Origin of the sequence: Catellatospora sp. NPDC049609 (genome assembly GCF_040675365.1) — a bacterium.
Lineage (GTDB): Bacteria > Actinomycetota > Actinomycetes > Mycobacteriales > Micromonosporaceae > Catellatospora.
This window is the reverse complement of the sequence record NZ_JBFAOU010000052.1, coordinates 1-46,174: the sequence shown is the minus strand read 5'-3', so window position 1 is coordinate 46,174 and position 46,174 is coordinate 1. Positions and strand designations below refer to the sequence as shown.

The following is a 46,174-nucleotide window of genomic DNA, read 5'->3' as shown; positions in this document are numbered from 1 at the left end:
GGGGCCTGTGGGGGTGGGGGGGGGCCCCCGGGTGGGGGGGCCGCGGGGCCCCCCCCCCCGGCCGCCGTCAGTGGCGGTACTCGTCCAGCCGCCACAGCATCGCGGCGAGCATCGCGGGCAGCATGAGCAGGTGACCGCCCATCATCAGCCCGTGGGCGGAGACGGCGCCGAACGCGTACGGCACCAGCAGGACCAGGAACGGCACGTACATCGCGGCCGACATCTCGGCGATCCGGGGCCAGGAGTGGCGCCGGAAACGCATCCACGCCGCCATGCCGACCGTCATGTTCGTCGCCATCACCAGCGCGTCCACCGCGGGCAGGTCGGACAGGCCCGGCCAGGCCAGCGACCACAGCGGGCCGAGGGCGAACATCCCGACGAGCATGGCGACCACCATCTCGGCGAAGTGCAGGCCGAACCGGAGGTTCTTGCGCCAGGCCGACCGGCCGGCGTGAGCGGAGCTGTCCTTGTCGCACGAGGAGGTTGTCATGCCCACCATCCTCGGCCCGCGCGGCCATGCGGGCAGGTGCCGGAAGTCATGGTCGCCGGTCACCTTCGCCCATGACCCGCGCTCACAGCAGGCCGAGCTCGCGGGCGCGCAGCGCCGCCTGGGTGCGGTCGCGGGCGTCGAGCTTGGCCAGCACGTTGGTCACATGGTTCTTCACCGTGCCCTCGGCCAGGAACAGCTCGGCGGCGATCTCCCGGTTGGACCGGCCGCCGGCCAGCAGCCGCAGCACGTCCAGCTCGCGTTCGGACAGCGGCACGACCAGCGGCTGCGGCCGCGGCTCGCCCGGTCCGGCGGGCAGCCGGGCGAACTGCGCCACGACCTTCGCCGCCACCGACGGCTGCAGCACCGCCTCACCGCGCGCCGCGGCGTGCACCGCCTCCACCAGCTGCGCCGACGACGCGTCCTTGAGCAGGTAGCCGAGCGCCCCGGCGCGCAGCGCCGCGAACACCTCCTCGTCGTCGTCGAACGTGGTCAGCACGATCACCCGCACGCCGGGCTGCTCGGCCCGCATCCGGCGGGTGGCGGCGACCCCGTCCAGCACCGGCATGCGCAGGTCCATCAGCACCACGTCGGGCCGCAGCGCGGCCGCGCGGTCCAGCGCCTGCGCGCCGTCGCCCGCCTCGCCCACCACCTCGATGTCGTCGTGTACGCCGAGCAGCACCGCCAGCGCCTCCCGGAACAGCGACTGGTCGTCGGCGAGCAGCACCCGCACCGGCGGGCGGCTCACCCGGGCACCTCCACGCTCAGCGTCGCGCCGCTGCCGGGCACCGACTCGATGCTCATCCGCCCTCCGGCGTGCGCGGCGCGCTCGCGTACCCCCACCAGGCCGAACCCGGCCGGGTCGGGGCCGCCGGACAGGCCGGTGCCGTCGTCGCGGACCTCCAGCCGCACCGCGGCCGGGCCGGTGTAGTCCAGGACCAGCGCGGCCCGGGTCGCGCGGGCGTGCTTGCGTACGTTGGTCAGGCCCTCCTGCGCGGCCCGGTAGAGCGACTCCTCGGCGTCGGCGACCAGCGGCCGGGCCTGCCCCGACACGTCGAGGCTGGTCGGCACGCCCGCCGCCGAGGTCTCCTCGACCAGCACCCGCAGCGCCTCGGGCAGCGGCACGGACGGGCGCGGCTCGCGCATCGCGCCGACCGAGCGGCGCACCTCCGCCAGCGCCTCCTCGGCCTGGTGCTGGGCCTTGGCCAGCACCGCGTCGGCCTTGGCCGGGTCCGTGGCCAGCACCGCCCGCGCCGCCTTCACCTGCATCTGCACCACGGTCAGCGAGTGGCCGAGCCCGTCGTGGATGTCGCGGGCGACCCGGTTGCGTTCCTGCACCGCCGCCAGCCGCTCGGCCTGCAGCGCGTACGCCCGCAGCCGGTCGTGCGCGGCGGCGAGCTCGCGGCGGGCCCGCTGCTCGCGCACGATCAGGTGGGTCAGCACGGCGGCGAACGCGGCGGCGGCGAGCATGCCCAGGCCCTCGCGCAGCCCGGCCCGCCATTCCATGCCGGTGTGCACGAACGGGACCAGGCCGGCCACGGTCAGCGCGCCCGCGGGCGGCAGCAGCAGCACGCTCTGGCTCACCAGGACCAGCAGCAGCAGGATCGCGCCCACCATCGCGCCGGACGCGACGAAGGTCGCGTAGCCGAGGACCAGCTGCGCCGCGACGAAACCGATGCTGAGGCCGCGCCGGTCGCGCCGCCGCACCCAGGCGAAACCGGCGGTGGCCCCGACGACGTAGACCGCGCCCAGGCCGATCGCGGCGACCGCGTGGTGGGCGGCGGCGGTCCCGGCGAGCAGGGTCAGGTATGCGGCCAGGGTCAGCAGGTCGAGGGCACGCTCCACACCCACCACTGTGGCCGGTCGGGGCGCGGCCGGTCAACGCCGCAGGTCAGCGCAGGCGTACGGCTCGCAGCACCGCGTCGTGGACGGTGACCGGCCGGCCCTCGGCGTCGGTGGCCTCGCGGCCGGGCGTCGCGGTGTGGATCTCCCAGTCGGCGGGGTCCAGCGCCGCCGCGGCCTGCTCGGCGGTGAACATCAGCGCCGGCAGGTGCGGGCGGCCGATGGTCGTCTCCAGGTCGGAGAAGTGGTGCCCGACGATCAGCAGCGTGCCGCCGGGCCGCACCGCCGCCGCCAGCCTGCGGTGCAGGTCCGTGCGGGCCGGGTCGGGCAGCTGCATGAACTGCGCCGACACCAGGTCGAACCGCGCCGGGGCCGGGTCCCACGTCAGGATGTCGGCCCGCAGCCAGGTGGCCCGCGCGGCGGTCTGCTCGCCCGCCTCGGCCGCGTGCGCCGCGGCCCGGCCCAGCGCCACTCCGGACACGTCGACGCCGGTGACCTGCCAGCCCCGGGCTGCCAGCCACACCGCGTCGGCGCCCTCGCCGCAGCCGACGTCGAGCGCGGTCCCCGGGACGAGGTCGGCGGCGGTGGTGACCACGTGCGGGTTGGGGTTGCCGCTCCAGATCCGCTCCTTGGAGCCGTACCGCTCGTCCCAGAACCTCTCGGTGAAGAAGTCGTCGATGTCGTGTTCGTCGTGTGCCGCGTGATGAGCCGCGTGCGCGTCGGTCATGGCTGACCACCTCCACCGTCAGCGTGCCCGCTTGGCCGCGCCGCGCGCAAACTTCGTTGCCGGTTCGGCAAGTCGCGCCTTCGGGTCGGCGTCGCCCGCCGGCCACCCGTATCAGAACAGGGTCAGCGGCTCCGCGGTCTCCGGCTCCTGCGGTTCCGGCAGCGCCGCGAGCTGCGGTACGCGTGCCCGCACCTCGTCGTGGAAGCGGCGGCACAGCGCGGGCGCGTCGGCGTTGTCGGGCGTGTGGATGAACACCGTCGGCGAGCGCCCCTCCCGCAGCCAGCCGGTGACCACGTCCACCCAGTGCCGCCAGCCTTCGACGGTCCGCTCGGTGTCGTCGCGGCCCAGGTAGCGCACGATCGGCCGGTCGGTCAGCGCCTGCGACCGGCGCGGCATGCGCGGCTTCTTCAGCCACGCCTCCCGCTCGGCGTCGCTGGTCGGCGGTGTCTCGAAGAACGCGACCGTGTCGAACGGCACCCACTCGGCGCCGGCGACCGCGAGCACCTGCTCCAGCTGCCGCGCCTGCCGGGGATCGTCGAAGAACGCCCGGTGGCGCACCTCCACGGCGTACCGGAAACCGGTGGGCAGCCGCCGCAGGAAGCCCGCCAGGTCGCCGACGTCGTTCGGGCCGAACGAGCCCGGCAGCTGCAGCCACAGCGCGTGGTTGCGCGGGCCCAGCGGCTCGACCGCGTCCAGGAACGCGCGCAGCTCCTCGTCGGCGCCGGACAGCCGCCGCTCGTGCGTGATCGGCTTGGGCAGCTTCACCACGAACCGGAAGTCCGGCCCGGTCTGCTCCGCCCACGTCTGCACGGTCCGCCGCGCCGGGGTCGCGTAGAACGTCGTGTTGCCCTCGACCGCGTTGCACCAGCTCGCGTACCAGCGCAGCCGCTCGGTGGGCGGCAGTGGGTGCCCCTGCCACGCCTTGTGCGTCCACATCGCGCAGCCGACGTGCAGACGCATCGTCGCACCGTCCATCACTCGTCGGCCGGCGCCTGGGGCAGCTTCGCGCCGCGGCGGGTCCGCGGGGCCGACGGCGGCGGCACGACCGGGCCGATGTCGCCGTCGGGCGCCTCGTCCAGGTCGACGATCACCGGGGCGTGGTCGCTGGGGCCGGTGCCCTTGCGCGCCAGCCGGTCCACCCAGGCCGCCTTGACCCGCCCGGCCACCGGCGCCGACGCCAGGATCAGGTCGATGCGCATCCCCAGGTCCTGGTGGAACATCCCGGCCCGGTAGTCCCAGTACGTGAAGACCCGCTCGGTCGGCCAGCGGTCCCGGACGACGTCGTGCAGCCCGAGCGCCTGCAGCTCGGCCAGCGCCGCCCGCTCCGGCCCGGTCACGTGCGTGCTGCCGACGTACGCCGCCGGGTCGAACACGTCGGCGTCGGCCGGGGCGATGTTCACGTCGCCGCACACGACGGCGTCCTGCGGGCCCGCGGCGACGGTGTCGCGCAGCGCGGCCAGCCAGGCCAGCTTGTACCGGTAGTGGTCGGAGTCCGGGACGCGGCCGTTGGGCACGTACACCGAGTGCACGCGGATCCCGCCGCAGGTCGCCGACACCGCCCGCGCCTCGGGGTGCGGGAAGCCGGGCCCGTTCGGCAGGCCCTGCACGACGTCGTCGAGGCCGACCTTGGACAGGATCGCCACCCCGTTCCAGCGCGCCTCACCGTGCACGGCGAACGCGTACCCGCGGCTGGTGAGCTCCTCGCTGAGCAGGTCGGCGAAGGCGGCGTCGCCGAGCTTCAGCTCCTGCAGGCAGACCACGTCGGGTCGCCGCTGGTCCAGCCACGGCAGGAACCGGGGCAGCCGCTGCTTGACCGAGTTCACGTTCCATGTCGTCACCCGCACCGGACCCACGATATAGGGGCCCCGTTGGCGTCCGGCGGCTCGCGGGCCGCCGCTACGCTGTGCGCGTGTCCCGCGACGTCGAGGCCGACCGGCTGCTGGCCACCTCCCGCAGCACCGCCGACCCGGTGGCCGCAGCCCGGCTGGCCGCGGAGGCGTTCCTCGCGCTGTCCCGCACCGCCGACGCGGCCACCCTGCCGCCGCTGGCGGCCCGGCTCGCCGAGCTGCGCTCCGACCCGCCCCGGCCGCAGACCGAGGTGCTGTTCCACACCGTCACCGGCGTCATCGGCGTACGCACCCGCACACCCCACGCCTCGCGGCACCTGGAAACCGCGCTCCGGCTGACCGACCAGCACCGGCTGCACACCGACGTGCTCTTCCTGGAGCTGGCGCTGCTGAGCACCCTGCAGTTGATGCGTCCCCATGAGGCACGCCCCCGGTTCGCCCACCTCATCGACGCCGCCGACACCGAACCCGCCCGCCTCGCCAGGCTGCGGGGCATGCTCGGCCTCGGCGACGCGTGGAGCGGCGACCTGCTGCGCGGGCGGGTCGAGCTGCACGAGTCGCTGCGCCTGGCCCGCGAGGCCGGCCGCGCCGACATCCAGGCCGAGACCGCCTCCTGGCTGATCAAGGTCGAGGCGCTGTGCGGTGACCTGCCCGCCGCCACGGCGTACCTGGCCGAGACCCGGCGGCTCGCCGCGCGGGCGGGGTCGAGCTGGGTCGCCGGGCACATCGCCGAGTGCGCCGCCGCCCTGCACCTGGCCGCCGGTGACACCGAGTCCTGGCTGGGGATGCTCGAGTTCCTGGTCGGCACCGTCGTCGGCGCGACCTCCGGGCTCATCTTCGAGCACCGCTGGGAGCTGGCCACCCACCACGCCCTGCACGGGCGGTCCGAGGCCGCCGACGCGCTGCTCGCCCGGCTGCCCGACCCGCCCCTGGGCTGGCCCGGCGCCCCGGCCCTGCCCGCCTGGCGGGCCTGGATCGCCCAGCCCGCCGACCCTGCGGCGATGGCCCGGTTCGAGGCGGCGCTGGCCGGGCTGAACCGGCCGGTGGAGCGGCTGTCGCGGGCCCGCATGGCGTGGCTGCTCGGCGCGCAGCACGCCCGCCTGGGCCGGCGCGCCGACGCGACCCGCCTGCTCGAAACCGCCTGCACGGGGTATGCCGCGACCGGCGCGGCCGGGATGGTGGCCCGTGTCGTGGCCGATCTGGAGCAGGTCGCCGCCGCACCGCCCGCCGTGCGCCGGCAGTCGGCGGCCGTCGTGACGGTGCATTCCGACGCGTTGTCGCTGACCGGGGCCGAGGCGCGGGTCGCCCGCGCGGTCGCGGGCGGCCTGAGCAACCGGGAGGTCGCCGAGCAGTTGCAGGTCTCGGCGAAGACGGTCGAGTTCCACCTGGGCAACATCTTCCGCAAGCTGGGCGTACGCAACCGCACCGAGCTCGCCGCGACCGTCGCCGTCGGGCTGCCGGGCGCAGGCGGCGCGGCGTGATCGCGGACGGCGCGGAAGCGGGCCGGGTGCTCGTCGCGGCGGGCATTGATCGGATGGGTTGAATGCCTCTATCTAAGATGGTCCTATGAAGAATTCGATGCGCCTATTCCGGTACGTGGTGACCCACCGCGAACTGGAGGTGCATCTGTCGATAGCGCTCGCGCTCGTGGTGGGGGTGCTGGGGCTGCTCGATGTGGTCGGCGCCCCGGTCGTCACCGCGGCCACGTTGGCCACGCTGGCGGTCATGGCCATGAGCGTGCTGGTCAACCGGCGTCAGATGGGTGAGGTCGAGCGTTCCATGCGGGCGCTGTCGGAGGCGGTGCGCCACCGGGACACCGAGAATGTGTCGGTCGACAGCCTGCTGCGGGAGTCCACTTCGGGAGCGGGCGCTCTCGGCTCCGGAATGAGTGACGTCGGCATGCTGGGAGTGACACTCGGGCGCACCCTGCGCAGCAATTACCACGAATTGGAGAAACTGTTGCGCGAGGGTGCGCGCATCCGGGTGGCGCTGCTCGATCCGGCCAGTGGCGCACCCGAGGAGGCGGCGCGCCGGTGCGGCGTGGGACACCAGCCGGAGATCTTCCAGCAGCGGTTGCAGCTCTCCGTCGGCCTGCTGCGTCAGCTCAGCGCGACGGCCGGCCCGGGCAGCGTCGAGGTGCGGCTGCTGCCCTTCGCGCCCGCCGTCGGCCTGCTGGTGACCGATCCCGGCACCGGCGGCGGGCGGGTCCACCTCGACATCTACGCCCACCGGCCGGTGGGCCCCGAGCCCGTGCTGGTGCTGCGGCGCGACCGCGATCCCGGCTGGTTCGCCCACTTCGTCGACGAGTTCGAGCGGGTCTGGGCGAACGGCCGCGCGCCGGGCCCGGCGGACGGTTTCCCGACTGCCTGACCCGGCGCGCTGCGGGAGGGGCCGGTGCCACCCCGGTCGCCGGCCCCTCCGGTCACGCCGGTGGCGTGACCCTCAGAAACGGCAACAGCCGCACCATGACGTCCGCGGCGTGCCGCGCGGCGAGGTCCTGGTGCTCGTCCTTCTTGGCCACGTCGGCCAGATCCGAGATCCCGCGTACGGTGAACCACCCGAGCGGCCGGTGCGGGCTCCCGGCGCTGCTGTGGAACGCGGCGGCCACGCCCGCGGCCTCCATCTCGACGGCGAGCGTCTTGTCGTTGAAGTCCTTCAGGAACCGCCGTGCCTGGGCGTCCTCCCAGGCGACCACGGTGTCGGCGGAGCCGACCGGGCCCTGGTGCACCAGGTAGGCGCTCGTCGCATCGGCCAGGGGCAACGGACGGCGCTCGCGGCCGTCCCGCGCGAAGAAGCGGTTCATCCGCTCCCGCGCCGCGTCGGTGATCTGGTGCCCCGAGCCGCGGATCACCCGCCCGTCCGGGGTGTCCTTGCCCGAGCCGTAGCAGATGATGTGGTCGCTGAGCACCACGTCGCCGATGCCCAGGCTGCGGTCGATCCCACCCGCGATCCCGACCAGCAGCACGAACGACGGCGCGCAGAAGCCGGTGAGCCTGCGGTAGGCGGTCTGCGCCGCCAGCGTGCCCTGCTCGGTCGCCTCCAGCGCGGCGACGCGGACGGCGCCCCCGGGCACGGGCATGGTGGCTTCGGCCACCAGCGTCCCCTCGGCCCGGCTGTCGTCCCGGTAGTCGGAACCCGCGGCCAGCGCCCTGGCCACCGCCGCGAACTCCCTGGGGGTGGCGACGATGACGCCCACGTCGGCCGACGTGCGGTCTTCTCCGGCGCCGCGGGGCCGGTCCCGCGGCTCGCGCGACGTCGTGCGGTACACCGTCGCGCCCTTGCCCACCGCGCCCGTGTTGACGATGTTCCCGTGCCCGAAGTGCTGGATACCTTGGTTGCCGCCCTGCTCGACCTCGATCGTCGGCGGGGTTTCGGGCTCGCTCATCGGGTCACCTTCGCGTTGTCGCCGACGGCGCCGTCGTTGTTGATGTCGCCGGAGCCGAAGTGCTGGATGCCCCGGTTGAGGATGTTCACCGAGCGCTGGCGGAACTCCGTGACGTCGGCCCCCTGGTTCTCGAGGAAGTCGAGGACGGCGGCCAGGACGCGGCGCTGGATGATGGACGCGTACTTGGTGAAGTCGTGCTCTATGAGCGAGTTGCGCCAGGTGCCGCTGCTGCCCAGCTCCCGCACGCTCATCAGGGCGCCGTAGTCGACCCCGGTCGGGGAGACGGCGCCGCGGCGGGTGGCCACGTGGAGCGCGTCGAGCCCGGCCTGGATCAGGTTGATCGGCGCCCGCGCCACGGTGACGGGCGCGTCCACGATGCCCCGCTTGACCGCCCGCAGGTACGCGGGCAGCCCGGTGCCGCCCTCCAGGTCGACGACCCGGAACTCGCTGCGGCACGGGCCCAGGGCCCAGCTCGACATGTCCACGTACAGGGTCCGGCCCTGGACGGCGATGTGCACGTACACATTGGTGATCAGCTCGCCCTGCCAGGACGACACGCGGAACGCCAGGAAGTAGCGCGCGGGCGTCGTCGGGTTGGCGATGACGGCGCTGACCTGCGCCCGGTCCATCTGGTTGCGCAGCATCGCGGTCTCGCTGCCGGCGAGGAACACGGTGCCCTCGACGGTCAGGCCGGGCAGCAGCTCCTGTGCCGTGCCGCCGGTGAGCCGGTTGATCCGCTCCGCCACCCAGGCGGTCAGCTCCTCGGCGGTGAAGGTGATGGTGGGGAACTCCCTGGCCGACTCGGGTGTCGTCGCGGCGGCGTTCGGCTCGCGCCGCACCAGGCGGACCGCGGTGCCCCAGCGGTCCAGCTCCGTCCCGGAGCCGACGAAGGGCTGGTAGCCGGAGTACACGACCACGTTGCCGCGCTGCTGCCGCTCGATCTCGGCCAGGCGCTGGTCTGCGGCGTCGGTGGTGTGGCGGCCGCGGCCGGGGGCCATGGTGTCCACCCGCGACTGCTTGAGCAGGTTGGCGGCCATGGGGGTGAAGCAGAGCACGGCCAGCAGCAGCAGCGACAGCGCGGTCGAGGCGCCGGTCAGCAGGTCGGCGCCGGTGGACGGCTCGGGCTCGCCGTAGAAGCCGCCGCCGGCTCCCGCGAGCGCCGCCGCCATGGCGGCGGCGGCGAAGAAGTAGAAGCTCAGCATCGTGGAGAGCAGGAAGGCGCCGGTCACGGCCCACGCGCGCAGGATCAGCCGCAGGAAGTCGGTGACGGTGCCGCCTCCGCGCAGCCCGCGCACGACGTCGCGGATCAGCCGATACGTCGCGACGCACAGCTGCAGCTGGATCAGCGCCACCACCAGCAGCAGGAAGGTCGGGAAGGAGACGCACGCGGACAGGGCGAGCATGAACACGATGGCGCCGTCGCGGGCGAGGTTGATCACCCGGGCCTTCTTGCAGTGGCTGAGAACGGTGACGAGGTCGAAGCCGTACGACGGGGCGACCATGCGCCGGGGCTGGTGGTAGACCTCGTTGAGGGCGGCTCGGCAGAACCGGTCGTCGAGGTACGCGCCCGCGCTCAGGTGCCGGGTCGGCCGGGTCGGGACATCGTCGTCGCCGGCGCGCGGGGCGGGCACCGCGTAGGGGTCGGGCTGAACGTACGCCTGTGTCATCTCTGCTCCAGGGCAGTGCTGGTGCGCGGGCGGGAACCGTAACGGGACTGACGGACAGCGCTTTATGTGAGTTCGACATTAAGTGCGGGCACGACTTAATGTCAATGCGACGTTTAGTTACCCTTGTCGGATGACCGAGTCACGCCCGCGGGTCACTGCGGCAATCACCGTGGACCTGGTGGTCCTCACCGTTCGTCGGGACAGGCTGCACGTCCTGCTGATCGAGCGGGGCACGGAGCCGTACGCCGGCCAGCCCGCCCTGCCGGGAGGGTTCCTGCGCGACCGGGAGGACCTGCTCGACTCGGCCATCCGCGAGCTGCGGGAGGAGACGTCCCTCGACGGCCGCCGGCTGCACCTGGAGCAGCTGGGCGCCTACGCGGCGGCCGACCGCGACCCGCGCGGCCGGGTGCTGACGGTCGCGTACCTGGCGATCGCACCGAACCTGCCGCAGCCCTCGGCCGGCACCGACGCCGCGGGTGCGGTGTGGATGCCCGCCGACCGGCTGGTAGGCCCGGACCCGGTGCCGCTCGCCTTCGACCATGCGGCGATCCTGCGCGACGGCATCGAGCGCGCCCGCGTCGAGCTGGAGTACACCACCGTCGCGGCCGCCTTCTGCAAGGACGAGTTCACCATCACCGAGCTGCGCACCGTCTACGAGGCGGTGTGGGGGACCACGGTGGACCCGCGCAACTTCGCCCGCAAGGTGCTGACCGCCGACGGCTTCGTGGTGCCCACGGGACACAAGCGGGCGTCCGAGATGGGCCGTCCGGCGGCGCTCTACCGGCGCGGGGCCGCGCTGCTGCTCAACCCGCCGATGCTGCGGGCGCAGAGCATGGCGCGCCGCCGGCCGTCGGCGTGACGGCCGCGGCGCGCCACGGTCGGACGAACGCCGGTGCCGGGGGAACGTTTCCCCCGGCACCGGTGTCAAGCGGCGATCAGCAGGCGTTGGTACGGAAGTCCGAGACCGCCGTGCCGCCGTAGCCGCAGGTGAACGGCGTGAAACGGGTGTCGTTGTTCAGGTAGCGCTTGAACCAGGAGACCAGCGCCCGCGACAGGGTCGAGTTGGTGGACTGCGGGAAGAAGTGGCTGGCGCCGTTCAGCTCGACGTAGCTCTTGGGCCCGCCGAGGCTGTTGTAGAACGGGATCGAGTGCGAGCTGACGGCGGCGATGGTGTCGCTCTCGCCGCCGACGATCTGCACGGCCTCGTTGAGCCCGCTCCAGGTCTTGTCGGAGTTCCACGGCGCGATCGGCACACCGGCCTTGACCAGCCCGGTGGTGTCGGCCGCCAGCGCCTCCAGGGTGCCGCCGCCGCCCATCGAGTGCCCGGCGACGCCGCGGCGGCTGCCGTCGACCTTGGCGCGGACCTGCGACGGAGCCGAGTTGACGGCCCAGTTCAGCGCGGCGAGCAGCTGGCTGCCGCGGCTGGCCGGCTGGTCGTAGATGCTGTTGGTCTCGATGCCGACCACCACGAAGCCCCAGGAGGCCAGGCGCGGGCCGATCCAGCTGATGCTGGACCAGCGGGCGGTGAAGCCGGGGGAGATCGCGATCACCGGGTAGGTGCCGCTGGCGGTCGGGTAGTAGGCCACGCCGCCGCCGAAGCCGCTGACGAGGCTGGAGATGTTGTACGTGGCGACGGAGAAGCTGCCGTTGCCGGTGATGTTGGACGAGGTCGGCGCCTGGCCGATCTCGTCGGCGAAGGCGGGCGCGGCCGTGCCGAGCGCGGTTCCGCCGGCCAGCGCCGTGGCGACGAAGGCGGTGGCGATGGCGCGGGTGATCCGGCGGCGGACGGAGGGTGCGGTTAGCTGCACTGTTCCACTCCTGACGGTGAGGAACCGGCCCCTTTGCGGCGGTGTGCCGCGGGGGACGGGAGAGCCGGTTGTCGGGCAGTGCAGCCAGTTTCATCAGCGTCCGTCAGTGGACGCATCGGCAGAATCGCCGGTCGATCCGCTGGTGTCCCGCCGGGGCCGGGGTGCCGGCCGATCGGCGGGATCACCGGCCGCGCCACCGGCCGCCGGGTCGGGTGGCGGGCGGCGCGGCCGCGGCGGTGCCGGGGTCAGCGGCAGGGGTAGTTGCTCTTCGTGCAGGTGACGCCGGTGTTGTAGGCCTCGTTGAAGTGGGTGTAGTAGGCGTCGTAGAGCGGGTGGGTGCTGCCGGTCTCCGGACCCATCTTGACGAAGATCTCGTCGTTCTCGCTCAGCGCGTCATGGGTCCAGTTCTGCGAGCCGGTGTAGACGCGGTACTGGTACGTGCCGCCGTAGCTGCCGTACGCCAGGAAGAACTTGTTGTGGACGTGGTCCTTGCGCCGGATGGCGACGCCCGCGGTGAGCAGGTCGTTGTAGACCGACTGGGTCATGGAGATGCCCCCCTCGGCGTCGGTGCCCACCGACATCCAGACGTTGCAGCCGCCGGCCCGGTAGGACTTCACGACGTCGACGACCTTCGGCCGCCCGCTGGTGATCGAGGCCATGCTGACGCGCAGCCGGCAGTTGCTGTCGGGCGTCAGGTCGTTGAGCCGGGTGGCGATCGTGTCGGTCTGGCCCTCGCCCTCGGGCGAGGCGTACGCGTCCGCGGCGGTGGCCTGGTAGTAGCCGCGCCCGGAGGCCGAGTCGTAGTAGTCGTCGCCGGAGTAGTGGCGGCGGTTCCACATGTCGGCGAAGTTGGCGTTCAGCCCGCTCATCAGCGCGGCGTCGCCGTACACGGTGATGGTGTTGTTGAAGGCGTCGGTGCCGGTGGCGTAGGTGAGGTTGGCCGAGCCGAACCAGGAGACGTTGCTGCGCGCGGTGCCGGCCGGGTCGGTGGCGGTGGTGAAGGTGAACATCTTGGTGTGCATGTCGCCGTCGGCGCTGGTGCTGATGCAGCCCTTGCCGCCGCTGGAGTTGGTGCAGAACTTGTGGTTGGCCAGCTTCCGGACGGTGGCGACGGCCGGGTCGGTCGAGGGCGCGTTCTTGCCGTCGAGCACGACCATCACGTTCACCCCGCGGGTCTGCGCCCGCAGCAGCGCGTCGGCCACGGAGTCGATGCTCAGCGAGTGGATCGCGCCCTTGATGCTCGACCCGGCGGGGGCGCTGTCGATGAGCCGCTGCAGCTCGTTGACGAGCGTGTAGTCGCGTCCGGCGGTGGGGTTGGCGAAATGGGCCCAGACCGGGTGGCCGCCGATGGTCGCCCGGGCGCTGTGGATCGCGGCCGCGGCGGGCTGTGCGGGCAGCAGGACGGCGGCCGCGGCCAGCGCGGTCACCACGGACGTCGCGCGCAGGTGGCGGCGGCGAAGTGAGAAAAGCTTCATGGCCGTAGATGCTCTGAAGGAAAGTTGCGGGTGTCAATCCCGCTGGATGGGCGAGATCGCCGAGCGCGCCCTTTCGCCGCGACAGCGAAACATGGACGGATTAGAATCTACAGGTACTTCCGCTCAATGATCCTTTCCCGACTGGAGGACCGTGAACCTGGAGGTACGCCACCTGAGGGTGGTATGCGCGATCGCCGACACCGGCAGCGTCACGAAAGCGGCGTCGCTGCTGGGGCTGGCGCAGCCCGCCGTCACGGCGCAGCTGCAGCGCATCGAGCGTGCCCTGGGCGGCCCCCTGTTCGAGCGCGGCCGCCGCGGGGTCACCCCGACGGCCCTGGGCGAGCTGGTGCTCACCCGCGCCCGGGTGGTGCTGCCCGCGATGAAGGGCCTGCAGGAGGACGCGGCCCGCCTGGCCGGGCACCGCGTCCAGCCCAACCAGTGGCGCATCGGCGCGGTCAGCGGCCCGATCCTGGGCGGGCTGATGTCGCGCCTGGCTGACGACGGCACGCAGGTGCTGACCCACCCCTCCCACTGGGCGGACAACCTCGCCGAGCTGACCGCCGCGGGCAAGCTCGACTTCTGCGTCGTGGGCGTGTGCGGCGACACCGTGCCCGGCGCGCCCGACGACGGGCTGGTGTGGCGCGAGATCGCCATCGACGCGGTGTTCGTGATGCTGCCCGAGAGCCACCTGCTGGCCGACCGGTGGGAGATCGACCTCGCCGAGCTGGCCGGCGCCCAGTGGGCCAGCCTGCCCGGTGACGGCTGCTTCGGCGACTGCTTCGCCGCCGCGTGCGCGCGGGCCGGGTTCACCCCGCGCGCGATGTACGAGATGGACTTCGGCAACGCGCTCGACGCCGTGCAGGCCGGGCACGCCGTCGGGCTGTGCAAGGCCACGTTCCGGCGTGTCGACGGGATCGTCACGGTGCCCATCGCGGGCGCGCCGCTGCGCTGGCGGCACCTGCTCGGCTGGCATCCGCGCGGCGAGGCGGCCGCGTTCGGCGACGTCGTGCTGGCCCACGCCGTGGCGGCGTACGCGGAGTCCGCGGCGCGCAACCCGCACTATCTCAAGTGGTGTGAGGCCAACCCCCGGTTCGGGCCGCCGCCGCTGCCCATCGCATGACGTTATGACTGAATGAACATCTGTCGGTGTCGATGCGATGTTGCGTAGCTTCGCCGCATGAATCGCAAACTCCTCCACATCTCCGCGGTGGCAGCCCTGACCCTGGGCGTCACCGCCGCGCTGACCTATCCGGCGTCGGCCGACTCCCGCCCCGGCTCGGCGGCCGACGCCGCCGCCACCGCCGGCGTCTCGACCGAGGTCTTCCAGGCCCTCGCCCGTGACCTCAAGCTCGACGTCGCAGGCGTCAAGGACCGGCTCGCCAACGAGTCCCGGGCCGCCAAGGCCGACCTCTCGCTGCGCAAGTCGCTGGGCGGCAGCTACGGCGGCGCGTGGCTGTCGGCCGACGCGAAGTCGTTCACCGTCGGCGTGACCAGCCAGGCGCAGGCCGACAAGGTCAGCGCCGCGGGCGCGACACCGAAGCTGGTCAAGCACAGCCTGGCCCAGCTCGACGCGGCCAAGGCCGGGCTCGACGCCGTCGCGGCCAAGGCGCCCAAGGGCATCCCCGGCTGGTACGTCGACGTCGTGAACAACACCGTCGTCGTGCTGTCGCGCGGCGCCGACACGGCCGCGTTCATCAAGGCCAGCGGCGTGGACGCGAGCGCCGTGCGGGTCGCGGCGTCGGCGGAGAACCCGGTGCCGTTCATCGACGTCATCGGCGGCAACGCCTACTACATCGGCAGCGGCAGCCGCTGCTCGGTCGGCTTCTCGGTCAACGGCGGGTTCGTCACCGCCGGGCACTGCGGCTCGACCGGCTCCACCACCACCCAGCCCAGCGGCACCTTCGCCGGCTCCAGCTTCCCCGGCAACGACTACGCCTGGGTGCGGGTCAACTCCGGCAACACCCCGCGCGGCCTGGTCAACAACTACGCGGGCGGCACGGTGAGCGTGAACGGCTCCACCGACGCCGCGATCGGCGCCTCGGTCTGCCGCTCCGGCTCCACCACCGGCTGGCGCTGCGGCACCATCCAGGCCCGCAACTCGTCGGTGACCTACCCCCAGGGCACCGTCAGCGGCCTCATCCGCACCAACGTCTGCGCCGAGCCCGGCGACTCCGGCGGCTCGCTGATCGCCGGCAACCAGGCCCAGGGCGTCACCTCGGGCGGCTCGGGCAACTGCAGCTCCGGCGGCACCACGTACTTCCAGCCGGTCAACGAGATCCTGCAGGCCTACAGCCTGACCCTGGTCACCGGTGGCAGCAACCCGCCGCCGTCGTCCCCGCCGCCGACCGGCGGCTGCACCGGGTACGAGTTCACCCGCAACGGCTCGCTGTCCAGCGGCGGCAGCGCGTACCAGCCCGACGGCAGCTACTACCAGTCGACGTCGTCCGGCACGCACCGCGGCTGCCTGGTCGGCCCGTCCGGCACCGACTTCGACCTGTACCTGCAGAAGTGGAACGGCTCGGCCTGGGCGAACGTCGCCACCGGCGGCACGCCGTCCAACGCGGAGTCGGTGACCTACAGCGGCACCGCCGGGTACTACCGCTACCGCGTCCACGCGTACAGCGGCTCGGGCAGCTACACCCTCGGGTTCACCAACCCGTGACCTGCGACGAATGAACGGAGCCCCGCCCGTGCGACGCACGGGCGGGGCTCCGGCCGTATGGACCCCGCGTGCTTTGCGGCGTCAGCGGGTGGTGCAGAGCATGCCGTTGACGGTGAAGCGCGGCGGTTCGAGGTTGGGGCCCTGGTAGGAGCCCACGAACCCGACGTTGACGCCGGCGCCGGGCGCCACCGCCCGGTTCCAGTCGACGTTGGTCACCTTCACCGAGCCGCCGGTCTGCGTCCAGTTCGCGTTCCAGCCGCTGCTGACCTGCTGCCAGGAGGTCGGCCAGTCGAAGCTCAGCGTCCAGCCGTCCATCGGCGCGGCGCCGGTGTTGGTGATGTCCACGCTGCCGACGAAGCCGTTGCCCCAGTCGCTGACGTCGGCGAAGGCGACGGCGCAGGTCGAGGTCGCGGGCGTGCCCGTGGAGAAGATCACCGGCGGCGAGGCCCAGGAGACCCGCCCCGACCCGTCCCGGGCGATCACGTTGGCGGTGTACGTCGTGCCGGGGGCGAGGTTGCCGACGGTGAACGTGGTGCCCGCCGTCTCGCCCCACTGCTCGCTGACCGTGCCGTGCTGGCGGTGGATCTCGTACTTCAGCCCGCTGCCGGCCGCCGCGGGCCAGGTCAGCGTCGCCGACCGGTCGGTGATCGCCGAGGCGGCGGGCCGGCCGGGCGCGGGCGGGCCGGACAGCGCCGCCGCCGGGCGCAGCACCAGCGTGGTGATCGAGTACGGCGGCAGGGTGACCGACGACGCGCTGCCGGTGCCGGTGCTGATCGAGGTGTCGCCGTTGCCGAAGCGCAGCACCTGCGCCGACGCCGCGGGCGTGTACCCGGCGTAGGAGAGGCTGACCTGCTTGGCCGCGGCCGCGTCCTGGTTGAGCAGCATGACCGCGAGGCCGCCGTCGGCCCGTCGGGCGGCGTGCACCTTGACCGCGGGGTCGGCCGAGCCCGCCCGCACGAGCTGGTCACCGGCCCGGACGAACCGCGAGACCATGCCCAGCGCGTGATACGGGGCGAACGGCGTGTTCAGGGCGGGCTCGCAGGCCGACCCGTCGGCCGTGCACCCGCCCGAGGACAGCAGGCCCCAGTCGCCGTAGTCGGTGTGCCCGGCGTACTCGGCGACGGTGCCGATGCCGTTGCGCACGTTCCACCAGTTGACGGCGAACACCCCGCGGGCGATCAGGGAGGCGTAGACGTCGGCGGCGAACAGGGCGCCGGGCTGGGTGTTCATGCCCTGCGTCATGTTGATCTCGGTGAGGGCGACGCCGAGGTCGCGGCCCACCTGCCGCTGGATCTGGGTGTGCAGCAGGTCCAGCGCGACGGGCAGCCGCTCCACCCGGGCCAGGGCCTCGGCCGGGTTCGCGCCGCCCGCGTAGAAGTGCAGGATCACGAAGTCGATGTCGTCACCGGCGATGTCCAGCACGACCTGGTTCCACGGCCCGGCGTCGCCGTCGGCGGTGATCCCGTCGGGCCACTCGCCCGGCGTCGTCAGCACCGCGCCGACCTTGATCGTCGGGTCGACCGCCTTCATCGCCCGCGCGTACTGCACGACGTGGCGCGCGTACTCGGCCGGGCTCTTGTCGGCGTGGTCGTCGGCCTCCCACGGCGAGCCGTAGTGCCCGTTGCCGTAGTTCTCGTTGCCGATCTCCCAGTACTTGACGGCGTAGTCGTGCTCGATGTTGGCGTGGCGGACCCAGTCGGCCGCCTCCTGTGCGGTGCCGGTGCCGTAGTTGGCGGTGACGATGGCCTGCGCCCCGGCCCGGCGTACGCCCGCCATGAAGTGCGCGAAGTCGGTGTCCGGCGCGACGTAGCCGCCGGGGGCGGTGTGGTCGCGCCAGTGGTAGATGTCGGAGTACGAGCCGCCGGGGTAGCGCATGAGCTTCGCGCCGGCGGCCTTGAGCAGGTCGGCGGTCTGGTCGCTGCCGAGGTGGGTGTCCCAGATCGCGTGGTTGATCCCGACGGCGGTGTCGGCCGCCTTCTCCCAGCCGGCGCGCACGTTGACGGTGACGCGCACGGGCGCGTCCTCGGCGGCGACGGGCGTGGCCGAGGCCAGGCCGGAGGCGGTCAGCAGCGCGGTCAGCGCGAGCAGCGCCCGGGTGCGGGACGCGGGGCGGGTGCGGGCGGGCAGGGGGCGGGCAGGGGGCGGTTCGGGTGTCGGTGACACGGGGTCTCCTCCGGGGTGGGGGAGCTGTGCCCACGACCGCGTCGCCACGGCAGCCCGGACCCTGCGCGCCGGACGCGGACACGCGCACAGCCATCGGGGTGCAATGCGGGAGGCTGCCCTTCCTCGACCGCTCTTTCCGGCTCCCGGGCCGGGAGCAACGTATCACTTACGGGCATAATCGTGAATACGTTCGCGTCAAACGTCTGTCGAGGTTGGAGGGTGCCGTGACCGCGCTGCCCGATCCCGTCTGGCCGGTGCTGGTGCTCGCGGCGATCCAGCTGGTCGACGCGGTGCTGTGCCTGCGGCCGGTGCGGTTCGTCGCCGAGTGCTACGAGGGTGTCGGCTGGCCGCGCCGCCTGTGGTGGCTGATGCCGCCGGTCAAGTTCGCGGCGGCGGCCGGGCTGCTCGCCGGGATCGTCGTGCCGTGGCTCGGTGCGCTGACGTGCGCGGCGCTGGTGGCGTACTTCCTGGTCGCGATCGCCGCACACGTGCGGGCCCGCGATCTCGGGCGCAACCTGTTCGTCAACGCGCTCGGCATGCTGGTGCTCTGCGTCGCGACGGGGGTGTACAGCTTCCTGGCCTGACCGCCTGCTGCCTATTCCCGGTCATGGCGAGTGTCATCCTATAAATGTAGTTTGCTCGCTTTCCCCCATTGGTCGGTTACGCTGGCAACTCGCGTGCCCGCAGCCGTGAACCCGGAGGAGGGCTTTGTGACACCGCTGTCAGTGGTCGCCGTGCCTACGTGGCGCCGTGTGACCACCGTGCCGACGGCACTGTCCGTGATCGCGATCACACTTTTCGTGTTGACCGCTGGGCAGGTGCCTCTCGCCGCGCAGAAGACCCCGTTCTGGGTGATGTCCGCGCTGGCGCTGGCCGCCGCGGCGGTGACCTACGTGCCCGTGGGCAGGCCCCTGCGCGGCGTCGTGGTCAGCCCGTCGCTCGTGTTCACCTTCGCCATCCTGCTCTGCTGGGACCTCGGCCCCGCCATCGCGGTGCAGGCGCTCGCCGTCGCGGTGATCGCGGTCCGGGCCCGCCAGCACCCGCTGCACGCCGTGCTCAGCGGCGCCCGCTACGCCGTCGCGTTCGGCGCCGCGTACCTCGTGCTGCTGATCGGCCAGCCCGACCCGTTCCACGGCGGCTCGCCGGCCGACCTGGTCGGGGACACCGCCGCCGTCGCCGCCGCGTCCGTCGTCTTCGCGATCGCGTACGGCTGGGCGGTGCTGCTGACCGCGCCGCAGGCCCTGCCGACGGGCGGCAGCCTCCGGCACCGCCTGGCGACGCTGCAGGACCCGGCCGTGCACGTCATCGCGCTGACCATGCTGAGCCCCGTGCTCGCGGTCACCGGGCACGTCAGCCTCGGCTTCGTCCCGCTGGTGATCATGCCGCTGTACGCCGTGCAGCGCATGGCGCGCCTGTCCCAGGAGCGCCGCCGCGCCGCGCACACCGACGACCTCACCGGGCTCGGCAACCGGGCCGGCCTGCAGGCGGCGTACGCCCGCAGGCAGGGCCGGCCGCCCGCCCAGCGGCGCGGGCCCGCCCTGCTGCTGATGGACCTGGACGGCTTCAAGTACGTCAACGACGCGCTGGGCCACGACACCGGCGACCGGCTGCTGACCGCGTTCGCCGCGCGGCTGCGCGCGGCGCTGCCCGAGGGCGCCTACGCGGCGCGGCTGGGCGGCGACGAGTTCGGCGTGCTGCTCGACGAGCGCGACTGCGGCTGCGCCTGGCAGGCCGCCCAGCGCATCAGCGCCGCGGTCGACGGCCTGGTCAGCCTCAACGGGCTGGAGGTCGAGGTGGCGGCGGCGGTCGGTGTCGCGGTGAGCCCGCAGCACGGCGACGACTTCGCGACCCTGCTGCGCCACGCCGACATCGCCATGTACGACGCGAAACGGGACAATGCCGGCGTCGCCATGTACCAGCCCGGCACCGACCGGCACACCCAGCGCCTGGAGGTGCTCGACCAGGTGCGCCAGGCGATCGCCACCGACGACCGCGACGCCATCACGCTGCACTACCAGCCCCAGGCGGACCTGCTCACCGGCCGGATCGTCGGCGTGGAGGCGCTGCTGCGCTGGAACGGCCCCGACGGGCCGCTGTCCCCGGCCACCCTGATCTCCATGATCGAGCACACCCCGGTTATGCACCAGCTCACCGACCGCATCGTCGACGACGCCGTCGCGCAGGCGGGCCGCTGGCGCGCGGCCGGGCTCGAACTGCGTACGTCGATCAACGTCAGCATCCGCGACCTGCTCCGCGACGACCTCGTCGAGCGGCTGCGGCGCCGCCTGACCGAGCACGGGGTGCCGCCGCACCTGCTCCAGCTCGAGATCACCGAGAGCGCCCTGATGGCCGACCCCGGGCGCGCCCTGCGCGCGGTGACCGCGCTGCGCGAGCTCGGGGTGGGCCTGGCCCTGGACGACTTCGGCACCGGCTTCTCCTCGCTGCAGCACCTGCGGCAGATCCCGCTCGACGAGATCAAGATCGACAGGTCGTTCGTCGCGGGCATGACCGCCAACCGGCACGACAGCGCGATCGTGTCCTCGGTCATCGCGCTGGCCCGCACGCTCGGCCTGCGCACCGTCGCCGAGGGCATCGAGGACGCGCCGACCCGGCACCGGCTGCGCGCGGCCGGCTGCTCGCTGATGCAGGGCTACCTGCTCGCCCCGGCGCTGCCCGCCGACCGGATCCCGGAGCTGGTCGCCGACGCGGCGGCGGCCCGCATCCCGGCCCTGGTCGACCCGCCCCGGCAGGGACAGGTGCTGCCCGACCCGGCCGCGACCAGCCCGCGGTAGCGGGCCGGTCGGGCGGGCGACCCTAGCGGGAGGCCTTCAGGATCTCCTTGGCCTCCTGCCTGGTGAGCCCCAGCTCGTCCAGCAGCCGGCGTTGCGGGATCAGCAGCAGCCAGCCGACGCCCACCCCCAGCAGCGGCCCGAGCAGCGGGAAGTTGAACCCCGCCATGATGATCAGCACGGAGAGCACGAGGATCACGGGTATCGACAGCACCAACGAGATCCACAGGTTCCGGTGCGACCGGCGCAGCCGATCGACGTCCACTTTGCTGAGTTGGCGCATGCTCTCGCCCTTCCCTGTCCGGACGCCGCCACTCGGCGATCCGCCGTACGCCGGTGGCGCCGCGGCCGGCGCGAGCACCGGCCGCGGCCTCCCCACCCGCCGTACCGCCGAAGTTAGGCGCCGAACCGGTTCACGCGAGCCGTCCGGGAAGCGCGCCGAGGAACGTCGCGGCAGCTGGCCGCCGTTGCCGCGGCTGACCGGACAGTCCCCGCTCCGGGCCGTTGCGGGAGAACCGGCGGCCCCGGGGGCGGTCACCCGGCTGCCCTAGACTCGCGTTCGGACGGTCGACGGGAGAGGGGTGCGGACGATGGCGCAGCCCGCGCACGGCGAGGATCCCGCCGACCCCCGGGCCGAGTTCGCCACCGCGCTGGCCCGGCTGCGCAACCGCCTGCCCGACGTGTCCGACGAGGTGCTCGCCAGGCGGGCCAGCGCGACCACCCTGCCCTCGGGCCGCCGCGTCGCCGTCAACGCCCGCCGCGTCGGCGAATGGCTCGGCGGCCGCTCCGTGCCCCGCGACTTCGAGCAGGTCTTCGCGCTGGTGCGCGCCGTCGAGACGGCCACCGGCGGCGCGGCGTCCGGCGCGGCCCCCGGCCCGACCGTGGAGAGCTGGCGGCGGCTGTGGCGGGCCGCGCACGAGCACCGCACCGCCGCGCGCGGCACGCCCCCCGCCCCGGCCCCCGAGCTGGTCGTCGGGCGCCCGCCCAGCGACGCCGCCTCGCTGCGGCAGCGGCCCGAGCTCGCCGCCGCCGTCGACGACGCCCTGCGCGACCCGGCCGCCCGCCAGGTCGTGCTCACCGGACCGGGCGGCTCGGGCAAGTCCCAGCTCGCCGCCGCGGCGTTCCACCGCGCCCGCGGCAGCGGCGGCCTGCTCACCTGGATCACCGCCTCCTCGCGCCAGTCCGTGCTCACCGGGTACGCCCGCGCCTGGCGGGCCCTGGCCGGCGGCCTGCTGGACCGGCCCGCCGGCCACGAGGGCCGCCCGGTCGACGGCTACGGCCACGACGAGGAGACCCAGGCCGACCTGCTCGTCGCCTGGCTGCGCGCGACGGCGCAGCCGTGGCTGGTCGTGCTCGACGACGTCGACGATCCGTCCGCACTGGACGGCCTGTGGCCCATCGGCGACGGCGGGCGCAGCATCGTGACCACCCGACGCCGCGACGCCGCCGTGTTCCGGCCGGCGGCGCGCGTGGTCGCCGTCGGCATGTTCAGCCCCGCCGAATCCGTCGACTACCTGCGCAACCGCCTGTCGCTCGACCCCGCGGCCGTGCGCACCGCACCGGCCGGCGACGCCGAGCTGGCGGACCTGGCCGCCGCGCTCGGCCACTTCCCGCTCGCGCTGTCGCAGGCCGCCGCGTTCCTCATCGACACCGGCATCGAGCTCGCGGCATACCGCCGGCTCATCGACGACCGGCGCGAGCGGCTGGCCGATCTGTTCCCGGCGTCCTCCCCGGCCGACGGCCACGACCGCACCGTCGCGGGCACCTGGCGCCTGGCCGCGCAGCGGGCCGCGGCCCTGGCCAAGCCGGGCACCGCGCAGCGCATGCTGGAACTGGTGTCGCTGCTCGCCCCGGAGGGCGTGCCGGAGCGGGTCCTGCTGAGCGGTGCCGCGTGCGGCTGGATCGGCGGCACCGCACGCGAGGCGGCGGCCGCGCTGCGGGCGCTGCACCGGCTCAGCCTGCTCACCCACGAGGGCTCCGCCGTCGCGATGCATGCGCTGGTGCAGCGGGCCGTCCGCGAGGCCGTGCCCGAGCCGGAGCTGCCCGGCCTGGCCAGGACCGCCGCGGACGCGCTGGAGCAGGCGTGGACCGCCGACGCGGACCCCGCCGCGCTGTACGACAGCATCGAGGCGGTCCGCCGCGCGGCGGGGGAGCACCTGTGGCACGGCGGGATGCATCCCGTGCTGCGCCGGATCGGCGAGCACCTCAACCGGGTCGGCCGGGCCACCGCGGCCCGCGACGCGCTCGCGGACCTGCTCCGCCAGGCCCGCGCCCGGCTCGGCGACGAGCACCGCGACGTGCTGGTCCTGCGTACCCAGACCGCCGAGACGAACGGCGACCTCGGCGACGCGGCCGGCGCCCTCGCCGCCCTGCGGGAGCTGCACGAAGACGCGCGGCGCCTGCTCGGCGACGACGACGCGGACACCCTGCGGGTCCGGCTGCACATCGCCCGGCAGCGCATCGACCGAGGCGAGCCCGCCGCCGCGCTGGCCGAGCTGTCCGTCCTGACCGGCGACGCGGCGCGGCTGCTCGGCGGCGAGCACCCGCTGACCCTGGCCGCCCGGCGCTACGCCGCGCTGTGCCTGGGCCTATCCGGGGACGCGGCCGCCGCGCGGGACGAGTTCGCCCGGCTCGCCCAGGAGTCGGCCGCGCGGCTGGGCGAGGCACACCCGGAGACCCTCAACCTGGTCGACTTCCTGGGCCGGTGGATCGGCGAGAGCGGCGACGCCGAGCAGGCCGTGGCCACCTACCAGCGGGCGGCCGACGGGCTGGCCGCCGCGTTCGGCCCGCTGCACCACGACACGCTCACCGCGCGGCACAACCTCGCCTACTGGCGCGCCCTCACCGGACGGCTCGACCAGGCCGTGGCCGAGTTCAGCACCGCCGCCTACGACGCCGCGCACGCGATCGGGCCGCGCCACCCGACGACGCTCACCTTCCGGACCAACCTCGCCTACTGGCGCGGCCTGGCCGGCGACCCGCACGGCGGCATGGCCGAGCTGGCCGGCCTGCTGCCGATCATCGACGAGGTGATGACCCCGGCGCACCCGCGCGCGCTGCGCACCCGCCAGCAGCACGCCGAGCTGCGCCACCGCGCCGGCGACCCGGCCGGTGCCCGCGCCGACCTCACCGCGGTGCTCGCGGACATGCGCCGGGTGCAGGGCGACGCCCACCCGCGCACCCGCGAGGTGGCCGACCTGCTCACCCGCTGGACCGCCGAGAGCTGACCCGTCCCGCGCCGCGGCGGCTCAGACCGCGTCGGCCAGGGCGCGGAACTCGTCGTCGGTGAGCACGAGCTGCGCGGCGGCGACGTTCTGCTCCAGATGGGACACCTTGGACGTGCCGGGGATCGGCAACATCACCGGCGAGCGCCGCAGCAGCCACGCCAGCGCCAGCTGCGCGGGCGACGCACCGTGCTCCTCGGCGGCCTTCGCCAGCGGCCCGCCCGGCTGCGCCAGCTCGCCGGTCGCGATCGGGAACCACGGGATGAAGCCGAGGTTCTCCTGCTCGCAGTACGCCAGCACGTCCTCGGCGCTGCGGTTGGCGATGTTGTAGAGGTTCTGCACCGACACGATCGTGGCGAGCGCGCGCGACTGCTCGATCTGGGCCACGGACACCTCGGACAGGCCGATGTGGCGGATCTTGCCCTCCTGCTGCAGCAGCACCAGCTCACCGAGCTGGTCCTCCAGCGGCACCTTCGCGTCGATGCGGTGCAGCTGGTAGAGGTCGATCCGCTCCAGCCCCAGGTGGCGCAGGCTCAGCTCGCACTGCTGGCGCAGGTACTCCGGGCGGGCCAGCGGCCGCCAGTCGCCCGGCCCGGCGCGGGTCAGCCCGGCCTTGGTCGCGATGACCAGCCCGTCCGGGTACGGGTGCAGCGCCTTCTTGATCAGCATCTCGCTGACGAAGGGCCCGTACGAGTCGGCGGTGTCGATGAAGTCGACGCCCAGCTCGACGGCGCGGCGCAGCACGCGCACGGCCTCGTCCGGGTCGGCCGGGTCGCCCCAGATGCCGGGGCCGGTCAGCTGCATCGCGCCGTAGCCGAGCCGGGTGACGGGCAGGTCCCCGCCGATGGTGAACCGGCCGGAGGCCGCCGCGGGCAGGGTGCTCTGCGTGGTCATGGTCGCCTCGTCCCTGGCGGAGATCGGGTTCGCCGACCAGCCTAGCCCGGCCGGCCGCGCGGACGCGGCGGTTCCGGGAGCGCGGCGGCTCCGGGAGCAGAGCGGCCGCCCCGCCCGGGCAGGGGCGGGACGGCCGTCGGCCGCGCGAGCTGGATCAGGGCTGCGCGACCAGGCGGAACGACTGCGCGCCGGTGCCGTTGCAGGCGTACTGCACGAGCTGGACGCTGTCGGCGGTGGAAGCGGCGGGCACGTCGACGCACTTGCCGCTGTGCCGCGCCGTGAAGCGGTAGTACCCGCTGCCTTCGGAGACGGGCAGCCACTGCTGGTTGTTGCCGCCGCCGTACGCCCACAGGTGCAGCACCGCGTTGTCGGCGGTCGACACCCCGCTCACGTCGATGACCTGGGCGGGGTTGTTGCGGTTCTCGACCCGCACGTAGCCGTTGCTGGTCGGGGTGAACCGGAACTGCTGGGCGTAGGAGTTGTTGCAGGTGTACTGCTGGATCGCGGTGCCGTTGGCGGTGCCCGACGAGCGCGCGTCGACGCACTTGCCGCTGGTCTTGTTGACCACGCTGTACCAGGTGGTCGGCGAGATCGGGCCGGTGGGCGGCGGGCCGCCCGCGCCGAACGGGCTCAGGATGATGCTCGCCGAGCGCGGGTCGCCGTCGTGCACCAGCGACTCGAACGCGCCGACGTCGTCGAACGCGAACGCGTACGCCTTGCCGTCCGCCATGTTCGCGTGAATGATCTTGGCGTACTGGTTGGTCGGGCTGTTCTGGTAGAACTGCGCGGCGTTGGTGCTGGGCTGGGTGTCGATGGTGCCCAGCGTGCCCCGGTTGAGCGCGGCGCACAGGGTGCGCGCGATCGGTCCGACGACCAGGTCGTTGGGCGCGTGCAGGTTGCCGTCGCAGCCCCACACGTGGGCGCTGGTCGGCTTGTTGAACGAGGCGACCTGCTGGCCCGCGCTGTTGGTGAAGTTCATGACGTTGCCGCTGGTCCGGCCGAAGAACCGGGTGTTGGGCTGGTCGCCGAACGGCACCACGGTCAGCGTCTTGCTCGTGTAGGCGTTCCACGCCGAGGTGATGTACCCGTCGAGGTACGTGGCGCTGAACAGCCCGGCGTCGGCGGCCTTGCCCGGGGCGAGCACGCGCAGCACCGTGCCGTCGGAGCGGGTGCGGACGGTGTTGGCCCACCCGGACTGCGCCCGGATCTGGTTGATCACGTTGTCGCGGCCGTTGGACACCACGTCGCCGGTGCGCTTCGTCGCGCCCGAGGCGCCGGTGACCGTGACCGCGTGCGGGATGGCGAACATGTCCACCTGCGAGCTGTTGAGCCACAGCCCGGCGTCGTTGTAGGTGAACTCGCTCCAGTCGAACAGGATGTTGGCGTTGGCGTCGCCGCCCGCCCAGGGCGCGGGCTGCACCAGGCCGTCCGGGGTGAGGAAGAACTTCAGCTTCTCGCCCATGGAGAAGTACGCCCGCCCGGAGAAGCCGCGCGGGAAGCGGATCGTGGTGCTGCCGCCGTTGCCGGGTCCGGCGATGGACACGTCGGGCGCGGGGGAGGGCGGGAGCTGCCCGCCGGTCCACGGCGAGAACGCGCCCGCGGCGTTGACGTAGCCGAGCCGGCCGGTGCTCAGCTGCACGCCGATGACGTAGAGGTACACCGCGTCGCCGCGGCCGGTGTTGTTGGTGATGGTGACGGGGAGCGGATCGGGTCCGATCGCCACGGCGGGCGCGGCGGAGGCGGCGACGGCCGCGGGCACGGCCAGTGCCAGCGCGGTCAGTGCGCCGAAGACCCTTCTTCGGGTACGCATCAATAGCCCTCGCATTCCGGGAGTGGGACGGCGGTTCGGGGCGTCGCCCGGTGGGCTGCCGGGCGGTGGTGCGCTCTCGCGGCGGGCCGGCTGCGAGAGCGCTCTCGGTAAGAGAGCGCTCTCACGGTACGGCCACAAAACGCCCACCGTCAATGGACGGTGGGCGTCCTGCTGTGCCGGCCCTGGTCAGAAGCTGCTGAGCAGCTTCACGAACGTCTCGTCGAGCATCATCGGGTCCTGCGCGTCGAACGCCTTGCCCGCGCTGGCCTTCGCGATCGCGTCGAGCGTCTTGAGGTCCGAGCCCTTGTCGAAGGCGATGCAGAACACCTTCACCGGCTTGTCCGGGTCCAGCGCGATGTCGCGCAGCAGCTTGGCCAGGTCGTCATCGGCGTCGTACTCGTTGCGGCCGTCGGTCAGCACGACCACCGCGTTGACCCGGGTCTTGTCGTAGTTGGCCAGCATGTACCGGTGCGCGGCCCGCACCGTGGCGTAGAGCGCGGTCTCCCCGCCCGGCTTCATCGCGCGCAGCTTGGCCGCGTACGCGTCCTTGTCCAGGCGCGACAGCGGGACCTGCACGCGCCAGGGCAGCCGGTCACCGCCCTGCCGGTCGGAGAACGCCCACAGCCCCACCCGGTCCTCGCTGTTGAGCAGCGCGATCCCGTCCGCGGCGGCCTCCACGGCCACCTGGAGCCGGGTGCGGTCACCGACCTTGTGCGCGGTCATCGAACCGGAGACGTCCACCGCCATCATGATGTTGGCCTTCTTGCGCAGCGTCGCCCAGCCGCTCTTGATGGCCTGCACCACGTCCGGCGCCGGGGGCTCGAAGTACTTCGCCGCGGCTTCCTGCCCGCCCACCGTGTCGACCAGATCCGGCGCCGCGGCCCGCTCGTGGTTGCGGAACCCGATCGCCTCGAACTCCGCCTGCTGCGCCGGCTCCTGCAGGAACTTCAGGAAGTCCGCCGCCGCCCGCCGCTGGGCCGCGTCCGCCCGGGGCAGCGTCACGTACGGGTGGTCCAGGTTGAACGTGCCCTCCTTCGGGAACAGCGCCACCAGCGGCTCGTTCGGCGCCTTGCCGGTGGGGCTGAGCTGGCCCTTGTTGTAGAGGTAGACCAGCTCCTCCTGGGTGACGATCGCGCTCAGGTCGGACGCGGGACCGCCCTCCACCCTGGACAGGTCCACGGCCGCCAGTGAGCGCAGCAGATCCACCACGTCGTCGCTGTAGTGCGAGACGTTCGCCTCGATCTGCCGGACGAACCGGGTCACGCCCGAGGAGCGCACGTCGGCCTCGGTCAGGTCGTTGGAGGTGCCGGACGCCGCGTAGTAGGCCGCGATGGTGGCCGCCAGGCCCGAGGTGGACAGGTTCGGGTTGTCCTTGCCGAAGGTGAAGCGCCCCCACTCCGGCTTGCCGAACGACGCCCAGCCCTGCTCGCCGGACATGCCGAGGATGTCGCCCCAGCCCAGCGGCCCGCGATCCTTGAGCACCCTCGCCTTGGTCGCGGGCACGGCGATGACCAGCGGGCTGTTGGCGATCGACGGGAACGTGACGGTGGCGGGCGTCTGCGGATCGCGCTTGTTCGCCTTGTCGAGCAGTTCCAGCTGCCCGGTCCACAGCGTCGAGGTGGGCAGCCACACCTGCGGCTCCGGGATCCTCGCCCCGGCGATCTCGGCCCAGGTCCCGGCCAGCGCCTCCATCGCCTGACCCGAGGTCAGGCCGTACACGTTGACCGTGGCGCACTCGTCGCCGAACTCCCGGCCGCTGTCGTTGTACCGCTCGGCCAGCTTCTCCACCTGCACGTTCTTCTCGGTGGAGGAGACCACGTCCAGGTGTACGCAGTCCGTCGGGCCGAAGCCGCCGAAGCGCCCGTACAGGTAGCCGCCGGCGGCCAGCGCCACGGCAACGAGCGAGGCGACCGCGATCGGCCAACGGCGCCGCCGCGACGGCGGACGCGGCCCGACGGGCTCGTAGCCGGTGGGCAGGGTGGACCCCGGCGGCGTGCCCGGAGCGGACGCCTCGCGCCGCGGCGGCAGCACCGGGGCGGCTCCCGCGGCGAACTCCGGCACGCCCTGACGCGGGCCGGCGACGGTGGCCGCGGGCGCCGTGGTGCGCGGATCGACGGGCAGCCGCGGCGCGGGCACCGTCGGCGGGGTCGGCGGCGGGGTCGGGGGTGGGGTCGGCGGCGGTGCGGTGACCGTCGGCGGACTGGCGGAGGCGGTCGCCGGTGGGCTCGGTGGGGTGGGCGGCGGTGCGGTGACCGTGGGCGGGCTCGCGGGGGTGGTCGCGGGCGGGGCCGGGATGGCCACGCTGGTCGCGGCGTCGCTGCCCTCGCGCAGCGCGGCGTTCAGCGGCACCGCGCCGTGCCCGAGCAGCCGCAGCAGCACCTGCTCGGCGGTCGGCCGGGCGTGCTGGTCCTTGGCCAGGCAGGCCTGCACCAGGTCGAGCAGCGGCCCGGACAGGTTGCGCAGGTCCGGCTGCTCGTTCAGCACCCGCGCCATCACCGTGGCCATCGAGTCGTGGCCGAACGGCCCCCGGCCCGACGAGGCGAACCCGATCGTCGCCGCCCAGCCGAACACGTCGCAGCTCGGCCCGACGTCGACGTTGTGGAACCGCTCCGGCGCCATGTACGGCACCGTGCCCATCACGTTGCCGGTCATCGTCTCCGAGCCGAGCGCCCGGGCGATGCCGAAGTCGATGACCCGGGGGCCGTCGCCGCCGAGGATCACGTTGTCGGGCTTGAAGTCGCAGTGCACCACGCCCGCCTGGTGGATCGCGGCGAGCGCGGTGGCGGTGCCGACGGCCAGGCGGTAGAGCGAGTTGCCGGACATCGGGCCGTGCTCGCGCACGTGCCGGTGCAGCGTCGGGCCCTCGATGTACTCGCTGACCACGTACGGCGGCTCGGCGTCGAGCTCGGCCTCCAGCACCTGCGCGGTGCAGAACGTCGCCACGCGCTGGGCCGCGGCGATCTCCTTGGCGAAGCGGGCCCGCGCACGTGAGTCGTGGCGCAGGTCGATGGTGAGCATCTTGACCGCCACCCGGCGGTCGTCGGCGTCCACGCCCAGGTAGACGACGCCCTGCCCGCCCTGCCCCAGCCGGCCGAGCAGCCGGTACGGCCCCGCGGTGCGCGGATCGTGTGCCGTCAGGGGCGCGACGTTCGGCATCGGAGCGTCCACGGAACCGGACATCCGCCCTCCCCAGAACGAAGATCGATCACTACGAACCGTAAGGATAGCCTCGCGGCTCCACCGTCCTGCCCGAGGAGGCGCGCCTTCCCCATAGGATGGAGCGACGGTCCGACACGGTGCCGTACCGGCTGGTCAGCGGCCTGTGGCGGCTTCCCCGGCGGGGACTGCGCGGGGCCGGACGGAGTCGCGCAGGACCAGCCGCGCCGGGAGGATGATCGGGCACGGGCGCTCGCCGGCCAGCAGCGCCACCAGCATCCGCGCCATCTCCCGGCCCAGCGCCTCGATCGGCTGGTGGACCGTGGTGAGCTGCGGGTCGGTGTGGCTGGCCGCGGGCAGGTCGTCGAAGCCGACCACGCCGACGTCGCCGGGCACGTCCCGGCCGTGCGCGCGCAGCACGCGCAGCGCGCCCGCGGCCATGGCGTCGTTGGTCGCGAACACCGCGTCGAGATCGGGGTGCGCGTCGAGCAGCCGGGTCATCGCGGCGACCCCGCCCGCCTCGGTGAAGTCGCCCGCGGCGACCCGGTCGGCGGACAGGCCCGCCTCGGCCATGGCGTCCCGGAAACCCCGGTGGCGCGCGGTCGCCACGTCGGTGTCCAGCGGGCCGGTGATCGTCGCGATGCGGCGGTGACCGGTGCGGATCAGGTGCTCGACCGCGAGCCGGGCGCCGGCCCGGTTGTCGACGTCGACGTACCAGCGGGGCTCGACGTGCAGCGGGCGGCCGCCGAACACCACCGGGACGCCGGTCTCCTCGGCCAGGTGCGCGAGCGGGTCGTCACCGGACAGTGCCATCAGCATCACGCCGTCGGCCCGCCGCGCCCGGACCAGGCGGCGCAGCCGCTCGCGGCCGTGCGGCGACGGCGCCACGACCAGCATCAGCTCGAGGTCGGTCTTGGCGAGCTCGGTGCTGACGCCGCGGACGACCTGCGCGAAGAACGGATCACCGAAGGCCGCCGGGTTGTCGTTGGTCACCGCGAACACCACCGAGCCGACCTGGCTGGTGGCCAGCGCGCGGGCGGTGGGGTTCGGCACGTAGCCCAGCTCGGCGACGGCGCGCAGCACCGCCTCCCGCTTGGCCGCGCTCACGTGCGGGGCGTTGTTGATCACGCGGGACGCGGCCGACCGGGACACCCCGGCCAGGGCTGCTACCTCGTCCAATGTGGGCTGGCGTGCGGGCTGGGATATCCCCATGGTGCGGTCGGACTCCTCGAAGCGCGGTGGGCAAAGGTTAGCGCGGGGTGCGGCGATCCGCGGCCCGTACGCGGATCGGTTCTGGAAGCGCTCCCGGGGGGTCGCGGGCGGCATCGCCGGATCCGATGCACCGCATTCCCCGCGTCGATCGCCGCTGGAGGCGTGCGCGTGCCACCTGGACCTCTGGCCGGCGACTGCCCTCTGTCGCCGGACTCCCGGGAGCGCTTCCAGTTCAGTGTAGGCAGCCGCGTCCACATTGGCTAATGCGGGATCGGATGTTCACGAAGGTTTCAAGCGGATGCCCGTCAGCGTCGGCTACCGCACGGGGCTGACCGCGGTTGGAAGCGCTTCCGGTCCGCCCGGTCCGTGCCGCCCCGCGACGTCATGCCGCTCGGTGCGCCGTCCTGCCCGCCGTGCCGGGGATCAGGAGAGCACGTCGACGTCGTCGGCGTGGATCACCACGCCGATGCCGAGATCCGCCGGCGCCGTCGTGGCCAGCAGCACCCCGTGCCGGTTGGCCGCCATCACGGCCTGTGCGGCGCCCCAGCCGCCGGTGATCAGCGACGCCACCCGGTCCACCTCCAGGACGTCGTCGGCGGTCAGCGGCAGCACCACGATGGTGTGACTCTCGCCGCCGACCAGCCGCTCCAGCCGGCCCCGGTCGTCCTGCTTCAGGTGCGGCAGGGCGTCGAGCACCGCGAGCGACGGCACGCCGACCAGGTCGCCGTTCTCGGCGACCTCGCCCACGAGCTCGCCGGCGGACAGCCGCTCCAGGCGTACGTGAGCGAGCAGGGCACTCGTGTCGAAGATGAGGCCGACGTTCATGCGGCCTGCTGCTGGGCGCGCGCCGCCTTGCTCGCCGCGTGACGGTTGAGGCGGCGGCGGGCGCGGGCGCGGCCTTCATCCGTGATCTCCATGTCGCCGGTGTAGCCGAACTCGGCGAGCTCCTGGCGGACCAGGTCGCGGTGGCGGTCGGCGGCGATCAGGTTGCTGATGTATGCCGAGGCTCCCCGCCGGCCGGCCTTGCGCTCCACGTACTCGGCCAGCTCGGTGGGCAGGTTGTAGGACTTGACCCGCCGTTCGGTGGCTTCGGCGTGCTCTGCGGGCTCGCTATTCATAAAATCACCGTACTACTTTATTAAGTGGGGCGGAAGGATGGCCGGGCGGCGGCGAGGTGAGCCGCCGCAGAATAGGCGAACCATCTTGCCTATCCGTCCATTTGCAGTTAAGAATGTTTACGAACGGTTTCTTCCAGGTGCGCCTGGTGGGGCAGGACCCGTTCCGCCCCGTCACGGACGAAAACGGAGGACCCGTCGTGTCTCGATCCATCCTGCACGCCGCACGCTGGTGGCTGGCCGCCCTGCTCGCCCTGCTCACCGCGCTGGCCACCGGCCTCGTCGCCGGCCAGGGCCGAGCGCAGGCCGCGCCCGCGTTCAAGGTGCTCGCCTTCTACAACGGCACCTGGGACGCCGCCCACATCGACTTCGACAAAGAGGCGCTGGCCTGGTTCCCGCAGGCCGCCGCGCAGCACAACTTCTCCTGGGAGGCGACCACCGACTGGAGCCGCCTCAACGCCGCGCACCTGGCCCAGTACAAGGTGATCATGTTCCTGGACGATGCGCCGCCGGCGGACCGGCGGGCGGCGTTCCAGCAGTACATGAGCAACGGCGGCGCGTGGATGGGCTTCCACGTCACCGCGTTCAACACCGACCCGAACACGTGGAGCTGGTACTACAACACCTTCCTCGGCACCGGCGCGTTCGTGTCGAACACCTGGGGGCCGACCGCGGTCACCCTGCGCACCGAGAACCGGACGCACCCGTCCACGGTCCGGCTGCCCGCCACGTTCCCCTCGGCGGTGAGCGAGTGGTACTCCTGGCGCAACGACCTGCGGCAGAACCCGAAGATCGACATCCTGGCGTCGATCGACCCGGCGTCCTACCCGGTCGGCACCGACCCGAACCAGACCTGGTACGGCGGCCACCACCCGATCATCTGGACCAACCGCGACTACCGGATGCTGTACGCCAACTTCGGCCACAACGCGATGAACTACAGCACCAACACCCGGCTGTCCTCGACGTTCGCCAGCGAGACGCAGAACCGCTGGCTGATCGACGGCCTGCTGTGGCTCGGCGGCGCCCCGGCCAACCCGAGCCCCAGCCCCAGCACGCCGGCCTCGCCGTCGCCGTCGGCCGGGCCGATCTCCCCGACCGCCTGGTACAGCGTCGTCAACCGCAACAGCGGCAAGTGCGTCGACGCCCGCGCCGCCGCGTCGGCCAACGGCACCGCGATCCAGCAGTACGCCTGCAACGGCTCCCACGCCCAGCAGTACCAGTTCCAGCCCACCAGCGGCGGGCACGTGCGGGTCAACGTGCGGCTCAACGCGGCCCGGTCGCTCGACGTGACCAACGTGTCCACCGCCGACAACGCGCCGATCCAGCTGTGGACCTACAGCGGCGGCCTCAACCAGCAGTGGCTGCCCGTCGCCGAGGGCGGCGGCTGGTATCACCTGGTCAACCGCAACAGCGGCAGGTGCCTGGACGTGCCCGCCGCGTCCACCGCCGACAGCGTCCAGCTCGTGCAGTACGCCTGCAACGGCACCGGCGCCCAGTCTTTCCGCCTGGTCCAGCAGCCCTGACCAGGACCGGGGCCCCGCCACCTCCAGGGCGGGGCCCCACCCCGCCTCACGCGGCGGCCGGCTCCTGCGGCCGGCGCAGCGGCGCGGCCGCCTCGGCGGTCACGTCCGCGACGACCTCGACCACCGCCGGGCCGTAGGAGTCGGTGTCCACCACCCGCAGCAGCAGGCTGAACGGCCGCTGCCCGTACGTCCTGGCCAGCTTCGGGAACTCCGCCCGCAGGTGCCGCGCCCCGGCCTGGTTCGACAGCGCCGTCTGCCCGCACAGCAGGAACACCGGCCGCCCGCCGTTCGGCCCGAACACCCGTGCCACCAGGACGTACTCGACGGAGCCCGGCGTGCACTCGTACACCTGCCCGCCGATGGTGAACGTCAGCGGGTTCGGGCTCGCGCCGGTCACCCCGACCCCGGGCAGCATCCGGCGCAGGTGGCTCTCGGTGCGCGGGTTGAACGTCGGCCCGCCCACGCAGAACTCGGTCAGCTCGCCCAGCCCCAGCGGCCGGTCCTCGAACGAGGCGATCTGCGGCCGGCTGCCGCAGTCACGGGCGATCACCGCCAGCTCCAGCAGCGCCCCCATGTCCACCCGGTGCACGCTGTTCGGATGCGGCGACGACGCATGCCGCGACACGAAGAACACGCACGGCGCCTCGGCGGCCAGCCCGAAGAACGCGCGCATCCGGTGCAGCCGCCGCCGGCGCAGCGCGTACTGGGTCAGCCACACCGCGACACCGGCGATGGCGCTCGCCAGTAGATTGATCGTCAGGTCCCACACCGGGCCATCCTCGCCGATCCGCGCCCGCGTGCGCCAGACCGTCGCTTCCGGACGGTGCCGGTCAGGATTTGTTCCAGCGCAGGGACAAGCCGATCGCCCCGGCCGCCGCGAGCACCCCCAGCAGCACGAACCAGACGGTCATCTCGACGTCGCGCTCCTGCGTGACGATCGTGCTCGGCAGGTCGGTCAGCACCTCGTTGAGCTGGTCGGCGTCCTCGGCGCGGAAGTACTCCCCGCCGGTCAGCTCGGCCACCGCGGACAGGGTGTCCTCGTCGATCAGCTGGGCGCGGCGGCCGCCGCCGAACCGGCCCTGCCACTCCGGCCGGGTGCCCATGCCGCCGCTGCCGAGCTGGTCGGGGCTGCACACCATCGGCGCGGGCTCGGTCGTGCCGAACCCGATCGTGTACACCCGCAGCCCGCGCCCGCGGGCCTGCTCCGCCGCGGTCACCGGGTCCACGCCCTGGGTGTTCGCGCCGTCGGTGAGCACCACGATCGTGTCGGGGACGTAGCCGTCGCCCTCCGGCCGGACCGTCTCGCCCAGGTCGACGCCGATCGGCACCACCTCGGGGTTGATCTCGGCGATCGCGTCGATCGAGGTCAGGATCGCCTGCCCGATGGCCGTGCCCCGCGCCGTACGCAGCCCGTCGATCGCGTCCAGCAGCGCGTCGCGGTCCGTGGTCGGCGCGACGAGCAGCCCGGAGATCCCGGAGAACGCGACCAGCCCGATCCGCGTGCCGTCGTCCTGCGACCGCACGAACTCCCGCGCGGCCTCGCGCGCCGCGGTCAGCCGGTTCGGCGGGACGTCGGTCGAGCACATCGACTGCGACACGTCCAGCGCCAGCACGATCGAGCTGGAGCTGGTCGGCACCCGCAGCGACGCCTGCGGCCGGGCCACCGCGAACCCCAGCGCCAGCAGCGCCAGCACGAACAGGGCCACCGGCAGGTGCCGCTGCCACCGCTTCGGGCCGGGCAGCGCCGCGCGGATCAGCGCCAGGCTCGACACCCGCACCGCCAGCTTGCGGCGGCGCCGGTTCATCCACCAGCGCACCAGCAGCAGCAGCGGCACCGCCAGCAGGGCGGCCAGCGCCCACGGCCAGGTGAGCGACATCAGACGATCCTTCCGTACCAGCGGATCATCAGCAGTCCGCCGAGGGTCAGCAGGAGGAGCGCGAGCCCGGCCAGCGGCCCGGTCAGCTCGACCGACTCACGCTGCACGGTGATGCGCAGGTCGATCGCGTCGCTGATGCCGTTGAGGGCGGCGGCGTCACCCGCCGGATGGTAGGAACCGCCCGTCGCCGCGGCCAGCGCGGTCAGCAGCTGCTCGTCGAGCGCGGTGGCGACCTGGTATCCGTCGACCTCCACGGTGGTGCCCTGGGTGGTGCCGATGCCGACGGTCTCGATGCGCACGCCCGCACCCGCCGCGAGCATCGCCGCCGCCTCGGCGTCGGCGGGCGCGTCGTCCTGCCCGTCGGAGAACACGACGATCGTCGCCGAGCCCCAGTAGCCCAGGTCGGGCAGCTCCGGATCGTCCTCGGCGGGCAGGTCCACCGGCTCGCCGACGATCGCGCCCAGCGCGGTCAGGATCGCCTGCCGCAGCGACGTGCCGCCGCTGGGGGTCAGCCGGGAGATCGCGTCCAGCACGGCGTCGCGGTCGTCGGTGGGCGTCTGGGTGAGCAGGCCGCCCTGGCCGAACATGACCACGCCGATGTCGACGGTGTCCGGCTGCGCCTTCACGAAGCCCTCGGCCGCGCTCTGCGCGGCGGCCAGCCGGCTCGGCGCGACGTCGTCGGCGGCCATGCTGTTCGACACGTCGAACACCAGCACCACCGTGCCCGCCACCCGCGGCACCGGCAGCTCGGCCTGCGGCCGGGACAGGCCCGACAGCAGCAGCGTCAGCGCGGTCAGGAACAGCGCGTACGGCAGATGCCGCCGCCACCCGGTGCGGCCGACCGCGACCGCCCGCGGCGCGGACGCGCGGCGGCGCTGCAGTACCACGTACCCGGCGACGGCGGCGGCGGCGAGCACCAGGCCGTAGACGAGCAGGCTCGGATACATGACCGTCATCGGGGCCTCCGCCGCGCGTGCCGCACCATGCCCACCAGGGCGTCGACCAGGTCGGTGTCCGTGGTGACCCGGTGCGCGGCCACCCCGGCCCGGCGCATCGTCCCGGCCAGCTCGGACTCCCGCTCGCGCACCTGCGCCGCGAAGCGCCGGCGCAGCAGCGGGTCGCCGGTGTCGACGAGCAGCTGCTCGCCGGTCTCGGCGTCCTCGATGACCACCAGGCCCAGGTCGGGCAGGCGCAGCTCGGACGGGTCCACGATGCGCACCGCGACCACCTCGTGCCGGTGCGACAGCAGGGTCAGCGCCCGCTCCCAGCCGGGCTCGCCGATGAAGTCCGACAGCACCAGGAACAGGCTGCGCCGCCGCGCCGTGGTCGCGGCCAGCCGCAGCATCGCCGACAGGTCCGTGGTCGCGCCCGCCTTGCCCGCGGGCGCCGGCCGGTCCAGCTCGTGGGCCAGCCGCAGGGTCTGCGTACGCCCGCTGCGCGGCGGCAGCACCAGCTGGTGCGCGTTGTCGTAGAGCACCGCGCCGACCCGGTTGCCGTGCTGCGACAGCAGCCGGGCCAGGCACAGCGCCAGCTCGGTCAGCACCGACGCCTTGCCGTGCCCGTCGCCGCCGACGCGCATCGACGCCGACCGGTCCAGCACCAGCCACGCCGTGAGCTCGCGGTCCTCGGTGTACTGCCGCACGAACGGCTCGTCCATCCGCGCGGTGACGTTCCAGTCGATGTGGCGCACGTCGTCCTCGGGGGTGTAGGTGCGCAGGTCGGCGAAGTCGATGCCGACGCCGCGCCACACCGTGCGGTGCCCGCCCTGCAGGCGGCCGTCGAGACGCCGCAGCACCTGCCACTCCAGGCGCCGCAGCAACCGGTCGGAGGCCGCGGTCATGCTCAGCGGCCCTGCAGCGCGAGCTCGGGCACCGGCAGCGAGGCCAGCACCCGGTCCAGGATCGCGTCGGCGCTGACCTCGTCGGCCAGCGCCTCGTACGACAGCACCAGCCGGTGCCGCAGCACGTCCAGCGCCAGGTCGATCAGGTCCTGCGGCAGCGCGTAGTCGCGCCCGCGCAGGAACGCCAGCGCCCGCCCGGCCAGCACCAGGTTGATCGACGCGCGCGGGCTCGCCCCGAACGTCACGTAGCGGGCCAGGTCGCCGAGCCCGACCAGGGCCGGCTCGCGGGTGGCGTTGGTCAGCCGCACCGCGTAGTCGATCAGCGACGGGTCGACGTACACCCGGTCGGCCTGCTGCTGCAGCGCGATGAGCTGCTCGGGGTCGATGACCTTCTGGATCACGGCGGTCGCCTGCACCGCCCGTTCCACGATCACGAACTCCTCGGTCGGGCTCGGATAGCCGACCAGGACCTTCATCATGAACCGGTCGACCTGCGCCTCGGGCAGCGCGTACGTGCCCTCGTTCTCGATGGGGTTCTGCGTGGCCAGCACCAGGAACGGCTCCGGCACCTGGTACGTCTCCCGGCCGATGGTGACCTGGTGCTCCTGCATCACCTCCAGCAGCGCGCTCTGCACCTTCGCGGGCGCCCGGTTGATCTCGTCGGCCAGCAGCAGGTTCGTGAACACCGGCCCGAGCGACACCTGGAACTCGCCGCTGTGCTGGTGATACACCCGCGTGCCGACGATGTCGGCCGGGACCAGGTCGGGCGTGAACTGCACCCGGTGGAACTGCCCGCCCACCGCCTCGGCCAGCGACCGCACGGCCAGCGTCTTGGCCAGGCCCGGCACCCCCTCGACGAGGATGTGCCCCCTCGCCAGCAGCGCCACCATCAGGCGCTCCAGCAGGGCGTCCTGGCCGACGATGACCTTCTTGACCTCGTACAGCACCTGCTCGACGGTGCTCGGGCCGGGGGTGCCGGGAGTGCTCATCTGTCCGTCCTCATCGGTTCGGTGGGGGATCACAGCTGGGGGCGAGGGCCGTCGGCGCCCAGCGCCGCGCCGATCGGCACGGCGAAGCCGACGCCGATGAACGTGCCGTCCTGGGTCGGGTTGGCCAGCGCGACCACGATGCCGATGGTCTGCCCGCGCTCGTTGACCAGCGGCCCGCCCGAGCTGCCCGGGTTGACCGCCGCGTCGAACTGGATCAGCCCGTCCAGCTCGCCCGCCTCCTTGGCGACGATGGAGCGGTCCAGGCCGGACACGACACCGGAGGTGGTCGACTGGACCAGGCCGAGCGGGTTGCCGATGGCCACCACCGGGTCGCCGATCGCGGCCCCACCGCCGAGCACCGCCGGGACCAGCACCGACGGCAGCTGCGCCGGGGTCAGCACGGCGATGTCCTGCTTCGGGTCCTGGCCGGAGATGGTGGCCTTGGTGGTGGTGCCGTCGGCGAAGGAGATCTCGATCGCGCTCGCGCCGCGGACCACGTGCAGGGCGGTGAGCACGGAGCCGTCGGCGTTGGCGACCACGCCGGTGCCGGTCGCGGTGCCGCTCTTGCCGGTCGACTTGACGAACACGACGGAAGGGGCCAGCGTCTGGTAGATCTCGCCCACGGTCAGCGGCTGCTCGGCCGACGGCGACGGGGCCGGTGCGGCCGCGGGGGCCTGCGACGACGAGGACGATCCCCACTGGAAGGCGACCACCGCGGTCAGCGCCAGCACCGCCGCCGCCAGCGCCGCGATCAGCACACGATGCGGTACGCGGGCACGCGGACCCGGTGCGCCGCCGTCCGTGCCGGTCCCGGGGGTGGTCGTCGGCGGGGGTGCGGGGGGCACGGCGGGCGCGGTGTCCACGATTCTGAAGCGACCCGGCATCACCTGAGCCTAGGGGTGTTACCGAAACGAGACCAGTGCCGGTTGCTGAACGTTCAACATCAATCACCTCGGAGCCGGCTCGGAGCCGCTCCATCGGCCCAGGTCAGGGGTGATCGTGTTTCCGGTCGGCAAGTCCAGTCCAGCCACACATCCTGACCGGAAACAGCGATCTTCCACGGACGCTCCGGGGGCCGTGGGTCGCTACGGGGTGGGGGTGGGCGCCGCCGAGGGGTGGGGGGTCCAGACGTCGCGCACCGGTAGGCGGACGCCGTCGGCGTCCCGGACCACGGCACGGTCGCCGAGCGGGCTCGCGAGCTGCAACGACGCCGCCGCCGTACCGTCCGAGCCGAGACCCGCGCAGTCTCCCCGGCGGTGTTCGCGACTGGTCACGACGCCGACGCGGACCTCCGTCGCGGTCTCGCTCGCCGCGACGGTGAACTGGCCCGAGCAGTAGCCGTCCTTGTCCCAGGCCACGAGGACCCACAGGTGCGCGGGGTCGGCCACCGGATCGAAGATGACCAGCTGCGGCTGGTGCTCGGTCACCACCACACCGAACGGCCCGACGCCCAGGCGCCCCGCCCCGAGGCAGACCAGCAGCGACATCGCTGTGGCCGCTGCGGCGACGAGCAGCACCCGCAGCACGCTCCGGTTCCGGCTCATCCGGCCATCATCGGGCAACGATCGCCCACCTGCTGCCCCGGACGGTCCCACCTGGACGCGTCCGTGGAAGATCGCGGTTCGGTGTCGGAAAGCGCAGTCTCGCTTCACTTCGTGACACCGAACCGCGATCTTCGTGCGGCTACTCCGCGCGCAGGGCGGTGGCCACGCGGGTGCGGGCGGCCCAGCCGGCGGGCAGCAGCGCGCCGAGGACCGCGAGCAGGATGCCCGCCCCGCCGAGCAGCAGCAGCTCGCGGAGCTGGTACACCTCCATCGCCGACTGCGGCAGCGCGGTGCTCGCCGCGTCGCCCATCACCGGGATCACCGCGTGGTGCAGCGCGATGCCCAGCGGCACCGCGACCACCCCCGCGAGCAGCCCCAGCCCCACCATCGAGGTGATGATCATGATCCGCGTCTGCCGCGGCGTCATGCCCAGCGCCTTGAGCACGCCGATCTCATGGATGCGCTCGCGCGTGGTCAGCACCACCGTGTTGAGCACCCCCAGCGCCGCGACGACCGCCAGCAGCAGCGTCAGCGTCGCGATCAGCGTCTGGATGATCAGGAACGTCTCGCCGTCCTCGCCGACGTTGCGGTCCTCGACGTACACCCCGGTCGACTCCATCGGATACCTCTCCTGCAGCGCCTTGGTGTACGCGGCCGCGTCGGTGCCCGGCGTGAGCGCGACCTCGATCTGCGCGTTCATCGGCTTGTCGACCAGCGACGCGTCGCCGATCACGGTGAACCCGTCGCTGCCGTTGATGACCTCCCCGGTGATGAGCACCGAGCGGTCGCCGGGCAGGTGCAGCCGGTCGCCGACGGCGTACCCGGTCTGGCGCAGGAAGTACGACGTGACCACGACCTCGCCCGCGCCGGAGTACCAGCGCCCGGCGGCGATGCGGTACCCGGTCCAGCTCGCGTCGCCGGTGTAGCCGTTGAGCCGGACCTCCTGGGCCAGGCCCGCGACGCGCGCCTCGGCCTCGTACAGCAGCGTCGAGTGCGCGGTGCCGGGCAGCGCGGCCGTGGCGGCGGCGACCTCGGCCGGTTCGGCGGGATCGTCCGGCCGGCCGCCGGGCGGGCCGAACTCCGGCCCGAACGCGCCGGGCACCAGCATGTGCACCGTCACGGTGACCGCGTCGATCCGGGTGAACGCGGTGTTCACCTCGCTCATCGACGCGGACAGCCCACTGGAGAACACCAGCGTGACCGCCCCGAGCAGCAGCGCCACCAGCGTCGCCACCGCCCGCGACGGCCGGGCCAGCGGCATGCCGAGCCCGAGCGCGACCGGCTGCGGCAGCGGGGACGCGGTCAGCGCGCGGCGGGCCCGGAACCCCCGGCCGGTACGCGGCGCGCGGCCCACGCTGATCGCCTGGTTGGCGGCCAGCCGCCCGGCCCGCAGCGCCGGACCGAGCGCCGCGAGCGCGACCAGCAGCGGCGCGACGACCAGCACCAGGCCCAGCACCCACAGCGGCACGCCGGCCCCGTCGCCGGGAACGCCGTACGCGTCGTCGGTCTGCGCGAGCAGCGGCACGGCCAGCCCGGCGCCGAGCGCCGCCCCGAGCACCGTCCCGGCCACCGCCGGGACCAGCACCTGCGCGACGTACACGGCGATGACCTGCCCGGGGGTGAAGCCGAGGGTCTTGAGGATGCCGATGGTCCGAAAACCCGAGACTACCGCGCCGTTGACGACGTTGACCGTGATCAGCACCGACAGCACGATGCCGAGCACCGCGAACGCGACCACGAACGGCGCGATGGCCGAGATGGTCCGGTTGAGCGCCTGCCGGACCGTCAGGTACGTCACCGCCCCGGTGACCGCCCCCTCGGGCAGCCCGGCCGTGGCCGTGGCCAGGGCGGCACGCAGCGCGGCGTCGTCGGCGCCGGGGGTGGTGAAGCGGTAGAGCAGCTGCCGCGCGGCGTTCTCGCCGCCGAGCACGTCGGTCTGCGTGGGCCACACCCAGGCTTCGGCGGTGCCGGTGACCGACGCGGCGAAACCGACCACGCGCAGCTTCACCCCGTTGACGGTGACCTCGCTGCCGGCCCTGAGCAGCGTCCCGGCCATGCGGCGGGTGAGCACGATCTGCCCCGGCCCGCTCAGCCACGCGCCGCTGCTGAGGGTGAGCCGGTCCACCGGCCCGTGCTGCTCGCCGCGGCCGACGATGACGGACTCGCGGCCGGGCGGCCCCATCACGCCGCCGATGGCTGCGGTCACCTGGTCGAACGGGCCCGCGACGGCGGCGACGCCGGACGCGCCGGCGGTGGCGGCGAGCTGCTCGGCGGGCACATCGGCGCGGACGGTCGCGGTGACGTGGGAGCCCTGCGCCTCGGCGAACGCGTCGTCGAATGGTCCGTGCGACGACACCAGCAGCCCGATGCCCAGGACGGTCGTCGCCGCCGACAACAGCACGATCACGCCGACGATCACCGTCTGCATCCGCCGCCGGGCGACCGCGGCTCGGGCGGCGGAGAACACCGCACCCGCGCCCCGGCCCCGCCGGTCGGTGGCGTGCCCGGTCGTCCGCGGTCGCCCGGCGGACCCTTCGGCCCGCGCCGTCCGGTCGGGGTGGGCGGTGGTCTGGTCGGGGTGGGTGGTCATGCGGGCACCGCCTCGGTGGCGCGGCCGTCGCGCATGGTGATCAGGCGGCGGCCCGCGGCGGTGGCGAGCTGCGGGTCGTGGGTGACCAGCAGCAGGGTCAGGCCGTCAGCGGACAGTTCGTGCAGCAGGTCGCGCACGCCCGCGGCGGCCTGCTGGTCGACGGCGCCGGTGGGCTCGTCGGCCAGCAGCAGCTGCGGCCGGTTCATCAGGGCGCGGGCGATGGCGACCCGCTGGCGCTGGCCGCCGGACAGGCGGGCCGGGTAGTCGTCGGACTTGCCCGCGATGCCGAGCCGTTCGAGCAGCTCGTCGGCGCGCGAGCGGGCCTGGGCGGTGCGCATGCCGGCCAGCCGGGCGGGCAATAGCACGTTGTCGCGCACGGTCATCTCGTCCAGCAGGTGGAAGAACTGGAAGATGATGCCGACGTGGGCGCTGCGGAAGCGGGCCAGCGCGGTCTCCGACAGCTTGTCGACGCGCACGCCCGCGACCTCGACGGTGCCGCCGGTCGGCCGGTCCAGCCCGGCGATGACGTTGAGCAGGGTGGACTTGCCGCTGCCGGACGGGCCCATGACGGCGACGGCCTCCCCGGCGTGCACGGTCAGGTCGACGCCGCTCAGTGCCGGGGGCCCGGCGGCCTCGTACGCTTTCGCCACGTCGCGCAGGCGGATCAGTTCGGTCATGTTCGCTGCCCCTTTTCCAGGTCGGACATCGGTCCTGGTGACCGTAGGAAGAGGTGGTGCGCGGGCGCGTCCGGCGCGGGAGCGAACCTGGCGCGGTGGAGTCCGCCACGATGATGAGCCGGGTAGTCATCACGGCGGACGCCGTGCCGGGCTGACCTGGGCACAATTAGCGGCGTGCCGACCTTCCTGCGCCGCCTGCCCGCCCGCCTCGGGGTGCCCCCGACCGACCTGGCCCTCGCGCTGGCGCTGGTCGTGGCCGGGATCGTGTGGGCGCTGGCGGTCGGTGCCGGAGACCACGGCGACGCCCCGGCTCCGGTCTACCTGGACCTGCCCGGCATGTCCCGCATGGTCGAGGTCCCGCCGGTGCCGGAGCGTCCGGCGATCCCCGAGTTCCCGAGCGGGGACGACGAGATGCGGGCACCGATCGCGCCGGACGCGCCGCACGGGCAGCTGCCCGGGCACCGCGAGGACGGCGGGATCGACGACGGGATGCTGCTGGTCAACATCATCGCCGGGGCGGCCGTGGCGTGGCGCCGCCGGTGGCCGCCGGCCGCCTTCGCCGTGGCGGCCGGAGCCGTCTTCCTCATCCAGGACGGCCTGCTCTGGCCGGGCTTCATCGCGGTGCTGATCTGCGCCTACTCGGCGGTGGCGTACGGCCGCAGCGTGCGGCTGGCCGGAGGGCTGCTGGTGGTCGCGGCGGTGGTCGCGGCGGCCCTGTTCGCCCAGTCGATCCCGCAGATGCCGGGCTGGGCGAGCCCGTTCGCGGTGCTGCTGCCCGCCGGGCTGTTCGCCGCCGCGCTGCGCAGCGCGCGGGACCGGGCCGACGCCGCGGCCCGCCGGGCCGCCGCGCTGGAGCAGGAGCAGGCGGCGACCGCCCGCGCCGCGATGGCCGAGGAGCGGGCCCGGATCGCCCGCGAGCTGCACGACGTGGTCAGCCATCACGTCAGCGTGATGGTGGTGCAGGCCGGTGCGGCCGGGAAGGTCATCGACCAGCGCCCGGACCTGGCGGCGGGCGCGCTGTCGGCGATCGAGGACAGCGGCCGGTCCGCGATGGCCGAGCTGCGCCACCTGCTGGGGCTGATGGCGCCGGTCGACGACCGGCTGCACCCGCAGCCCGGCCTGCGCGAGCTGGACACCCTGGTCGACGCGGTACGCGCCGCGGGCCAGCCGGTCACGCTGCGCCGCGACGGCACGCAGGTGCCCGAGGGCGTGGACCTGACGGCGTACCGGGTGGTGCAGGAGGGGCTGACCAACGCGCTGCGGCACGCGCCGGGCGCGCGTACCGCGGTGGAGATCCGGCGGGACGGCGGGGACCTGCTCGTCGAGGTCAGCAACGAGCCGCCGACGGGGGAGCCGGGCGGGCCGGGGGCCGGGCGCGGCCTGCTGGGGCTGCGCGAGCGGCTGCGGCTGCACGACGGCTCGCTGCAGGCGGGCGCCGCGCCGGGCGGCGGTTTCCGGCTGGCCGCGCGGATCCCGGCGGCGTCATGAGCGAGCGAAGCGAGGTGGGGGCGTGAGCGAGCAGTTGCGCGTGGTGGTCGCCGACGATCAGGCGCTGGTCCGCAGCGGGTTCGCGATGATCCTCGCCGCGGCCGGGATCGACGTGGTGGGGGAGGCGGGCGACGGCGAGGCCGCGCTGGCGGCGGTGCGGCGGGTGCGTCCGGACGTGGTGCTGATGGACATCCGGATGCCGGGCATGGACGGCCTGGAGGCGACCCGCCGGCTGCTCGCGACCGGCGCGACCACCACCGCGGGCGAGCCGACCCGCGTGATCATCCTGACCACGTTCGACCTGGACGAGTACGTCTACGCGGCGCTGCGCGCCGGGGCCAGCGGGTTCCTGCTCAAGGACGTGACGCCGGACCACCTGGTGCACGCGGTGCGGCTGGTCCGCGACGGCGACGCGCTGCTGGCGCCGTCGATCACGCGGCGGCTGGTCGACCGGTTCAGCTCCGCGTCGGGCGTGCGCGAGGACTTCGGCGCGCTGCCCACGCTGACCGCGCGCGAGCGCGAGGTGCTGGTGCTGCTGGCCCGCGGCCTGTCCAACGCCGAGCTGGCGGCGCAGTTGCAGCTGGGCGAGGCCACGGTGAAGACGCACGTCGCGCGCATCCTCGCCAAGCTGCAGCTGCGCGACCGGGTGCAGGCGGTCATCTTCGCGTACGAGAGCGGCCTGGTCAGCCCCGGCTCGTGAGCGCAGAAAAAGTGTTCCGGTCGGGACTTGAAATCTGCATCAGCCGTACTAGAATTTGTGTCAGGCAAGCGAGAGTTCTTGCCGGAGCACTCATCTGGGAGGTGTGTTGATCATGATGCGTTTCGACCCGTTCCGCGACTTCGACCGGCTCGCCGGTGAGGTGTTCGGGACGGCCCGGACCCCGTCGCCGATGCCGATGGACTGCCTGCGCACGGGCGACACGTTCGTGGTCCGCTTCGACATGCCGGGCATCGACGTCGACAGCCTCGACGTGTCGGCCGAGAACGGCACGCTGACCGTGCGCGGCGAGCGCCGCCGCAACGACCCCGAGGACGCGTCCTACCTGGTGTCGGAGCGCCCGTCCGGGCGGTACAGCCGCCAGCTCGTGCTGGGCGACGGCCTCGACGTCGAGGCGATCCGCGCGGACTACCGCGACGGCGTGCTGACGCTGACCATCCCGGTCGCCGAGCGCGCCAAGCCGCGCCGCATCGAGGTGACCCGCGGGCGCGACGCCACGCTCGAGTCGCACGAGGGGCACAAGATGATCAGCGGGCAGGCCGGCGAGGAGCGCCGTCCGGTCACGGCCGGTGCGGCCGCCTGACTGGTCGGCGCGGCGGGCGGCACGCCGCTGGCCGAGTGCACGTGGCGTACGCCCGCCTCTACCGCGGCGATGGTGTTGG

General features: G+C 73.6%; 39 protein-coding genes. 12 read left to right on the top strand and 27 right to left on the bottom strand.

The window, feature by feature from the left end; all coding sequences use genetic code 11:
- Positions 1–67: 67 nt before the first annotated feature.
- From AB0J67_RS17035 to AB0J67_RS17010, 6 genes are all read right to left on the bottom strand, one after another.
- Positions 68–490, bottom strand: coding sequence for a hypothetical protein (locus AB0J67_RS17035; protein ID WP_363482934.1), 423 nt, complete (start codon positions 488–490; stop codon positions 68–70).
- 82 nt (positions 491–572) lie between these two features.
- Positions 573–1,235, bottom strand: a complete 663-nt coding sequence (locus AB0J67_RS17030; RefSeq protein WP_363482931.1) for a response regulator transcription factor — start codon at positions 1,233–1,235, stop codon at positions 573–575.
- The gene (locus AB0J67_RS17025; RefSeq protein WP_363482928.1) at positions 1,232–2,332 is read right to left on the bottom strand and encodes a sensor histidine kinase; all 1,101 of its coding nucleotides are present in this window, start codon (positions 2,330–2,332) and stop codon (positions 1,232–1,234) included. The genes AB0J67_RS17030 and AB0J67_RS17025 overlap by 4 nt, the downstream gene beginning before the upstream one ends.
- Before the next feature lie 46 nt (positions 2,333–2,378).
- Positions 2,379–3,056 (bottom strand): methyltransferase domain-containing protein, encoded by a 678-nt coding sequence (locus tag AB0J67_RS17020; protein WP_363482925.1) that lies wholly within the window; start codon positions 3,054–3,056, stop codon positions 2,379–2,381.
- 111 nt (positions 3,057–3,167) lie between these two features.
- Positions 3,168–3,992 (bottom strand): DUF72 domain-containing protein, encoded by an 825-nt coding sequence (locus tag AB0J67_RS17015; protein WP_363482937.1) that lies wholly within the window; start codon positions 3,990–3,992, stop codon positions 3,168–3,170.
- A 38-nt stretch (positions 3,993–4,030) separates the two neighbouring features.
- Positions 4,031–4,900 (bottom strand): exodeoxyribonuclease III, encoded by an 870-nt coding sequence (locus tag AB0J67_RS17010; RefSeq protein WP_363482922.1) that lies wholly within the window; start codon positions 4,898–4,900, stop codon positions 4,031–4,033.
- A 65-nt stretch (positions 4,901–4,965) separates the two neighbouring features.
- On the opposite strand from AB0J67_RS17010, the gene AB0J67_RS17005 reads away from it, so the two are divergent.
- Together AB0J67_RS17005 and AB0J67_RS17000 are read left to right on the top strand one after the other, a co-directional pair.
- Positions 4,966–6,384 carry a helix-turn-helix transcriptional regulator gene (locus AB0J67_RS17005; protein WP_363482919.1) on the top strand — a complete coding sequence of 473 codons (1,419 nt, stop codon included), beginning with the start codon at positions 4,966–4,968 and terminating at the stop codon, positions 6,382–6,384.
- 85 nt (positions 6,385–6,469) lie between these two features.
- Entirely contained in the window at positions 6,470–7,273 is an 804-nt protein-coding gene (locus AB0J67_RS17000) for a DUF5919 domain-containing protein (protein WP_363482916.1), read from the top strand.
- Between the two features lie 52 nt (positions 7,274–7,325).
- On the opposite strand, the gene AB0J67_RS16995 is transcribed toward AB0J67_RS17000, so the two are convergent.
- Positions 7,326–8,288, bottom strand: coding sequence for a hypothetical protein (locus tag AB0J67_RS16995; RefSeq protein WP_363482913.1), 963 nt, complete (start codon positions 8,286–8,288; stop codon positions 7,326–7,328).
- Positions 8,285–9,955, bottom strand: coding sequence for a hypothetical protein (locus AB0J67_RS16990; RefSeq protein ID WP_363482910.1), 1,671 nt, complete (start codon positions 9,953–9,955; stop codon positions 8,285–8,287). Before AB0J67_RS16990 ends, AB0J67_RS16995 begins: the two co-directional genes overlap by 4 nt.
- Positions 9,956–10,085: 130 nt before the next feature.
- On the opposite strand from AB0J67_RS16990, the gene AB0J67_RS16985 reads away from it, so the two are divergent.
- Positions 10,086–10,814: an NUDIX domain-containing protein gene (locus AB0J67_RS16985; RefSeq protein WP_363482907.1), complete on the top strand. Its 729-nt coding sequence runs from the start codon at positions 10,086–10,088 to the stop codon at positions 10,812–10,814.
- 76 nt (positions 10,815–10,890) lie between these two features.
- Here the strand turns inward: AB0J67_RS16985 and AB0J67_RS16980 are convergent, their stop codons facing one another.
- Together AB0J67_RS16980 and AB0J67_RS16975 are read right to left on the bottom strand one after the other, a co-directional pair.
- Positions 10,891–11,763 (bottom strand): alpha/beta hydrolase, encoded by an 873-nt coding sequence (locus AB0J67_RS16980; protein ID WP_363482904.1) that lies wholly within the window; start codon positions 11,761–11,763, stop codon positions 10,891–10,893.
- Positions 11,764–12,008: 245 nt separating this feature from the next.
- Positions 12,009–13,238 carry a phospholipase D-like domain-containing protein gene (locus AB0J67_RS16975; protein WP_363482901.1) on the bottom strand — a complete coding sequence of 410 codons (1,230 nt, stop codon included), beginning with the start codon at positions 13,236–13,238 and terminating at the stop codon, positions 12,009–12,011.
- A 151-nt stretch (positions 13,239–13,389) separates the two neighbouring features.
- Here AB0J67_RS16975 and AB0J67_RS16970 point away from each other — a divergent pair, with 151 nt between their 5' ends.
- Both AB0J67_RS16970 and AB0J67_RS16965 read left to right on the top strand, forming a co-directional pair.
- Positions 13,390–14,358 carry a LysR family transcriptional regulator gene (locus tag AB0J67_RS16970; protein ID WP_363482898.1) on the top strand — a complete coding sequence of 323 codons (969 nt, stop codon included), beginning with the start codon at positions 13,390–13,392 and terminating at the stop codon, positions 14,356–14,358.
- A 57-nt stretch (positions 14,359–14,415) separates the two neighbouring features.
- A complete protein-coding gene (locus AB0J67_RS16965; RefSeq protein WP_363482895.1) occupies positions 14,416–15,900 on the top strand; it encodes a S1 family peptidase in 1,485 nt (494 codons plus the stop codon).
- A gap of 81 nt (positions 15,901–15,981) precedes the next feature.
- On the opposite strand, the gene AB0J67_RS16960 is transcribed toward AB0J67_RS16965, so the two are convergent.
- Complete coding sequence (locus tag AB0J67_RS16960) at positions 15,982–18,063, bottom strand: cellulose binding domain-containing protein (protein ID WP_363482892.1); 2,082 nt, start codon at positions 18,061–18,063, stop codon at positions 15,982–15,984.
- 224 nt (positions 18,064–18,287) lie between these two features.
- Between AB0J67_RS16960 and AB0J67_RS16955 the strand changes: the two genes are divergently transcribed.
- A complete protein-coding gene (locus AB0J67_RS16955; RefSeq protein WP_363482889.1) occupies positions 18,288–18,647 on the top strand; it encodes a DoxX family protein in 360 nt (119 codons plus the stop codon).
- Between the two features lie 219 nt (positions 18,648–18,866).
- Positions 18,867–20,855 (top strand): bifunctional diguanylate cyclase/phosphodiesterase, encoded by a 1,989-nt coding sequence (locus AB0J67_RS16950; protein ID WP_363482886.1) that lies wholly within the window; start codon positions 18,867–18,869, stop codon positions 20,853–20,855.
- A 22-nt stretch (positions 20,856–20,877) separates the two neighbouring features.
- Here AB0J67_RS16950 and AB0J67_RS16945 read toward each other — a convergent pair whose 3' ends face one another.
- Complete coding sequence (locus AB0J67_RS16945; RefSeq protein WP_363482883.1) at positions 20,878–21,135, bottom strand: hypothetical protein; 258 nt, start codon at positions 21,133–21,135, stop codon at positions 20,878–20,880.
- Positions 21,136–21,442: 307 nt separating this feature from the next.
- Between AB0J67_RS16945 and AB0J67_RS16940 the strand changes: the two genes are divergently transcribed.
- Positions 21,443–24,079 (top strand): tetratricopeptide repeat protein, encoded by a 2,637-nt coding sequence (locus AB0J67_RS16940; RefSeq protein WP_363482880.1) that lies wholly within the window; start codon positions 21,443–21,445, stop codon positions 24,077–24,079.
- 21 nt (positions 24,080–24,100) lie between these two features.
- Here AB0J67_RS16940 and AB0J67_RS16935 read toward each other — a convergent pair whose 3' ends face one another.
- The 6 genes from AB0J67_RS16935 to AB0J67_RS16910 all read right to left on the bottom strand — a co-directional run bounded on the left by AB0J67_RS16935 (position 24,101) and on the right by AB0J67_RS16910 (position 32,266).
- A complete protein-coding gene (locus AB0J67_RS16935) occupies positions 24,101–24,970 on the bottom strand; it encodes an aldo/keto reductase (RefSeq protein WP_363482877.1) in 870 nt (289 codons plus the stop codon).
- 154 nt (positions 24,971–25,124) lie between these two features.
- Positions 25,125–26,780 (bottom strand): beta-1,3-glucanase family protein, encoded by a 1,656-nt coding sequence (locus AB0J67_RS16930; RefSeq protein WP_363482874.1) that lies wholly within the window; start codon positions 26,778–26,780, stop codon positions 25,125–25,127.
- Between the two features lie 186 nt (positions 26,781–26,966).
- Positions 26,967–29,960: an extracellular solute-binding protein gene (locus tag AB0J67_RS16925; RefSeq protein ID WP_363482871.1), complete on the bottom strand. Its 2,994-nt coding sequence runs from the start codon at positions 29,958–29,960 to the stop codon at positions 26,967–26,969.
- A 132-nt stretch (positions 29,961–30,092) separates the two neighbouring features.
- Complete coding sequence (locus AB0J67_RS16920) at positions 30,093–31,148, bottom strand: LacI family DNA-binding transcriptional regulator (protein WP_363482868.1); 1,056 nt, start codon at positions 31,146–31,148, stop codon at positions 30,093–30,095.
- Positions 31,149–31,571: 423 nt separating this feature from the next.
- Positions 31,572–31,973 carry a hypothetical protein gene (locus AB0J67_RS16915; RefSeq protein WP_363482865.1) on the bottom strand — a complete coding sequence of 134 codons (402 nt, stop codon included), beginning with the start codon at positions 31,971–31,973 and terminating at the stop codon, positions 31,572–31,574.
- Positions 31,970–32,266, bottom strand: coding sequence for a hypothetical protein (locus AB0J67_RS16910; protein ID WP_363482862.1), 297 nt, complete (start codon positions 32,264–32,266; stop codon positions 31,970–31,972). Before AB0J67_RS16910 ends, AB0J67_RS16915 begins: the two co-directional genes overlap by 4 nt.
- Positions 32,267–32,463: 197 nt before the next feature.
- On the opposite strand from AB0J67_RS16910, the gene AB0J67_RS16905 reads away from it, so the two are divergent.
- Positions 32,464–33,789, top strand: coding sequence for a ThuA domain-containing protein (locus AB0J67_RS16905; RefSeq protein WP_363482859.1), 1,326 nt, complete (start codon positions 32,464–32,466; stop codon positions 33,787–33,789).
- Positions 33,790–33,835: 46 nt separating this feature from the next.
- On the opposite strand, the gene AB0J67_RS16900 is transcribed toward AB0J67_RS16905, so the two are convergent.
- The 9 genes from AB0J67_RS16900 to AB0J67_RS16860 form a co-directional block, all read right to left on the bottom strand.
- The gene (locus AB0J67_RS16900) at positions 33,836–34,558 is read right to left on the bottom strand and encodes a hypothetical protein (protein ID WP_363482856.1); all 723 of its coding nucleotides are present in this window, start codon (positions 34,556–34,558) and stop codon (positions 33,836–33,838) included.
- A 61-nt stretch (positions 34,559–34,619) separates the two neighbouring features.
- Entirely contained in the window at positions 34,620–35,666 is a 1,047-nt protein-coding gene (locus AB0J67_RS16895; RefSeq protein ID WP_363482853.1) for a VWA domain-containing protein, read from the bottom strand.
- The gene (locus AB0J67_RS16890; protein ID WP_363482850.1) at positions 35,666–36,622 is read right to left on the bottom strand and encodes a VWA domain-containing protein; all 957 of its coding nucleotides are present in this window, start codon (positions 36,620–36,622) and stop codon (positions 35,666–35,668) included. The genes AB0J67_RS16895 and AB0J67_RS16890 overlap by 1 nt, the downstream gene beginning before the upstream one ends.
- The gene (locus AB0J67_RS16885; RefSeq protein WP_363482847.1) at positions 36,619–37,506 is read right to left on the bottom strand and encodes a DUF58 domain-containing protein; all 888 of its coding nucleotides are present in this window, start codon (positions 37,504–37,506) and stop codon (positions 36,619–36,621) included. Before AB0J67_RS16885 ends, AB0J67_RS16890 begins: the two co-directional genes overlap by 4 nt.
- 2 nt (positions 37,507–37,508) lie before the next feature.
- Complete coding sequence (locus AB0J67_RS16880; RefSeq protein WP_363482844.1) at positions 37,509–38,495, bottom strand: MoxR family ATPase; 987 nt, start codon at positions 38,493–38,495, stop codon at positions 37,509–37,511.
- A 29-nt stretch (positions 38,496–38,524) separates the two neighbouring features.
- Positions 38,525–39,379: a trypsin-like peptidase domain-containing protein gene (locus tag AB0J67_RS16875; RefSeq protein ID WP_363482841.1), complete on the bottom strand. Its 855-nt coding sequence runs from the start codon at positions 39,377–39,379 to the stop codon at positions 38,525–38,527.
- A 201-nt stretch (positions 39,380–39,580) separates the two neighbouring features.
- Complete coding sequence (locus tag AB0J67_RS16870) at positions 39,581–40,039, bottom strand: hypothetical protein (protein WP_363482838.1); 459 nt, start codon at positions 40,037–40,039, stop codon at positions 39,581–39,583.
- A 139-nt stretch (positions 40,040–40,178) separates the two neighbouring features.
- Positions 40,179–42,629 carry an ABC transporter permease gene (locus AB0J67_RS16865; protein WP_363482835.1) on the bottom strand — a complete coding sequence of 817 codons (2,451 nt, stop codon included), beginning with the start codon at positions 42,627–42,629 and terminating at the stop codon, positions 40,179–40,181.
- On the bottom strand, positions 42,626–43,306 hold the full coding sequence (locus AB0J67_RS16860) for an ABC transporter ATP-binding protein (protein WP_363482833.1): 681 nt from the start codon (positions 43,304–43,306) through the stop codon (positions 42,626–42,628). Before AB0J67_RS16860 ends, AB0J67_RS16865 begins: the two co-directional genes overlap by 4 nt.
- 174 nt (positions 43,307–43,480) lie before the next feature.
- On the opposite strand from AB0J67_RS16860, the gene AB0J67_RS16855 reads away from it, so the two are divergent.
- From AB0J67_RS16855 to AB0J67_RS16845, 3 genes are all read left to right on the top strand, one after another.
- A complete protein-coding gene (locus AB0J67_RS16855) occupies positions 43,481–44,794 on the top strand; it encodes a histidine kinase (protein WP_363482830.1) in 1,314 nt (437 codons plus the stop codon).
- A gap of 22 nt (positions 44,795–44,816) precedes the next feature.
- Complete coding sequence (locus AB0J67_RS16850) at positions 44,817–45,494, top strand: response regulator transcription factor (RefSeq protein WP_363482827.1); 678 nt, start codon at positions 44,817–44,819, stop codon at positions 45,492–45,494.
- A 112-nt stretch (positions 45,495–45,606) separates the two neighbouring features.
- The gene (locus AB0J67_RS16845) at positions 45,607–46,095 is read left to right on the top strand and encodes an Hsp20/alpha crystallin family protein (protein ID WP_363482824.1); all 489 of its coding nucleotides are present in this window, start codon (positions 45,607–45,609) and stop codon (positions 46,093–46,095) included.
- Positions 46,096–46,174 lie beyond the last annotated feature (79 nt).

Coding starts and splice junctions, on each gene's coding strand:
- AB0J67_RS16945 (WP_363482883.1), bottom strand. CDS start 21,135: ATGCGCCAACTCAGCAAAGTGGACGTCGATCGGCTGCGCCGGTCGCAC.
- AB0J67_RS16925 (WP_363482871.1), bottom strand. CDS start 29,960: ATGTCCGGTTCCGTGGACGCTCCGATGCCGAACGTCGCGCCCCTGACG.
- AB0J67_RS16870 (WP_363482838.1), bottom strand. CDS start 40,039: ATGAGCCGGAACCGGAGCGTGCTGCGGGTGCTGCTCGTCGCCGCAGCG.
- AB0J67_RS16885 (WP_363482847.1), bottom strand. CDS start 37,506: ATGACCGCGGCCTCCGACCGGTTGCTGCGGCGCCTGGAGTGGCAGGTG.
- AB0J67_RS16880 (WP_363482844.1), bottom strand. CDS start 38,495: ATGAGCACTCCCGGCACCCCCGGCCCGAGCACCGTCGAGCAGGTGCTG.
- AB0J67_RS16930 (WP_363482874.1), bottom strand. CDS start 26,780: ATGCGTACCCGAAGAAGGGTCTTCGGCGCACTGACCGCGCTGGCACTG.
- AB0J67_RS16875 (WP_363482841.1), bottom strand. CDS start 39,379: ATGCCGGGTCGCTTCAGAATCGTGGACACCGCGCCCGCCGTGCCCCCC.
- AB0J67_RS17015 (WP_363482937.1), bottom strand. CDS start 3,992: ATGTGGACGCACAAGGCGTGGCAGGGGCACCCACTGCCGCCCACCGAG.
- AB0J67_RS16915 (WP_363482865.1), bottom strand. CDS start 31,973: ATGAACGTCGGCCTCATCTTCGACACGAGTGCCCTGCTCGCTCACGTA.
- AB0J67_RS17000 (WP_363482916.1), top strand. CDS start 6,470: ATGAAGAATTCGATGCGCCTATTCCGGTACGTGGTGACCCACCGCGAA.
- AB0J67_RS17020 (WP_363482925.1), bottom strand. CDS start 3,056: ATGACCGACGCGCACGCGGCTCATCACGCGGCACACGACGAACACGAC.
- AB0J67_RS16965 (WP_363482895.1), top strand. CDS start 14,416: ATGAATCGCAAACTCCTCCACATCTCCGCGGTGGCAGCCCTGACCCTG.
- AB0J67_RS16910 (WP_363482862.1), bottom strand. CDS start 32,266: ATGAATAGCGAGCCCGCAGAGCACGCCGAAGCCACCGAACGGCGGGTC.
- AB0J67_RS16860 (WP_363482833.1), bottom strand. CDS start 43,306: ATGACCGAACTGATCCGCCTGCGCGACGTGGCGAAAGCGTACGAGGCC.
- AB0J67_RS16935 (WP_363482877.1), bottom strand. CDS start 24,970: ATGACCACGCAGAGCACCCTGCCCGCGGCGGCCTCCGGCCGGTTCACC.
- AB0J67_RS16890 (WP_363482850.1), bottom strand. CDS start 36,622: ATGACGGTCATGTATCCGAGCCTGCTCGTCTACGGCCTGGTGCTCGCC.
- AB0J67_RS16995 (WP_363482913.1), bottom strand. CDS start 8,288: ATGAGCGAGCCCGAAACCCCGCCGACGATCGAGGTCGAGCAGGGCGGC.
- AB0J67_RS16990 (WP_363482910.1), bottom strand. CDS start 9,955: ATGACACAGGCGTACGTTCAGCCCGACCCCTACGCGGTGCCCGCCCCG.
- AB0J67_RS16895 (WP_363482853.1), bottom strand. CDS start 35,666: ATGTCGCTCACCTGGCCGTGGGCGCTGGCCGCCCTGCTGGCGGTGCCG.
- AB0J67_RS16975 (WP_363482901.1), bottom strand. CDS start 13,238: ATGAAGCTTTTCTCACTTCGCCGCCGCCACCTGCGCGCGACGTCCGTG.
- AB0J67_RS16845 (WP_363482824.1), top strand. CDS start 45,607: ATGATGCGTTTCGACCCGTTCCGCGACTTCGACCGGCTCGCCGGTGAG.
- AB0J67_RS16865 (WP_363482835.1), bottom strand. CDS start 42,629: ATGACCACCCACCCCGACCAGACCACCGCCCACCCCGACCGGACGGCG.
- AB0J67_RS16940 (WP_363482880.1), top strand. CDS start 21,443: ATGGCGCAGCCCGCGCACGGCGAGGATCCCGCCGACCCCCGGGCCGAG.
- AB0J67_RS16920 (WP_363482868.1), bottom strand. CDS start 31,148: ATGGGGATATCCCAGCCCGCACGCCAGCCCACATTGGACGAGGTAGCA.
- AB0J67_RS16985 (WP_363482907.1), top strand. CDS start 10,086: ATGACCGAGTCACGCCCGCGGGTCACTGCGGCAATCACCGTGGACCTG.
- AB0J67_RS17035 (WP_363482934.1), bottom strand. CDS start 490: ATGACAACCTCCTCGTGCGACAAGGACAGCTCCGCTCACGCCGGCCGG.